The organism is Prochlorococcus sp. MIT 1342 (assembly GCF_047304495.1).
GTDB classification, from domain to species: domain Bacteria; phylum Cyanobacteriota; class Cyanobacteriia; order PCC-6307; family Cyanobiaceae; genus Prochlorococcus; species Prochlorococcus marinus_D.
The window spans coordinates 2,216,208-2,271,980 of sequence record NZ_CP138957.1 but is presented as its reverse complement, the minus strand read 5'-3'; the positions used below and the strand labels follow the sequence as shown (position 1 = coordinate 2,271,980).

The window sequence follows — 55,773 nt, the reverse complement described above, 5'->3', positions numbered from 1 at the left end:
TCATCGAGGCCTAGTAGTCCCTCGATGCGATAAAGGTCTTTTTCTTCAACAGCCATACCTTCAATCAGCATCTCAACGACTCTCTTGGGCATTTCGTTTGTCACTTCGAGTCTCACCACTTCTCCGCCCATCCGCCGCTTATGCAGGCCTTGTTCCATGGCGCTCATGAGATCGTCGGCTTCTAGGTCCCTGAGTTCAAGGTCGGCATCGCGGGTGACTCGGAAGAAGTAGTGCTCTTCAATCTTCATCCCGGGGAAGAGCAATTTGAGGTTGAAGGCCACCACTTGCTCCAATGGAACTGCTGTGTGAACTGGTTTGGGATTGATGCCACTTAGATCAGGAGGTATCTCTACAAACCGAGGGATCGTTTTTTGTGGAATCTTGACCCGGGCGAATTGTTGTTGGCCTGTTTCCGGATCGAGGATCAGGGTCGCAATGTTGAGGCTGAGATTGCTAACGAAAGGGAAGGGATGGGCTTGATCCACGGCTAGTGGTGTCAGCACCGGGAAAATGGCTGTCTGGAAATAATTGTCAATCCAGAGGCGTTCTTTTGGATTGAGTTGCTCATAGTCGAGTAGGTGAACACCATGCTCGACTAGCTGGTTTTTGAGGTGTTTACGGTAGTGATCTTGTTGTTGCTCGATGAGCGGAACAAGGTGATCTCGGATCGTGAGGAGCTGCTGAAGAGGGGTTAGACCGTCTGCGCTGGTTTTGGTAATTCCGGCTTCCACTTGTGCTTTGAGGGAGGCCACGCGAACCATGAAGAATTCGTCGAGGTTGTTGCTGAAGATGGCACTGAACTTGGCTTGTTCCAGCAGCGGGGTACGCGTATCCAGTGCCTGAGCAAGGACCCTTTCGTTGAAGGAGATCCAGCTGAGCTCTCGGTTGATGTAGTGCTCCGAAGCTACTGCTGGATTACTCATTGAATGCCAGTTTGTTGATCCACTATCCAGGCAAAGTAGCAATCATGATTGTTTGATTGTTGTGTTACTTGTGCTTGCAGGTGGGCCTCCTGCAACAAGGGCAACAACTCCCGTTAGTACGAGGATGGCCAGCCAGAAGGGACTGCGAGGGCCTATTTGGTCGTAGGCGAATCCTGCAGCCGCTGCCCCAAGGAAGGTCCCTAGACTCTGCAGGCCTTGAAGGCTACCGAGTACTGCCCCTTGGCCTGCGTTGTCGAGGCGTCTCGAGACGAGGGCTCTCAAGCATGGCACTACTAGACCTGTGCCAAGGGCTAGTACCGATACGGCAGTGAATACAACAGAAATCGAATTCTGCTGACTGGCCATGGGCAATAGCAGACAGCCTGCAATGACGAAGCCAACGCCAGCAATGGTGAGCCGCCATTCGCCGAAGGATTTAACCAGTGGACCGATGAGCAGCCCTTGAACCACCATTGCGATCACGCCTACAACTGCAAAGGTCAGGCCCGCTAAACTGACTGTCCATGAAAAGGCTTGCTTCAGGTAAAGCACCAGCACAGCTGTGAAACCGTTGAATGCCATGAAGAACAGGAAGAAGGCGAAACAAAGGCGGCTTACTAATGGATTGGCAAAGATCTGTGCTAGTTGGGTGATCGGGTTGAGTTGTCTTTTGCTTGGTAGGGAATTGCGAGCTGCTGGCGGGTGTGTTTCGGGAAGGATATAGATCACAAGAAGCAGGTTCGCGACTGCGAAGGCTGTGGCGGCTATCCCGGGTAGAGCAATATTGATCTCTGCTAAGCGGCCACCGATATAAGGGCCCAAGATGAACCCGAGGCCGAATGCAACGCCAATCAGGCCGAATGCCTTTGCTCGGCTCTCAGGTGTTGAGATGTCGGCAAGCACTGCTGTGGCGCTACTTGCTGTTCCACCGCTAACGCCATCGATGATTCTTGCTGAGAAGAGAAGGATCAGGGGAACAATGCCGATCCAAGCGGCTGGAAGTATGTTCCAGTCAATCCATACTGTGATAGCGAATAAGCCAAGGCCTACTACTGAGCCAGCAACGCAAGCGGTTAAAATTGGTTTGCGGCCAAAACGATCACTGAGAGCTCCAATTAGGGGAGCCACGACGAATTGAGCCAATGCATAAGTACCTCCAAGTAGCCCCAGGATTGTGCCGCTGTCTGTGAAGCGTCCTGGGAGGTATGGAAGTAATGGCAGTAAGAGGGTTTCACCTAGGCGATCGTTCAACAGAGTGACAAAGGCACAGAGAAAGATGGGAATCTGTGGTCGGCGCAATTGGGAATGAGTCAGGATGAATGTCACGATCCCATAGAGACTTGACGCCATTGATCTAAATGGCAGGCTCTTGTGACTTGTCGCCGCTTAAGACCCCTTACAAAAACTGATCATTTTGTTGTCAGGGAGATTTATGCCGATGCGATTGAATCTCAAGGGGGAGGCTTGTATTCCCCTGTTCAGATCAGTGCTTGGGCAGCCTTGGCTTGGTTGCCAGGAGTTCTGGATCGGCCACTGATTGAAGGACGAGGTTGGTTGAGTCTTGAGAACGACGAGGTTGAGGCTTTTGCTCTTCGTTATCCCTCTGATCGTTTGGCGTTGCTGTATTGCCGGGGCCGGTCTGCTCGTTGTGGCCATGCCACTGCGTTGCTTGAACAGGTAGAAGCTGAAGCCTTGCAGGAAGGAGAGCTAATCTTGGTGACGGAAGCCAGTTTGTGTAGTCACCCTTTGCTGTTGAAGTGGGGCTGGATTGAAATGGCTAAGGAAGTGATTCAGATCGGAGGTGTGAGTTTCGATCGTTATCGCATGGCGAAAAACCTACAGGCTCGCTTCAAATGATGGTTTCTCTCCAAGCAATGAGCTGCTCAAGCGTGGTTTGGGCTAAGCCTGATTGCAGACACTTTTCAGCATGAGCGATACCTTCATCGAGGTTGTCGGCCAGGCCAGCTAACCATAGGTAGGTACCAGCATTCCAGAGGAGGGGCTGACTTAATGGCCCGCGATTGTGCAGAGCTTCCATTGCCTGTCCGCTCCACTCTGTCAGGTTGCTCCACTCAACGTCTTTGCTAAAGCAGCCATGGTTACGGGGGTGGAGGATGAGTCGTTCTGGCTTGCCATTTTGAACTCGTGATGTGATGCAAGCTCGACTGATGGGAAGGTCTGTGCTTCCTTCGAGCCCTTTCACAGTCACGAGATTTGTTTCACCTGCTAGCGCAAGGGCTTTCCAGGCCCGCTCTTCGGTGGGGGGATGCACGAAGCCGCTGACGAGCAAATGCTTTTCTTGATGTGCTGTCCAAAGCAGCTCCAAACTGGCCACAGGCGGTCGCTTGCCGATGTCGTCGCGATAACTGATCAAGCTTTCGGCTAGCGGGAAGTGATCTGGCTGGTAAATCAGTGCCAGACCATGTTGTTGAAAGCCAGCTTCTAGGTTTGCTATTGATAGGCCTTGGAGTTGTAGCCCTAAGGCTTTGAATAACTCTTCTGTGGTGACGCCATATTTGATTGGCATACGCTGCCCCCCTTGCAAGACGACGGGTTGACCAGCGTTGAGTAGGACCAGTGCTGTGAGCGGATAAATCGGGGCTGTTCGCTTGCGGCCGTCGAATGGCATGCCAAAGCAAATGGGTCTTTTCTGGCCATTGGCTGATTTCAGTTTGGGTCCAAGCACTCTGTATGTATCGAGCATGCCGGCGAGTTCCTGGGGCTCGGGTCGACGAATGCGATGGGCGATGAGGAAGGCGCCAATTTGAGCAGGGCTGGCTTGGGCTGTAAGGATGAGATGCAAGGCATCAGCCGATTCTTCACGGCTCATGCCACGACTGGTTTGCTCTCCACTTCCCACCTTCCTGAGGTGGGCTTTGAAGCGTTCACGGCCGGATAATTCGGGGCATGTGGTCACGATTGATTGCCGGAACTCATTGGATCTTTCTGTAGTCATGTAGCTGCGTGGAGTAGCGATTAAGACATCCTTGTGACATGCCTGCTTGGCATAGGTTTAATTGGCTCCGTTGGGCTTTAGGAATCACTGCAACGATAAAGCGAGGCTGTTTGCATTTCAGCGTAGTTATATTTTCTAAGTGCAATGTTCGAATCTTCAAAGTTTTTGCGCTGGGGTATTGATCAACGTCGAGACTGGTTTTATGCTATTTTTTATTTGATTAGCGGGCTTTTGATTGCAAGGGTTTGACATGCATCTTGCATAGAAGATTCATCTAAGAGTAAGAGTTTTTTGGCACCGTAGTTCTGCTTTTCAGTAGTTGATTGGTGTCAATGAAATGAATCATCAGATACGATTGCTTTTGCTTGGATTGCAGTTTTCCTTTATTGCCATCATCCTCTTTTTGATTCAATAACCCATTTTTGCGTATCCGTTGGCTATGGATTCATTGCCATGATCTGTATTGCTGAGCAAGTTGTTTTTTGGCTAGGTCTCGATGGAGATCAGTCGGCAGACTTTGGCTGAGCTTGAACAGGTTTGATTGACTGCTGGATGTGCCGATGCAGCCCAGGGCTAGTAATGCTGCTCGTGTTGTCGCTTCGGAACCTTTTCTTGCCACTTCGGCAATGCGGTTGCTGATGTCGACACCATCGCGTCGCTGCAGAATTCGAATGGTGCTTAACACCACTGGATCGCGTATGTCGTTGAGGAGGTCGTCAAGGAGGTTCAGCAGCTCGTCATCGCTGAGTTGGTATGCCTTGAAGTTCAACAACTCCAGACCAGCCATGCGCATTGCTTGGGAAGGTTCTCTGAAAATCCTTTTTATCAGCAAAGTTGGCACGATTGCTCCCCAGCAGGCCATTGCTTGCAGTACCTCGAGCTCCAGTTCTTCTTGATCACCAAGTTGTTGGATGAGCCAGTCTCGAGCCTCAGGTTGATGGCAGAGGCCAGCTGCATGGATGAGTTCAGACTGCTTACCATGTTGCTTAAGCAGGGTTTTTAATATTCCCCAGCCATCATCACCAAGCAAGCCCAGTCTTTCGGCTAAGGCTTTACGTAGATCAGCAGAAAGGCTGGGGCAGTAAACATTCCCCAGCCAGTCTGGTTCTAGAGGAGCCTTACCTACTTTATTGAGACGTTCCCAGAGAACGGCTTCATCGAAGCTCATGAATGTTCTAGATCAGCGTGCCCCTAGTTCGGCGGCGAGTTCACGTTCCAGCTTCTCATCGTGAACCGTAGGCAGTACGTTGCTCATTTGGGTGCGATGGGTGCTGTAGAAGAGCATGCCGATAAACACCATCCCGCCAATGATGTTGCCGAGGGTGACTGGAATGAAGTTCCAAACGATTACCTGGCCAAAGGAAACGCCTGAACCAAGCATGGGTCCGGCGGTGTGCAGGAACATGTTCACCACGATGTGCTCCATTCCCATGGTTTGGAATGCTGTGATCGGCAGCCAGCAGGCCAAAATTTTGCCAGGTACGCTCTTACTAACTAGGGCCATGGTCACACCCAGACAAACCAACCAGTTCGCGATCAATCCGCGCAGGAAGGCCAAGAAGAAGCCAAGGGATTGAAGGTTCTCGTATTTGGTAACAACGTTGGTTTTGTTGAGGGCAATGATCTTCGCTGCTACCTGTTGCCACATGCCGCCACCATCGGCAGCGGAGGCGGGATCCACGGTGCCACCGCTGGTCAGGCTGATTGCCATCAATAGGGCAACCACAGCAGTGCCGATCCAGTTGCCGAGCCAGACCCAACCCCAGTTGCGGAAGGTGGCTCCCCAGGTGCTCTTGCCGGCCCATGTGGCCATAGGCAGCAGAGCGAAGTTACCGGTGACCAGTTCCATGCCGAATAGCACGATGCTGGCAAAGCCGAAGGGGAAGAGCAGGGATCCCAACCATGGTTGACCACTCTTGAGACCAACTGTGAGTGCAAGGATCACAGCAAGGCCGAGAATGGCCCCGGAATAGAAGCCACGCACCAGCAAGTTCTTGACGCTGACAGTGGCTTTTTTGCCGCCGGCGGTAATCATGCCGTCGACAAGTTCGTTAGGTAGGACGTAGTCCATTTGTGACGCCGTGGCGCTCATGTTGGTAGATGCGTAGGTTTAACGAGAGGAGGATTTTTAGCCACTGATGGTGTTCATCAGGCGTGAGAAGACATCTCGGCCACCTTCTTTTTGATTGATTGCAGGCTTGTCGCTACCGCTGTTGCTTAACCAGTTGACAAAGCGAGAGAAAAGATCACGTGCTTGGGAAGTCGATTGCATGGTGGGGCTTGATAGGTGATTGATTTAAGAACGGTGGTTTAGCGATCGCAGCTCAAGGGGATGGGCTGCTGTTTTCGCCTAAATTGCTGAACCAGTTCATGAAGTTGGAGAAAGGGTCGCTGTTCTGCTTCGGTTGGCTACGAGGTTGAGCACCGAAGCGTTCGATCAGTAATTCCCGCAGCACGTCTTTCAGTTCGCTGCCAGGAATGCCTTTGCGATGCAGTGTCCCGATTCGGGCATCCGGCCCTTGCCGGCCTTCAAGGCTGAGGTCATAGGCCTCAACCATGCCTTGGCCCCCGTTCGGTGCACGGGCTTTGGTTCCTGTGAGGCCGATTGCGCCCATGTAGGCCTGGCCACAGCTGTTGGGACAGCCAGTCCAATGGACTTTTATTTCCTCAGGGAGGATGAGTTCTGCATCCAGTTCATGGGCCATTGCCATGGCCTGATCTTTGGTGTTTGTAAGGGCGAAGCTGCAGTACGTATTTCCTGTGCAGGAGACAGTGCCGGCGGCAAAGGAACCGGGTTCAAGTGGAAAACGCTGTAGCAGTGGATCAGCTTGAAATTTGTCGAGGTTGGTAGTTGATAGCCCCACCAAAATGATGTTCTGGTCTTCAGTAAGACGAATTTCACCACTGCCATAGTTAAGACTGGCGCTAGCAAGATCCTGAAGATCTTCTGCGCGTAATCGTCCAACGGGTACATGCATGCCGGCGTAGTGAAGCCCTGTTTGTTTCTGAGGGTGGATTCCGTAAAAAGAGCGAGGCTTGTCGTCAAATACAGAACCGGGATCAGGAGTTAGCGGTCCAAATTTTTCCGCCACCATGGTGCGAAACGCTTCGATGCCCACGCTGTCGAGGTACATGCGAAACCTGCCCTTAGGGCGATTGTTACGCTCACCGTTATCTCGCCATAGCGTTAGAATAGTGCCGGTGAGCCGACAGATTTCATTGGGTTTAACCCAGGCATTTAAAGGCAGCGCATAGTCATTCATCTGCGAGGAGAGGATCCCTCCGAGCCAGACGCCGAAACCCATCACCCCATCGTGTTCCACTGGATGGAAGATGATGTCGTTATGGAGCAGGAAATTATCGCGGGCCCCTGCAACTGCCGTATTCCATTTGCGGGGAAGGTTGGAGAATTCATGGTTTCCTTTTCCTTGATTCGTGAGGAAATTTTGTAGTTCAGTTGTGTAAGGGCGAGTATCAACAATTTCAAGAGGATCAATCCCAGCCAGTGGATTTCCTGTGACATTGCGTGGGTTATCAAAACCTGATTGGATTGTGTTGAGACCTGCCTCTTCAAGACGTCTGAGTATTTCGGGAAGATCACTCAGTAAAACACCACGAAGCTGTAGGTTTTGGCGTGTTGTGATGTCGCAACTGCCGTCTTCTCCGTAGCGACCCACAATTGAGGCCACTACTTTTATTTGGTGGCTATTGAGAACACCATTGGGTATCCTTAGCCGTAGCATGAACTTGCCAGGAGTTTTGGGTCGCCAGAACATTCCATACCATTTCAGGCGCAGTTCGAGGTCTGTTTTATCGACCTGTTCCCAACCAACCTGAGCAAAGGTTTCAAGTTCATCACCAACATCTAAGCCATCTTTAAAAGCTTTATTTTGCTCAATTTTGTTGAGCTTCTTCCCTTGGAGAAATTGTTTAGCAGGAGAGCTAATAACCATGACATTTTGTTGAAATTAAACTTGAAAAGAAGTGATCATGTTTTTTAAACTTTATTCGCTTATTGGATGCCCATGGTTTTTAGACTCTGCCATTATTGAAGTAAGGGTAAGTTGCGAATGGAGTCATTAAGCCTGATGGAAGAGGGCATTGGCGGTATCAGATTGAACAAAACTGAGCATTTGTGTGAAATTCAAGATTTGGTGTCTTTGTATACATTCTGAGCCCGGCTGATTTGACTGAGCCAGGGGTGTTGAGGATTCAGGTCACGCTGCGAATGGAGTCATTAAGCCTCAATGAAGAGGGTATTGGCGGTATCAGATTGAACAAAACTGAGCATTTGTGTGAAATTCAAGGTTTGGTGTTTATCGATACATCTAGGTGCACAAGTTTCCTTCTTTATGGTTGCTGTGTATAAATTTTAAGTGATTTCAGTATTGGCGGCCTATCTCTCCCAGCCAACGGATTGTGCCTTGTCTGAGCATTTTCCACACACGGTTCATGGCAGCTAAATCCCTTTCGAAGTCACTGTTAAAGCGTTTTGAGCGGGTTGCATCCTGTCTGCCTTGGCGACCACTCGTCCTCAACCGAGTTTGCGACTGTGTTCGATAGCGACGGGATGCCATGGTTGCAGTTGACTATTAAGACTGGAATGACTTCACCAGTTTCGGATGTCTTAGATCCGTGGCCGTTGTTACGAAAGCATGAGCAGGTTGGTTGTAAGCGCGCTTTGCGTTTGATCGTGCATGGCCGTGCTGGTGGGTATGTTCCTTCTTGTGTGCGTTCTTTTGCTCTGGAGGTCGCGCAACGTCGAGGCACACCTGTGCTGGTAGAGGCCTTAACGGCTACTGATCGCCATGAGCAGAGTGCAGATCCTATTTGGCTGGTTCCTTTGTTGTTGCTGCCTGGTTCTCATGTTCGAGAGGATGTGCCGTTGATTCGTCAGCGACTTCAGCAACAGGGTGTGAACACCAGGTTGGTGCCTTTCTTGGGTGCCTGGCCCTCTTGGTGGCGATTGTTACAGCAGTGGGTGCAGCGTCAGGATTGTCGTGATGGCTCTCTTGTTTTGGTTCACCATCCCCTTCGCCAGGGTGTTGCTCATCGCTATTTGAGTTTGCTGCAGCAGCGGCTGGCGTTGCCCATGCTTTCCTGGGACGACTGGCATGCTGATGTCGCTTCAGCGAAGGAGGCATCCACGCCTCTTTTTCTTGCCTTGGCGCCAATCCAGATTACGCAGACGCTGCGCGATTCTGGGGTGATGACTTCCCTACTTGAGATTGAGTTATTTCGATTGGGTTTGATTGATTTGCTGGCTGCATTGCCATGAGCTGCTTGGACTTTGGCACTGTGTATTTGGTGGGTGCAGGCCCTGGTGATCCTGATTTGCTCACACTGAAGGCTTATCGTCTGCTTCGCCAGTGCGGAGCCTTGGTTCACGATGCTCTGGTGCCTAAGGAAGTACTCGAGTTAGTACCCGAGTCTTGTGAACGGCATTTTGTTGGTAAACGTCGAGAACGTCATTGGGTCCCACAGTCCAAGACAAATGAGTTGCTTGTTGAATTGGCTCAGCGTCATTCCTGTGTAGTACGCCTAAAAGGTGGTGATCCTTTTCTGTTTGGGCGGGGTGGTGAGGAGGCCGCCTATTTGCAGAGTCATGGGGTATCGGTGGAGGTGGTCCCTGGGATTACAGCGGGGATGGCTGCGCCGGCCTATGTGGGTATTCCTCTGACCCATCGTTGTGGTGGTAGTTCTGTCACCTTTGTGACAGGTCACGAGAAGATCGACAAACAGCGTCCTTCTGTAAATTGGAAGGATCTTGCTAGCGCAAGTGACAGCCTGGTTATTTATATGGGTTTGCATAACCTTGCTTATATCGTCGAAGAGTTGATTGCCGGTGGCCTCGATCCAGCTACGTCCGCAGCAATCATTCAACAGGGCACTGTCGTAGGTCAGCGCTACCTCAAAGCACCCTTGGAACAGTTGGTTCAAAGGGTGCAGAGCGAAGGGTTTGCAGCGCCGTCGATTGTGATTGTGGGTACAGTAGTTGATGAACAGGTTGCAGCGTGTGCTCCTCAGCCGGCTGAGGTTGTGATGCCGATCAAGTCTTGATCTATGACTTAGCAACCTAAAGGTAGATGTTGGATTTAGCGTTTAAAGTAGGAGATATCGCTGGGCCATTGGTAGTTCTTCTGCGGGGTCGCATGTGAGTAAATCGCCGTCGGCGAACACCTCGTAAGTTTGTGGATCTACCTCTACTTTTGGTAGTGAATTGTTGTTGTGCATTTCTGCTTTGCCGATCGTGCGGGTGTTCAGAACGGGAATGCAGGCACGTTGCAGCCCCAGCTTGTTGGGAAGATCTGTTTCGATGGCCGCTTGGCTCAGGAAGGTGAGGCAGCTGGGGGCAAGGGCTTTGCCGAATGCTGCAAACATTGGTCTGCCATGGACTGGTCCAGGTGTTGGAATCGAGGCATTAGCATCGCCCATTTGCGCCCAGATGATTGACCCGCCCTTGATGACAAGTTCTGGCCGCACGCCGAAGAAGCCTGGCTTCCAGAGCACCAGGTCTGCCAGTTTGCCTACCTCTACTGAGCCAACATGGTTGTCAATGCCGTGGGCAATGGCGGGGTTGATCGTTACCTTGGCGATGTAGCGCTTTAGGCGGTTGTTGTCGTTACGAGTGCCACGTGGATTGCCAGCATCTTCTGGCAGAGGGCCTCTCTGAACTTTCATCTTGTGAGCGGTCTGGAATGTTCTGGTAATCACCTCTCCGACTCGTCCCATCGCTTGGGAATCACTGGCAATGATGCTGAAGGCACCGAGGTCGTGGAGAATATCTTCCGCGGCGATCGTTTCGCGACGGATGCGCGATTCGGCAAAGGCCACATCTTCAGGAATCGCTGGATCTAGGTGGTGGCAAACCATGAGCATGTCGAGGTGCTCTTCCAGGGTGTTGCGGGTGTAAGGCCGGGTTGGATTTGTGGAGCTGGGCAGCACGTTGCTTTCACCACAGATACGGATGATGTCTGGTGCATGGCCTCCACCGGCCCCTTCGGTATGGAAGGTGTGGATGGTGCGTCCGCCGATTGCTCGGATTGTGTCTTCTACAAAACCTGCTTCATTGAGCGTGTCTGTGTGGATGCAGACCTGGACATCAAAGCGATCGGCTACCGAAAGACAGCAGTCAATAGCTGCTGGAGTGGTACCCCAGTCTTCGTGGAGTTTGAGGCCGCAGGCACCGGCTAGTACTTGCTCCTCGAGAGCTTCAGCTGTACTGGCATTGCCTTTACCAAAGAAGCCAAGATTCATCGGCAAGCCTTCGGCTGCTTGCAGCATGCGGCTGATGTGAAAGGCGCCAGGTGTACAGGTAGTGGCATTGGTGCCTGTTGCCGGACCTGTACCACCACCGAGCATGGTGGTAACGCCGCTAGCTAGGGCAGTCTCGATTTGCTGTGGGCAGATGAAATGGATGTGGCTATCGATGGCGCCGGCGGTCACGATGTGACCCTCTCCAGCAATGGCTTCAGTGCCTGGGCCGATCACAATGTCAATCCCGTCAGTGATGTCGGGATTGCCAGCCTTGCCGATGGCAACGATCCGTCCGTCTCGTAGGCCGATATCTGCTTTGACGATCCCCCACCAGTCGAGGATCAGGGCATTGGTGATCACGGTGTCAACAGCACCATTGGCGCGGGATTGCTGGGATTGCCCCATGCCGTCGCGGATCACTTTCCCTCCACCGAATTTGACTTCTTCGCCGTAGGTGGTGAAATCGCGTTCCACCTCCAGGATCAACTCGGTGTCTGCTAGGCGTATGCGATCACCTGTGGTGGGGCCGTAGGTTTCGGCGTAGGCCTGGCGATCCATCCGGTAGGCCATAGCAATGCAGCGAAAGGGACGAGGTGTAGAAGCAGTTCAGTCGAGTGGTCCGTTGACCAGACCGTTGAAACCAAAAACCTTGCGGTGACCAGCAAGGGCAACCAGGCGCACGTCACGTTCGTCGCCGGGTTCGAAGCGGATCGCTGTTCCAGCAGGGATGTCCAATCGGTGCCCCCGTGCAGCATCACGATCGAAGTGCAGAGCTGTATTGGTCTCGAAAAAGTGAAAGTGGGAGCCAACTTGGATCGGTCGATCGCCACTATTGGCCACGCGCAGGGTGAGGGTTGGCCGGTTGCTGTTGAGTTCAAGCGTGCCCGGTTCAGGAATCAGTTCACCGGGGATTAGCGGAGGCATGGGGATTTTTTAGCGGATGGGGTCGTGGAGGGTGACCAATTTGGTGCCGTCCTTAAAGACGGCTTCGATTTGCACCTCCGGGATCAGTTCGGGAACACCATCCATCACCTGATCGCGACGCAGCCAGGTGCTGCCTTCGGACATCAGCTCCGCGACGGATTGGCCGTCACGAGCGCCTTCGATGACAAGGAAGCTGAGCCAGGCCACGGCTTCGGGGTGGTTGAGCCGCAGGCCGCGGTTGAGGCGTCGTTCTGCAAGCAGGGCAGCGGTGACGATCAGGAGTTTGTCTTTTTCCTGGGGGCTGAGGTGCATGGAAGCCAGGATTTCATTTCAGTGTGGCGAGGCAGAAGGCGATTGATGGTCCTTTGTGAACCTTTCGTTTGAGAACGTTCCCTCTTCTTGCAGGGGCCATTCTCGTGGAGGTTGAGGAGTGCTGAGCCGCCGTAGCTGGCGTGTGCGGGCCCAGAGGCGGGAAAACCATTGGCGCGCGGCTTGGCTTGATGGCCCTATATATCGGGCCACTAAGCCTTGATCGAGACCACCACAAGCCATGGAACCTTCTAGGTTTGCGCGATCTGTTCGACAGTTCCGCAGAAGTATCTCCATCACGTCGGCAGTCAGAGGATGCGGTGCGGCCCAAACAAAAGATCCGAACACGGGCTGTGTCCCCATGCCGTGCACACTCTGCAGCACTTCGCTGTTGAGCTCGAGTTGATCGACTAGTTCCCATTGACGGCCAATCGGGGTTTGTCGGCAGATCTCCAGGCTTGACCTCCAGGCGCCTTCGTTCAGTGTTTCTCCAGCAGCTGTGCGACCTAGGCGCACCACTTCGGCGCAGAGAAAACTGGCTTTTGGTTGCAGTTCGACTTGCATCCGTTGCTTATAGAGGCCTCCTTGAAAAACCACGAGCTCTTGGGGTAACCATTCCAGATCAGCATTGGTTTCTAGTTCGAAGTGACACTCTTGACTTGCCCAGCGGCCTTTGGGGTGTTGTTTGGAGCGGCCCACGGAGCCATAGACCTTCTGGGCAGCCACACTCGTGACCAGGCCGCGGCTGTCTGCTCCAGCTTTGACATTCACACTGAGCTGATCTCCTCCGACTAAACCCCCTGCGGTGTGAAGTAAGGGCAGTTGACAGCGGCCGTCGTGATCAAGATTGGCACGCTGAATCTTGAATGGAGCCGTGCATTGGCTCTGATGCACGGTGAGCCGGGATTGAAGATCGTCTGTCGCAGTTTTGCTGATCAGTTGCAGGGAACATTGGCCGTGCCAGGGTCTATCGCCAGTCATCGGAGCACGCTGTGATCGAGCACGGTTTAACTCTTTAGCAACACTCACGGATGGAGCAGTTGCCGTTTGGCAGGCTTATGGTCATGAGCTTGGTCGATTTTCCTTCTCTCGATACTGTTCCGGTGCTCACCCGCAGGCTTGGTGCTGTTGGGGTTGAGGCTTGTATGGAATTGCCTCTTACTGCTGAAGAACGCACACGTTTGCGAGGGCTGCGATGCACGGCTTGTGGTCAGTCCGTCTTATTGCAATTGCCGCGGCAGGGCCCATTGCAGCCTGGAGAAAGTTTGGCTGCGGCGGAAGGTCCTGTTTTGGTGAGGGTGGTCGCTGCTCCTGAGAAACTGTTGGTGGTTAGGGCTCCTTCAGAACTGGCTTTGCTTGAGGCGGCTTATCACTTGGGTAATCGTCACGTGGCACTAGAGCTACGCACGCAGCAGCTGCGTTTGCTAGATGATCCTGTCTTAGCCGATCTGCTGCGGGTGCGTGGCTTGGCTTTGGAGTCTCTGATGGAGCCTTTTTATCCGGAGCCTGGGGCCTATCAAGGCGTCCATAGCCATGATCACCAGCCCATTGATGGGCAGCAACAACGTCATCACTGATGAGCAGTCTCGCTTTGCTTCAGCTTGTTAGCCCGGCTTTGCCGGTGGGTGCGTTCAGTTATTCGGAGGGTTTGGAACTGCTGGTGCAGCGAGATCAGCTTCAGGATCGAGCAACTTTGGCAAGTTGGTTGGAGGCGGAGCTCAGTCGCGGGCAAGTCATGATCGAAGCTGCTGCTTTGCGCCCGCTGCGTCATTCCCTCAGCCAATGGAAGGTGAGTGCTGAGAAGGGCAAAGTTGAGCATGGCACTGACGTGCGCGATTGGGCTCAATGGTTGATTGCACTGCGAGATGCGGCTGAAGTAAGAGCGCAGCAACAGCAGATGGGTCGCTCTCTTTTGCAGTTATTAGCTGACCTGGGTCATCCTCTCCCTGATGGAGGAGTGGATTTTGGTTGGCCAGTGGCTTGGGCTTGGGCTGGTTTGTCTTGGGAGATAACGCCTTTGGAGGTTGTGCAGGGTTACTTGTTTGGCTGGGTGGCTAATCAGCTCAGTGCGGCCGTGCGTCTTGTTCCGCTTGGGCCAACTGAGGCACAACGGTTGCAGCGTCAGCTTCAGCCGCTGATTGAAATGCAGGCCCGTAGCTTGCTTGATGTGGATCCAAAGCAGCTTTGGTGCGGAGGAGTGGGTTCTGCTATTGCACAGCTCTCACATGCTGAGCTGTATTCCCGATTATTCCGGAGCTGATGAGTAGCAAACTGCGTTTAGGTGTGGCTGGCCCGGTGGGTTCGGGTAAGACAGCACTAGTGGAGGCAATGTGTCGCCGTCTACGAGATCAGTTGCAATTGGCAGTTGTCACCAACGACATCTATACCCAGGAAGATGCAGAGTTCTTGACGCGTGTTGGAGCTCTTGAGCCAGAGCGTATTCGCGGAGTGGAAACAGGCGGTTGTCCTCATACTGCTATTCGTGAGGATTGTTCGATTAATCGCGCGGCCGTAGAAGATCTGGAGCGAAATTTTCCAGATCTTGATGTTGTGCTTGTTGAGAGTGGTGGCGATAATCTTGCCGCCAGCTTCAGTCCAGAATTGGTGGACCTTTGCATCTATGTGATTGATGTGGCGGCTGGCGACAAGATCCCTCGCAAGGGGGGCCCTGGGATTACACGCTCGGATTTATTGGTGATCAACAAGATTGATCTCGCTGTCCATGTCGGGGCCGATTTGGAAGTGATGAAGCGCGATACGACGCGGATGCGGGGAGAGCGTCCTTGGTGCTTCACCAACTTGCGGAGCGGAGATGGCTTGGAGAGCGTGCTGCAATTTTTGTTGCAACAGCTACCAAATCGCCCTTAGCAATGATCAGCGCAAAGGGCTTTGTATCATTCACTACAGAATCATGCCTGGCTGATCTTTACGTTCCCCAGGCCGCCCGAATAGGCGTGCTCCATATTCTGCCTATCTACGGTTTCAATGAACGTTTCATTCTCAAAGCGCCTTGTGGCTGGCTTCGCCGCAACCGCCGTTGGTGTCAGCATTACGGCTTGCGGTGGTGGTAGTGATAAAACCGCTAATACCGATTTCGACGACACGGTCACGGTTGGTATCCTCCATTCCTTAAGTGGCACCATGGCCATCTCGGAGTCCACCCTTGTGGACACCGAGAAAATGGCGATTGAAGAGATCAACGCTGCCGGTGGTGTTGAAGTTGATGGCAAGAAATACAAGATCGACTACATCGTTGAAGATGGCGCTTCTGATTGGCCAACCTTCGCTGAGAAGTCCAAGAAGTTGATCGATCAAGATAGTGTTCCTGTTGTCTTTGGTGGTTGGACTTCCGCAAGCCGTAAGGCGATGCTGCCGGTTTACGAATCGAAGAATGCATTCCTCTATTACCCGATTCAGTACGAGGGCCAGGAGTGTTCCAATAACATCTTCTACACAGGTGCGACTCCGAATCAGCAGTCGGAGCCTGCAACCAAGTTCATGTTCGAGAAGTCGCCCGCTGCTGGCAAGCCCTTCTTCCTTGTAGGTTCTGATTACGTTTTCCCTCGCACCTCCAATACCATCACTAAGGAGCAGGTCAAAGCTCTTGGTGGGAAAGTGGTTGGAGAGGATTATTTGCCACTCGGCAACACTGAAGTGGCGCCGATCATTGCCAAGATCAAGAAGGCATTGCCTGATGGTGGTGTGATCATCAACACCCTCAATGGTGACCAGAATGTCGCTTTCTTTAAGCAAATTCAGGATGCCGGACTTACTCCTGACAATGGCTACTACGTGATGAGCTATTCCATCGCGGAAGAAGAGATCAGCACGATCGGGCCTGAGTTCCTTGAGGGACACTATGGGGCTTGGAATTACATGATGTCGATTGATACGCCTGCTTCGAAGAAGTTTGCATCTGACTTCAAGGCCAAATATGGCAATGATCGTCAGGTTGCTGACCCTCAGGAGTCGGCTTACAACATGGTGTATCTGTGGAAAGCTGCGGTAGAGAAGGCCAATAGCTTTGATGACGACAAGGTACGTGAAGCTTTGATCGGAATTGAGTTTGATGCGCCTCAGGGTCCTGTGAAAGTGATGCCAAACCATCACCTGTCCCAGACTGTACGTATTGGCAAGATCACCAAAGATGGTCAGTTCGAGATTCTCGAAGAGACCGACGGCCCTGTGGCTCCACAGGCTTGGAACCAGTTCGAGCCCAGTTCTAAGGGCTATGCTTGCGACTGGACTGATGCCAACAAAGGCGAGAAGTACAAGCTTTGATTGCCTCGCCAAGGCGTTTCTCCGCTTTGGCATTGTTTGGGAGGAGTCCGGAAACGGGCTCCTCCTTTCGTCGTTTTTCCGGTCTCTGATCTTCGCCCGTGCAACTGCTTCTTGAAAGTCTTTTCAATGGTGTGGCCATCGGCTCGGTGCTGCTGGTTGCTGCCCTCGGACTGGCGATAGTCTTCGGCCTGATGGGTGTCATTAACCTCGCCCATGGCGAGTTGATCATGCTCGGGGCCTACACCACTTATGTGGTACAGCTGATCTTCAAGCTGCCTGCTCTGCAGCCTTTCTACAACGCTTATGTGTTGGTGGCGATTCCTCTGGCCTTCATCGTTAGTGGTGTGGTTGGTATCTTGCTAGAACGCACCGTGATTCGTCGTCTCTACGGCAACCCGTTGGAGACATTGTTGGCGACATGGGGCGTTAGCCTGATTCTGCAGCAGTTTGTGCGCAGTTTTCCATTGGCTTATGCGGCTGGCTTGGTGCTGGCGTTAGTGCTTGGCTTCAGTCTGCCGATCATTCTTCCTGACAAGCTTTTGCAGGGGCCGCGGGCCCGCCTGGTGCGTGCTGGAAGCTGGCTTGTGTCGGCTCTGGCTGGGGTGTTACTTGCGGGTGGTTTGGCCTCTCAGATCAGTCGCATCGCTCGTGCGACCTCTCGCAATGTCGATGTCACGGCACCTAAGTGGATGCGTGGGGGGATTGAACTGTCGGGCATGACCTTCCCCGTACCACGCTTGGTGATCATTGTGATCACGATCCTCGCTGTACTCGGTATCACCTGGTTCTTGAATCGCAGTGTGTGGGGGATGCGCATCAGGGCAGTGACTCAGAATCGTTCCATGAGTGATTGCCTTGGCATCTCAACCGATACTGTGGATGTGCTTACCTTTGGTATCGGCTCCGGTTTGGCTGGCATCGCTGGGGTAGCGGTGTCTTTGTTGGGATCCGTGGGACCCAACGTCGGCACTTCTTATATCGTTGGTTGCTTCATGGTGGTAGTGCTTGGAGGTGTGGGAAATCTGTTCGGCACCGTGTTGGCCTCCTTTGCTATTGGGGTGCTAACAGACCTGATCGGGGCTGGCCGTTTGCTTAGTATCTGGCCTTCGATGCCTGCGCCTTTGGCGAGCGTGGTTGATTTTTTTGCTACCACGAGCATGGCCCAGGTGATGGTGTTTGCGCTGATTGTGGTGTTCCTGCAGTTCCGACCTGCTGGTCTGTTTCCCCAGAGGGGACGCATGGTGGAGGCTTAAATCGATGTTGCAAGCGTTTCAACAACGCCGTTGGCCCCTAGTGATTGTCTGGGTCTTGATCATTGCTGCGATTGTGGCGGCGCCTGCAGTGGTGTCGGTATTTGGGCTCAACCTGCTCGGTCGTTTTCTCTCTCTCTCGATCGTGGCCCTCGGCATCGATTTGATTTGGGGTTTTACAGGCTTATTGAGTTTGGGTCAGGGCATTTTCTTTGCGCTCGGTGGTTACGCAGCCGCAATGTACCTTCAGCTCAACAGCTCGAGCGAACAACCCAACGGGATTCCAGAGTTCTTCGGCCTTTATGGGGTGGATCAATTGCCTGGATTTTGGCAGCCGTTTCATTCGCCTTGGTTCACGCTGATTGCCATCTGGTTGATCCCTGCACTGCTTGCCGCGCTGTTAGGCAACTTGGTGTTCCGCAACCGGATCAAGGGAGTTTATTTTTCGATTCTTACCCAGGCCGCCTTGCTGGTTTTCTTTAATTTCTTCAACGGACAGCAGAAACTGATCAATGGCACCAACGGTCTTAAGACCGATGTCACAGAGCTTTTTGGACAGCAGGTGGGCTCTGCATTCATGCAGCGAGGCTTCTTCTGGTTAACGGCCGTGATGGTGATCCTGGCCTGGTTGGCTGTGCGCTGGGTGGTGCGTGGCCGTTTTGGTGAAGTGTTGATCGCCATTCGCGATGATGAGCCGCGTTTGCGTTTTGCTGGTTACAACCCCACCTTGTTTAAAACCATCGTGTTTGCGATGGCTGGTGGCTTGGCCGGCATCGGTGGTGCTCTTTACACCGTGCAGTCCGGCATCGTCTCGCCTCAATACATGACGGTTCCCTTCTCAATCGACATGGTGATTTGGGTGGCAGTGGGCGGACGCGGAACTTTGATTGGTGCCATTCTTGGCGCTCTAGTCATTAATTTGGCGAGGAGCCAAATCAGCACGGTTTGGCCAGAAGGCTGGCTATTTATCCTGGGAGGCTTGTTTATTCTCGTCGTTACGGCACTACCAGAAGGTGTTGTGGGCTGGTGGCAGGCGGGTGGGCCACGAAACCTGCTTACTCGCTTGGGTGTCGCGCGCAGGATCGGCACCTATCCACGCTTGGAAATGGATGGCAAGGAGGAGGCGAAGTCATGACAACTGCTTTGCTTGAGCTGCGTCAAATCAGTGTCAGCTTTGATGGCTTTATGGCACTGCGTGATCTCAATCTCAGCCTGCAGCCAGGAGAATTACGTGCCGTGATTGGTCCCAACGGTGCAGGCAAGACCACCTTCCTGGATGTGATTACTGGCAAGCTTCGACCAACGGCTGGTGATGTTTTGTTTAAGGGCCAATCTCTTTTAAACAAGCCGGAACACAGGATTGCGCGGCTTGGGATTGGTAGGAAGTTTCAGAGCCCGAGAGTCTTCGAAAACCTCACTGTTGAGGAAAACCTCGCCTTGGCGGTCAGTGATCCAAAGCGCCCTTGGCCACTTTTAAGCGCAGGTCTTAATGCTGTTGAGCGCGATCGCATAGCCCATTTGATGGGTATCGTTTCGCTGCAGACACGTGCGCATCAAGTTGCTGGATCGTTGTCTCATGGGCAGAAGCAGTGGTTGGAGATCGCCATGCTTGTGGGTCAGTCACCTGACCTGTTATTGGTTGATGAGCCAGTTGCTGGTTTGACGGATGAGGAAACAGATCTCACTGCGGATCTGCTCAAGTCTCTCGTTGGTGATCACACTGTTTTGGTGATTGACCATGACATGGAGTTCATCCGGCGCCTGGAGAGTCAGGTTTCTGTTCTTCATCAGGGCCACGTTCTCTGCGAGGGCACGATGGATCAGATTCAGTCTGATCCACGCGTGATCGAGGTGTATCTAGGTCGTAATGAGGAGGTTGCCTGATGCAGCGCTTTCTACCTATGCAGTTCATGATTCTCTGCAGCCGATGACCATTCTTGAGATCCGTGGTCTAAACACCTACTACGGTGAGAGCCATATCCTTAGGGATGTCGACCTCACTGTGAAAGCTGGTGAGATGGTCTGCTTGATTGGTCGCAACGGTGTGGGCAAGACCACCTTGTTGAAATCATTGATCGGTCTGTTGCGTCCTCGGAGTGGAGAGATTCTGTTTAATGGTGAAGGCTTGGATCGCCATCCTCCGCATCAGCGGGCCCGTGCGGGCATTGGTTATGTGCCTCAGGGGCGAGAAATTATTCCCCATCTGACGGTGGAGGAGAACCTGATGCTAGGGATGGAGGCATTGCCCGGCGGCTTGGCGCGAAACCACAGCATTGACCCGCTTGTTTATGAGTTGTTCCCGATCTTGCAGGAGTTTTTGCCGCGTAAAGGCGGAGACCTAAGCGGTGGGCAACAGCAGCAGCTTGCGATTGCTCGGGCTCTGCTTGGTAAGCCGAAATTGCTCCTGCTAGATGAACCGACGGAGGGTATTCAGCCCAATATCGTTCAAGACATTGAAAGGGCTGTTCGACGCATCATTGCCGAGACAGGGATTGGCGTTCTTTTGGTAGAGCAGCATCTTCACTTTGTTCGTCAAGCTGATCGCTACTACGCCATGCAACGAGGTGGCATTGTGGCCAGTGGTCCGACCAGCGATCTTAGTCAGGCAGTGGTGGATCAATTCCTAAGTGTATGAGTGCGTATGGAGATGTTTAGGGCTGGGGCATTAATCTGTATGTCTGGGAGAAGTGTCAGTGTTGTTGGCTTTTAAGAGGGAGTACCAAAGGCCTTCAGGATCCGACCATGCTCTGAGCAGATGATCATCGAGCTTCACGATGGGTTGGCAGCTGAGGCTATTAATCAGTAGCCATTGATCATCTTTTTCTGGTGTGGCTTCTAGTTGAGTTTCTTGCAGCCATCCTTGTTCGAGGCCCTGTTGTCGCATGACACCTGGTAGACAGCCACTAGCAAGCCGAGGTGTGAGCCAATGATTGTTTCGTCGCACGATGAGGTTGGCGGTACTGCCACAACAAAGTTCACCGCTTGTGCTGAGCAGGATGGCCTCATCGCAATTCGCTTTCTGTGCTTCGTGGCGGGCCTGTATCGCTTGACCGTAGGCGAAGGTTTTGCAAAGACTCAAGCAACTATTGGCGTTGCGACGCTCATGGCAACTGATGATCGTCGTAAGTGGAGTAAAGCAGGGCTGCATTGCATTCAGCTCTAGCCAGAAGCGATGGGTTGTTGAACTCGGGTTGCTCTGGGGCAGACTGATGCCTCGGCTTGACCTATCGCCACGGCTCCAGTTTAGGCGCAGGGCCCCATTGCCATTGTCCAAGTTGCATTGTTTCAGGCCCTCTTTGATCAGAGGTGTCAACCATTTCGCTGTAGGCGGGGGGGCCATCTCTAGTAGGCATGCGCTGGTCTGCCAGCGGCTGAGATGAGCATTGAGGAGTTGTGGATGTCCATCAAGGATCAGAATTGTCTCAAAGATGCCATCGGCAAGCTGCAGGCCTCGATCTCCTAGAGGAAGAGCGAGCTCCGCAGTGCTCCCCCAGCTGCCATCGATCCAGGCAATCTGGTTTTTCATTGCAGTGCCTCCAGTAGTGGCAGCAGTTTCCAGTTCAGCTCATCAGCTTCGCAATAGGGGTCGGAACCGGTCACGATGCCGCAGCCGGCATGGGCTCGTAACGTGTTTCTCTCGAGCAACATCGAGCGAATCAGAATGCTGCTGTCGAGCTGCCCATCCCAGTTGAGATGCAACAACGAACCGCAATAGGGCCCGCGTGCTGTTGGTTCCAGTTCGTTCAGGCGCTGACAGGCGCGCAGCTTGGGGGCACCGCTGATGGAGCCTCCCGGCCAACAGGCTTGTAGTAGGTCTACCCAAGATTGGTCTGATCGAAGCCGTCCTTGCACTACTGAGGTGAGGTGATGCACATGGGGAAAACTCTCAAGGCCTACCAATTCAGGCACTGTGATGGAGCCGGGTTGACAGACTCGCCCTAGATCGTTGCGTAAGAGATCGACGATCATCACGTTTTCAGCTCGGTCTTTGCTGCTGCAAACAAGATCAGCTGCCAGATCAGCGTCTTGGCTTTGGTTGTGGTGGCGAGGTCGGGTTCCTTTGATTGGTCGCGTTTCAACTTCTCCTGTGGGGAGTGCTTTTAGGAAACGCTCTGGAGAGGCGGAGATCACGGCTTCACCGTTTGCAAGGCCTGCAGCTATCACTAGGCCGGCAAAGGGAGCTGGGTTGTGGTGGCGAAGTTTTAGGAAAAGGTCTACGGCGAAGCTTCCTGAAGGGATCGTGGTGGTACAGCAAGCGCTGAGATTGGCCTGGAAAATATCGCCGCTGGCAATCCAATGTCTGATCTGCTGCACATCACGTGCATAGTCAGCTCTAGTGGTGAGCCATTGCCATGCATTGACGGGAATGTTGAGGTCTGTTGTTGCAAGTAACGACTCATCTTTGCTGCTTTTAGGTGCATCTTCAGGTGGGTTGGCTTCTAGCCAGTTAGCTAGTTCTTGCAGTCGTTTGGGATCACACCCTTCGATCCAGAGCTGATGCTTTTGAAGGTCGAATCGCAGTACAGGGTCATGTTGCGCCATCCACAGAGTCGCCATGGAATCTGCTTTCCAGGGATTTTTGGGTTCTATCCAGGCTGCTGCTTCGTAGCTGAGCCAGCCTGTCCAGTGGCCTGGTTCTAGATCACGTAGGGCTTCGAATGGGTTGCTGGCGTCTTTTTCGCCAGGGATGCCTCGGCAACAAATCTGATTAATGGGATCGACTGCCAGAGTCGCCCAACGACCTAGACCACTGCCGTCTCCATCCAGCCAGACAAGCCCAGCTTCTCCCCAAGTTTTGGTGAGTTGTTTTGCCAACATCGCTGGTTCTTGCCAGCGGCAAAATCGCCGCTCCAGAGAAGTCATGGTGTTGGCTTGCTGCAGAGATCTGATCTGCCAGCCTCGCTCAAAGCTGCATCGCGGATGCGGCAGCTGTCGCATATGCCGCAGGCATGATCGCCTCCGCTATAGCAGCTCCAGGTTTTATCGATCGGTACTCCGAGTCGAAGTGCTTCTTGCACAATCTGTTTCTTGTTCCAATCAATTAAAGGAGCCCAGAGTTTGATTCCATGTCCTTCACGGCCAGCTTTATTCGCCAGATCAGCCAAGCTCTGATAGGCCCTGAGATAGTCAGGTCTGCAGTCTGGGTAGCCGGAGTAGTCCATGGCATTTATCCCTAACACCAGCTGATTGGCATTACGGGCTTCGGCAAGACTGAGGCCAATGGCAATGAAGACCGTGTTGCGTCCAGGTACGTAAGTGTTGGGGATCACTCCGTCAACGACTCCTTCACTGGGTACTGTTTGCGTTAGATCGGTGAGGGAGGAGCCTCCCCAACTGCCAAGGTTGACACTGATTACATGGTGTTCGCTTAGACCCATGTGGGCCGCTAGCGCGTCAGCGGCTTGCAGTTCTTTGCGATGTCGTTGCCCGTAATCGAACGAAAGTCCGATGACCTTTTGACCTGCTTCCACTGCCAAGGCAGCGGCAGTGGCGGAATCAAGACCTCCTGATAGCAGGGCAATGGTTGTTGAGTGGATCATGCTGGACATTCTCTAGCGCTTGTTGGTATGCAGGCATCAATTCAGAACAGAATCTTTTTCGGGCTGGTTGTTTTGTGGTCGACGACAGTGTTGGAACCCCTGCGGGCAATACCACGGCTTGATTTGAATGATTACCCGCAGCCGATTGCTGGACAGCAACGCTGGGTGATTCAGCTCCCAGGGTTGCTAGCAAAAAGTTCTGATCCTGGCCTGTCCACTAATGCTGTGGATTGGCGGGTCCAGTTGATTGTGGGTCGAACGATCCAATTGGACTGCAATCAGTATCACTTGGCTGGTCAAGGGCTGAGGATGGAGCGGCTTCAAGGAGCTGAGCAGCGGATGCTCTATAGCGTTGCAGGTGCAGTCAAGGTGATGTCCACCCGCATGGTTTGTCCTCTTGATGAGCCGATGCGTGAGAGCTTTCTTATTCTTGGCAGTAACCCCTATTTGGTGCCCTATAACGCCTCCTTCCCGATAGTGGTTGATGTACCTGGTGGCTTAGAGGTGCGTTGGCGGTTGTGGAAGGCTGAGATCACTCAGCGGGAGGCAACCAAGCTTTGAGTTTCAACGTATACCAAGCCACTTGTGGGTTTGCATGCTGAGTCTCCAGTGGGGATGACTTTGTATGTGCTCGAAAGCTAGTTGTTGACCTGTTGTTGTCTCCCAGCCAGGTTGAAGGAAGAGTAGTGGTTCCTTTGATGTGTTGCTGAGGTGTGATTGTGAGGCGTTGTCGTTCTTTCTCGCTTCTAAGGCAGCTTTGGCCATCTCTTCGGCGAAGTTCAGATCGTCTGTTTCATGAACTACAACTTTAAGCTCATGACAAGCTGCTAATAAGTCTGTGCGAGGTGGCGCATGGCGTTTTGGTGAGAGGGTGATCCATGTGGGAACACCGCTGAGCCGATTCACTCCGCTGGTTTCTAGATGGATTGGCAATGGCCCGTCGGGGCTTGTTTCTGTGGCCCTGTGTAGGGCTTCACATAGGGGAGCGATGTTGTGTTGCAATGGCTCACCCCCGGTCAACACCACAAAGGCCGCGCCATTTTTTGCTGCTGTTGCTGCTTCCACTGCTAGTTCTTCAAGCGCGATTTGCGGATGGTTCCTCGAGTTCCAAGAGTGCTTGGTATCGCACCATGAACAGCCGACATCACAGCCGGCGAGCCTGATGAAGAAGGCGCTGCGACCGACATGGGCTCCTTCTCCTTGTAGGGAATGGAAGGTTTCTACTACCGGCAGATTGCCGGTCATCCAATCCGGCTGGGTTGCTCCTGAGCGGAGATGTTGGTTTGGCTTTGTCGGCGTAGGGCTTCGTCAGGTGAGGCTGGTAGTCGTAGTTGAGCTGCCTCGATTAATCCCCGGAAGAGGGGATGGGGTTTTCCGGGTCGGGATAGAAACTCAGGGTGGTATTGGCAGGCTGTGAAGAAGGGATGACCTTTCAGCTCGATCAGTTCTACGAGGCGTCCATCGGGTGAGCTACCGCTGATGGTGTAGCCGGATTCAATAAATAGGTTGCGGTAGGAGTTGTTGAATTCATAGCGATGGCGGTGGCGCTCGTAGACAACCTGTTCGCCATAAAGCTTCTGAGCCAACGTGTCTGGTGCGATGCGGCATGGATAGACTCCAAGCCTCATTGTGCCGCCTAGATCTACGACGTCTTGTTGCTCTGGCAGGAGGTGTATAACAGGATGGCTGGTGTTGGGCTCCAGCTCGGAACTGCTGGCTCCAGTGAGTCCTGCCTGGTTGCGTGCCCACTCGATCACAGCGCATTGCATGCCTAGACAAAGCCCTAGGAATGGCACTCGTTGTTCTCTCGCCCAGCGAATGGCAGCAACTTTGCCATCGACGCCGCGGTTACCGAAGCCTCCAGGAACTACAACAGCATCCATTCCTTTGAGTAGGCTTTCAGGACCATTCGTTTCGATCTGCTCGGCGCAGACCCAAGACAGCTCGAGGGAGGCATCTTGGGTGAGGCAGGCATGGCGCAGGGCTTCTACTACTGAAAGGTAGGCGTCGTTGAGTTGCACATATTTTCCGACTAGGGCCACCTTCACAGCGGGACCTGGGTTGCGCAGCTTATGAACCAGCTGAACCCAGCTTTTCATGTCGCTGTCATGGTCAGTCAGGTTGAGTACATCCAGCATTTCTAGACAGAGGCCCTCTTCCTCTAGTGAGATGGGTACGGCATAAATGCTGTCGGCATCAAGGGCAGGGATGACGGCCCGGTTTGGTACCCCGCAGAAGCCTCCAATTTTGCTTTTTAGGTCTTCATTGATTGGGCGGTCGCTGCGGCAAACCAGTACATCTGGTTGGATGCCGATTGCGCGCAGCTCCTTGACGGAATGCTGTGTGGGCTTGGTTTTGAGTTCACCGGATGTGCCGATGAACGGGAGTAGGGTCACATGGATGTAGGCGAGGTCGTTGCGTCCTACGTCACCACGGAATTCACGGATTGCTTCGAGGAAGGGCAGAGATTCGATGTCTCCGACAGTGCCGCCGATTTCTGTGATCACGACATCTGCACCACTATTGGATGCTACTCGGTGGATGCGTTCGCGAATCTCGCCAGTGATGTGGGGGATCACTTGCACAGTGCCGCCGTTGTAGTCGCCGCGGCGTTCCTTATTGATGACTGCTTGATAGATCGAGCCAGTGGTTACGCTATTGAGGCGTGACATGGCTGTGTCAGTAAAGCGCTCGTAGTGCCCAAGATCCAAGTCGGTTTCGGCGCCGTCTTCGGTGACGAATACTTCACCATGTTGAAATGGACTCATGGTGCCTGGGTCCACATTGAGGTAGGGATCCAGCTTCAGGATCGAGACGCTGTAGCCACGCGACTTGAGTAAGCGACCAAGGCTTGCGGCCACAATTCCCTTGCCGATGCTTGATACGACTCCACCGGTAACAAAGACGAACTTGGCCATGAATTTCAGGCTGATTCTTTAAGTTAGCTCGGCTTTCTCATGGTTCCAGCAGGCTACGCAGCATCCAGGCGGTTTTTTCGTGAATCTCAAGCCGCTGCGTTAATAGATCGGCGCTGGGTTGGTCATTGGCGGCTTCAGCCAGTTTGAAAATTTCCCGAGCGGTGCATGCCACTTCTTTATGACCATCGACCAGCTCGCGCACCATCTCGAGGGTGGCGGGATGGTGCTCCGCTTCCTTGATCGAAGTGAGTTGTCCGAGGGTATTGCCGCCGAAGGGTGCCAGAAAACCAAGGGCACGAATGCGTTCGGCGATCACATCGAGGGCATTCCAGAGCTCGGTGTATTGCTCCATAAACATCAGGTGGAGCGTGTTGAACATCGGGCCGGTTACGTTGCAGTGGAATCCGTGGGTTTTGCCGTAGAGCACATAGGTATCGGCGAGAACCCTTCCAAGTCCGTCAGAGATTGCCTGTCGTTTGTCTGCTGGGATGCCGATTTCAAGGAAGGAGGTCTGAGGTATTGAAATTCAGTGCGTTTGTGAAGTGTTAATCAGGAATCGAGATTTTGAATGTAGTCCCGTACCTTGCAGCGACGTTGCGGTTGACGCAATTTCAAGAGGGCATGGGTTTCAATCTGACGCACTCGTTCTCGCGATAGATGCATTGCCTCGCCAATTTGCGTCAGGGTTTGCGGAGTGTCGTCTTCAAGTCCAAAACGTCGTCTGATGACTGTCGCTTCGCGGTTGCTTAGTTCATCCAGCAAGATTTCAAGGTCGTTGTGCAATTGATCGCGGGTGAGTTTCTCCTCTGGGGTCGCGTTGCTGTCTTCCAGCAGATCGCCGAGTTGGCTGTCTTGTTCTTGGCCTATTCGAGTGTCCAGGGAGATCGAACGTGGAACCCTCATTAGGGTTAGGCGCACTGTTTCTTCACTAAGGCCAAGTGCCTTGGCGAGATCGGCAATCGAAGCTAATCGTCCTTGGTTGCTAGCAATCTCCTGTTGAACCCGTTTGATGCGGTTGAGTTTTTCGGTGATGTGCATCGGCAGTCGGATCGTCCGACTTTGCGTCGCAATGGCCCTGGTGATGCCCTGACGGATCCACCAGTAGGCGTAGGTGCTGAAGCGGAAACCTCTAGTGGGGTCGAACTTCTCTACTGCGCGTTCCAAGCCCAGGGTGCCTTCTTGCACCAGATCCAGCAGCTCTATGCCCCGTTGTTGATATTTCTTGGCTACAGCCACCACAAGTCGAAGATTGGCCTGGATCATCTGATCCTTGGCACGCCGACCAGCTCGCAAACTTCGCTTGAGTTCCAAGGGATCAAGACCAGTCAGGGCTCCCCAGGTTTTGTAACCAGTCTCGATTTTCTCTTGCAGCTCGGCCAGGCTGAGCCCAGCAGCCATCGCCCATTCCTGTTTGGTGGGCCAGTGGCATGAATGGTTTGCTTCTCGTTGCTGCAGCTCCTCCAGTCTTTGTAATTCTTTGATCGCTTCTTGGTTGGAGGCCAGTTGCCTTTCCTGTTTGAGTAGGGCTTCCCTGCGCTGTACAAGTCTCGCCAGGGTCACTTCCTCTTCATTGGTTAGTAGCTCTACGCGTCCAATGTCCTGCAAGTAGAGACGCACAGGATCTGTGCTGCCGCTTCTGCGGACTCGGGAAGTCTTGGTTTGCTGGGGGCTGCTCTTCAAGGGTTGCCCGCGAAGATATGCCTTCAGGGTTAATGAAGACGCCCCTTGTTGTCTGGAATGCGCTGAATCTATTCGGGATCGACCCAGGTGCTTTCTACATGCAGTTCCTCTAATTGATGGTTGGAGACACCTGCGGGGGCTTGGGTCATCAGGCAGCGAGCTTGTTGGGTTTTTGGGAAGGCAATCGTGTCGCGGATCGAGTCTTCTCCTGTGAGCAGCATGACGATCCGATCCATCCCGAATGCCAAGCCGCCATGAGGTGGGGCTCCCATCTCAAGGGCATCGATGAGGAAGCCGAATTGTTGATTTGCTTCTTCTAGGGGCAGACCGATGGTTTGCAGCACTTGTCGTTGCAGTTCGGCGTTGTGGATGCGCAGTGATCCGCCGCCAAGCTCCAGCCCATTCAAGACAAGGTCATAGGCCTGAGCACGGGCTTGAGGTAGGAGCTCCATCCAGGCGTCGGGATCGTCGCCAAGATCGTCTTTATTTGGTGCACAGAAGGGATGATGGAGAGCCTCAAGGCGGTTTTCTTCTGCGTTCAACTCGAACATCGGGAAGTCCACGACCCAGAGGAACTGCCATAGCTTGTTGTCTTGGTCTGTGGGGATCAGGCCCAGCTCGCGGCCCAGGAATTGCCGCACCCGGTCAAGGGCGCTGTTGACGGTGGCGGTCTTGCCCGCTCCAAACAAAATCAGGTCACCCGCTTTGGCTCCAGTCTGTTTCAGCAGGGCTGCCTTTTGTTTGCTGTTGAGGTTGTCTTTGATCGCACCGATGCTGTCGATCTCATCGGAATCGCGTACACGGATGAAAGCCAGGCCACCGGCCCCAGCTTTTTGGGCTTCGTTGAAAATGTCTCCGCCGGGTTTGATGCGCACGTTGCTGATCAGGTCATTCCCGTTTGGCACAGTGATGCACTTCACGGAGCCTCCAGCGGCTATGGCCCCGGAGAAGACTTTGAAGCCCATGTCTTTGAGGATGTCGCTGACATCATTGAGCTCCATTCCATAGCGGGTATCGGGCCGGTCGGTGCCGTATCGGTCCATGGCCTCATGCCAGGTCAATCTTGGGAAGGGAAGTGGTAGGTCAATGCCCTTCACTGCTTTCCAGATGGTGGCGATCAGTCGTTCATTGAGCTTGAGGATCTGTTCTTGATCCATGAAACTCATTTCGATGTCCAGCTGGGTGAATTCCGGCTGCCTGTCGGCGCGTAGGTCTTCATCGCGGAAGCAGCGAGCGACTTGGTAGTAGCGCTCCAAGCCGCCCACCATGAGTAATTGTTTGAACAGCTGGGGGGATTGAGGCAGAGCAAACCATTCACCGCTGCATACCCTTGAAGGCACTAGGTAGTCGCGGGCTCCTTCGGGAGTGGAGCGTGTGAGAACAGGAGTTTCCACTTCGATGAATCCCTCGTCTTCTAAAAAACGACGAGCCGTTTTAATGGTTGTGTGGCGTAGCTGGAGATTGCGGCTCATTCGCTCCCGGCGCAGATCCAGGTGGCGGTGACGCAGACGTAGCTCTTCTTTGACGGGTTCTTCGTCGTGAATCGAGACCGTAAAGGGCAGGTTGCCTGTGACGGGGTTGAGTACCTCGAGACCATTGGCTAGTACCTCAATCTCGCCGGTGCTGAGTTTGCTGTTGATTGCATCGGCCGGCCTGGGTCTGACCAGACCCGTGATCTGCAGGACGGTTTCATTACGCAGGCTCTCTGCGCTTGCGAAGAGCTCAGCACCTTGATCGGGATCCACGGTGATTTGTATGGTTCCACTGCGGTCTCGCAGATCGATGAAGATCACTCCGCCATGGTCTCGACAGCGGTCAACCCAGCCACACAGTTTCACGTTGGAGGCGATGTGCTTACTGCGCAGTTCGCCGCAACCGTTGCTGCGCATGGGGAAGGCTTCAGGATGAAAAGCGAGTTTCCCACAGGGGCTTGTTGCCGCTTATTAGAACGACCCGTTTTGGCGATGGCCTTCAGCTAAGGGAAGGACGGCGATAAAAGGGGCGCTTCACCACCGTTGCCCGGTGGTGCTTGCCGCGGATCTCTACCTCCACTTCGTTACCGATGCGGGCTAGAGCTGTGGGTAGATAGCCCAGGGCTATCGCTTCTCCCAGACTGGGCGACCAGGTGCCGCTTGTGATTTCTCCCACTTTGTTGTTGTTGTGAAGCAGTGGGTATCCATGACGGGCTATGGCTCGTCCAAACAGCTTTAGACCGACCAAGCGGCGAATGGGGCCTTGCTCTGCTTGTTGCTCTAAGGCAGTTCGACCCATGAATGGAGCAGGCATTTCCAGGTGTACCAACCAGCTGAGACCAGCCTCGAAGGGTGTTGTATTGATGTCCATGTCTTGTCCATAGAGGTGCATTGCTGCCTCTAGACGCAGGGTGTCACGGGAACCGAGTCCGCATGGGATGACTCCTTCGGCGAGCAATTTGAGCCAGAGGGCTCGGCCGGCTTCTGCCTCCAGGAGCAGTTCAAAGCCGTCTTCGCCGGTGTAGCCAGTTCGTGCAACGAAGACTGAAGAGGGATCTTCCGCTCCCAGGCCGTAAAACTGCACTTGGCGATGGCCGAAGCGGGGAAGGCTCGCTAGTGATTCGCCACTTAAGCGTTCCAACACCTTGGTCGCTTGGGGTCCTTGTAGTGCCAGTAAGACGCCATTGTTCTTGGCATCCGAGAGTGCGATGCCTGCGGGCTGCAAATGTTGCTTTAACCAGATGGTGTCGGTTTCGCTGCAGGCTGCATTAATCACAATCAGCAGGCTTTGGCTGTCTTGCTTATTGGTGCCAAGGTCATAAATGACTAGGTCATCGAGAATTCCGCCTGTTTCGTTTAGTAGCACCGTGTAGCAAGCCTCACCTGGCCCGATGCGATTGAGGTCGGTTGGAACTAGTGCCTGCAAGGTGTCTTTGGGGTTGGTTCCTTCGAGACGCAGCACTCCCATATGAGAGATATCGAACATTCCCACCTGCTGACGCACTGCCTGATGTTCTTGGAGTAGGCCAGAGAACTGCACTGGCATGTCCCAGCCGGCAAAGGGCACCATCCGGCCGCCTGCATCTCGGCAGAGGTCATGGAGAGGTGTGTGTTGCAGATTCACGGGCTGGACGTTGCAGTGCCGAAATCCTATGGAGGGTGCTATCGGGTTTGCAGAAGCGGAAGGAAAGTCGCAGATTTGACGATTTCAGTCGTCCAATCCGTCAACAGTCCTTACCCTGAGCGTCATTCGGGGATTGAAAAATGTCCACGAGAGCCAGCTGCAAAACCTGTGAACACTGTGGTACCAGTCAGTTGGCTGCTGCAGGTTGGTGTCGTCTTAGGCAAATCAGCGTGCATCCTGAGTTGGCGCACGTTGCTCTGTGTCATCACTGGACAGAACAAGCTCCATCACTGCCATTGTTGAAGGAGAAAGCGACTGAAACTCAGATGGACCGGCAGCTTGAGTTTGGTCGTACTTTGGTTGGTTGTCTTAGTGAGGATCTTTAATCAAGGGATACAGGAGCTGTTTTCAGACCTGGATGTTTTCTGAGCTGTTTTGAGTGTTCGAAGATCTAGCGTGAAACTCTGCTGAAGCAATGGAGTGATGCTGCTCACTTTTGCTCAGATCTTGCAGACAGGCTGAGCAGCATGAGCAGGCTGCGGCTCACCTTGGCGCCGAGCACACTACTCATCCCTGAAGGATCAAGTTGGGGGGCGAGTTCCACCACGTCTGCGCCTACCAGTTGATGGTGTCGTAGTACATCCACGACGGCGGCAAAATCGCGCCATAGAAAGCCGCCTGGTTCAGGTGTGCCCGTCCCCGGCAGAACGGATGGGTCGAACCAATCCAAATCCACGGTGAGATAGAGAGGTTTGCCTTGATGGGGTGCAAGGGCTTTAGCGAGCTCAGTCGCTGCTTGGCCGGGGTTGTGGTTCACCAGCCGTTGCTGATCGTGTAGTTCTTGAAATTCTGCGCGTGTGCCACTGCGGATTGCGAACTGCAGCAGCTGAGCGCTGGGCAGGACCTCGAGGCAACGGCGCATGGCACAGGCATGGCTGTGTCGCGCACCTAGATACTCTTGGCGGAGGTCTGCATGGGCATCGAGTTGCAACAGCACGAGATCTGAATGCAATTCAGTGATTGCAGCCACTGCTCCGGAGCTGATCGAGTGCTCGCCGCCTAGCATCAGCGGCCTGAGATCCATCTGCAGCACGTTTTGGGTGGCTTTTTTGACTGCTTCTACAACGGGCTTGGGGTCGCCGCAGGGAATCTCAAGGGCGCCAAGGTCAGTGAAGGCAAGATCTTCTAGATCCAGATCAAGTTGCGGGCAGTAGGTTTCTAGGCCATTGCTGACGTCGCGGATGGCTGTCGGACCGAAGCGGCTGCCTGGGCGGAATGAAGAGGTGCCGTCGTAAGGCACGCCAAAAAGTCCGACGTTGCATCCGGTAGGGTCGCGTCTTGCAGCCATGAAGATGGCACCTTCGCTGTCGAATCTTGCTGCAGTGGTTGTTGTGTTTTGGGGCATCAAGTCAGTTCCCTTTCAATGAAAGCTGGGATGGCTTCAAAGGCACCCTGTTGCCAGCGGGGGCTCCAGATTTCACAGCTTGCGGAGATGGCGGCTGCTCTTGCTGGGAGTGGGTTGCGATAACGAGGACCATCGATGGCGGCGAAGGTCCAGCTCCACCAGCCGCTTGGATACATCGGCACCCAGCCGTAAAGGGGGTCTGCGTAGCCGAAAATTTGACGGATCAGACGAACAGTGTCGATGTGAACCTGACGGAACGCTTCTGGGGACTCGCTTTGAGTAGCAAAAACTCCTCCGGGCCGCAGGATGCGTCGGCAATGCTCAAAGAAGGTTTGATTGAAGAGACCTTCTGCAGGCCCTGCAGGATCTGATCCGTCGATAAGAATCACGTCGTAGGAGGATTCAGTTGCATTGGCGACCCAGGCAATGCCGTCTTCCAGGTTGAGCTGTAAGCGGGGATCGCTCCAAGCATGGCTTCCAAGGCTGGGCAGATGCTTTTGGCTCAGTTCCACAACTCGGCCATCAATTTCCACCATGTCGAGGTGTTTGACGTCTTGGTAGCGCAGGCACTCCCTTGCTGTGCCGCCATCGCCGCCCCCAATCACCAACACCTGTTCAAGTTGGGCCGCGCTACACAGAGCTGGGTGAACTAAGGATTCGTGATAGTGGCGTTCCTGGTGTTCTGCGGTCATCCAGCAGCCGTCGAGCAACAGCCCTTTGCCATAGCGGCTGCTGTCGATCACCGTGATTCGCTGGTATGGGCTTTTTTCATCAACCAATACACGGCCTTGAAGGCCATAGCGAACACCATGGTGATGTTCATCGATCCAGCCTTCTTCTGGAGTTGAAGGGCTGTCCATGGCAAGGAGGCCTAAAACTGTCTTCCAGCTAAGCCCCCGTAGGGCTTGGTTGCCAGCGTGGACCCATGGTGCAAGACCTTCTGATCACGAATCGCTTGCAGATTTCTGCTGCTGAACTGCAGTGGTGTTTTCAAGGGCTTGTGGGCCTAGAGGGCCGGCGAGCAAAGGAATAGACCGAATTCAATGTTTTTAGCCCTTTTTGGTTGTTCTGCCCGAAGGATATTGTTTTGTACTTAGAAGTGCATCTTTGCATGAAAAATTAACGCAATTCATGCTGACTGAATGCTAATTAGGCATCGAGTGAAGGTTTGGATTGTCGGGTGCGTTTTAATTCGCCGCGTAGTTTTTTGGCTTGAAGACGACGTTTCTTTGCTGCTTGACTGGGTTTGGTTGGTTTGCGTGTCTTGGGAACTGCTTCTAAGCCCATTCGTAAAAAATAAGCCAGTCTCGAAAGGGCTAACTGACGGTTTTGATATTGCGAACGTTCTTCCGCTGCAACCACACGTATACAACCAGCCACCAAGCGATGTTGAAGTTGATTTAATAAGCGTTTTTTTCGAAAAGGTCCTAGTGCAGAGGTTGCGTTGAGATCAAAGATCAGTTCAACTCGACTATTGGTCTTATTGACGTTTTGCCCACCAGGACCTGAAGCTTTGGAGAATCGCCATTGTAATTCAGCTGATGGGATGACTAATTGTGAATTAACTCTTAGATCGTCCATTGACTTTAGTCGCAGATCTTGGAAGTATTTTTTAGGAGTGTGACTCTATTAAAGTGGGCTTAGTAGCATGGCGCATGTTAATGATTGAAACACATGATTGTTGCAGGTCAAGATTTGGTTAGGCCAGATGTAACTGGCCATGGCATTGGCGCTAACCCTTCTTTCTTGAAGGTTGAGATTGTTCATACTTCTGCTTATGGAAACTTCGCAAGACAAGCTTAGAATCTTCTCCTAAGCTAATGACTGGGTTTTGAGGTCGCATCGCTTTTTGGATGCTTTCAAAGCCAAACTCTCCTAATGATCCATTCAATGAATAATTGGCGTCCAAGGGCTAAATTAATAAGCAGGTGATCATTCTTCTTTTTTTTGATTATTACGATTTCGGAATGCCCTCTCGCCTGTCCAAAATGCGATTGCAATTAATACGGCTGTAATCGTTAGGGGAAAATCGGTAATTGATACAGCGAACATTGGATAAATCATCTCTGGCTTTACCTGAAGTAGATGGCTTGAGTTTGAGGTTGTAAATTTAGGCTATAGAACTTGTTCTCATAAGCCTTCAATGTGTGTTAATTCGATATCTTTTTGTCGTCAGCCTCTTCTCGAATTGCTGCTTTGGCTTCTTGCCAAAGTTGTTCTAGCTCCGTTAGTGCTTGGCCGCTTAGCTGGCCCTCGAGTGCTGCTTCAACGCGAGAAAAGCGATCAAGAAAGCGTTGGTTTGTACCTGCAAGGCCTTCTTCTGGGTTTAGGCCGCACCAGCGAGCAACATTCACAAGAGTGAACAGCACATCACCAAGTTCTGTTTGTGCATGGGCTTGGTCTTCATGCTCTACCGCCTCTTTGAGTTCCTCGAACTCTTCTTGCACTTTTCCCCATACTCCATGGATGGTGTTCCATTCGAAGCCAACGTTTGCGACCTTTTTGGAGATGGCCATCGCTCCAGCCAGAGCTGGCTGACCCCTCACCTTGCTACGTAGACGATCGCTTAGTGGACTGTTTGAGGTTGGGCCGGTCTGCTCACTGGCTTTAATCGATTCCCAACTTTGCCGAACTGCTTCGCTGTCGATTGCGACTGCCTCTGCGAACACATGTGGGTGTCGGCGAATGAGCTTTTTGCTGATGCCTCGGGCGATGTCTTCGAGATTGAAGCGTCCTTCTTCCTTAGCGATCTGAGCATGTAGCACGACCTGCAGCAGAAGATCCCCTAGTTCTTCGCTGAGGTGGTTGTCATCGCCGTTGCGGATGGCGTCGGCCACTTCGTGGGCTTCTTCCAACATGCATGGAATCAAGGAGGCATGGGTCTGCTCCAGATCCCAGGGGCAACCTCCCTTTGGATCCCTGAGCTGGGCCACGATGCTGACCAGCTCCGCGATGGCTTCTGTTGGAGCCAGATGTTGTTCGGCGTCCATGGCCATTGGTTTGTATTGGCCTACCTTCTCATCGATGACGCCAGCGATGCCATTCGGCGGGTAGGGGATCGCCATCGAGAATCAGGTGTAGCCAAACACTGGCTTCCAGCCCGAGCAGCACTGCAAGGATTGGCTGGGGATTAAGTCTTAGTTGCTCATTCAATGCTTTGGCAAGGCTGAGCGGTGCAGGAGAACCCAGCGGCTGTAAGAGCATCAGTAGTAGGCCAGTCCAACTCATCAGGTAGGCGAGCCTTAGACCGGTACCAATTAGTGGGCCGTGGGAGAAGAGGGAGCGATGGGGAATCAGTTTGCGGTAGGGCCACCAAAGACCTTGCAAGAGACCCCAGCGCTTCAATGGTTTTGAATAAGTGTCGAGGTCTGGAGACAGCCACAGTCCGCCGACGACAAAGGCCAGCCCACCAATCAGACCACTGGCTAAGCCCATCACAAAGCTCAGGCCGAAGCCAAATGGCAGGCTCCAGAAGCAGGTAGCTTTGTCGTGGTCCTCGCCTGAGGCCATGGCTCTTCTATGGTGATCAAGTCCACCTTCACCTCTTGGGGCACAATTGTCTCTAGGGGCGATTAGCTCAGCGGTAGAGCGCCTGCCTTACAAGCAGGATGTCGCTGGTTCGATCCCAGCATCGCCCATTCCTTGGCCTCAATGACTTTTTGGTTTGCCTAATACTCATAAAAAGCTTTTCACTCAATTCAATGTGCCTTAAATGTGATTGCTAGCCGATAGGATTGCTTTCCTAGTCGAGGGTGGGAAGGCAATGAGCTGAATTTTGCTCTCACCAACTCTTGCTAATGCTCACTCGGCTTTTCCGTGACTAAGTCTCTTAGATATAAGGGTGTATGCATAGCTGGTGAAGAGGGTATGAGAGGAAGTAGCACTTTTGCTTTTCAATTCTGCGGAGTTCAGCTGGGTAAGGTTGAGATAGGGAACTGGGAACAGCAGTAAAGCAAGTATTGAAAATGGCGCAGGACTTAAGATGCTTCTTATCTTTTGTTGGCTGGTTTTATAGAGGCCTAATATTCAAGAGGTCGCAGCTTGGTTTTGGCATGCTCTGCGAACTGCTTTTGCTTTAGTTCTCTCCATAGCCCTGGCTAGTACTTTAAGGCCTCCTGACCCTTACTTGGCAGTGATTACGACCATTATTGTCACCCAATCTGGGATTAAGGATTTTTGGCAGACTTCTCGTCGCCGGTTGTTGGGCACCTTGCTCGAAGTGATCCTCGGTGCCATACAAATCATATGTTTATCCAATAATCTCTTTGGTTTCGAGATAAGTATGCTGCTGTTGGGGCTCTTGTGTAGTGCTTTACAACTTCATCCAAGTGCATATAGATTCGGTGGTATAGATGTAACGATTGTGGTTAATGCCAGCAATCTTGATCAGCTCTGGTTTACGGCCTTGGTAGGTTTTCTTGACGTTGCATTGGGCATTGGTGTGGCTATTTGTTTAGTTCACTGGTGGCTTGATCCGATTGTTGTGACTGAGAAACGACGACCGTGATTCAGGTAGCTGATCGTTGTGCAAAAGCATCTTTGAAGGGCTGCATGCTCTTATTATTTTACATGAGCTATGGAATCATTTTTTTTCTATAGGCCTTCTATCATTCATTTTCTATTCATCGTTTAAATCGTGATTTTGTGCAGAGCGACTAGTAGCTTATTAGGGGCTTCTGGTTCATTTTGATGGCTCAGGAGTAGCTGAAGAGCAGTGGGTTGAAGCAGTTGCGTCGTGGAGCTGACTGCTCTTGTTTTGCCCTCATGCATTGATCTAAGGATTGTTTTTTTATTCCTTTCAAAGCCTGCGCTTTACTGCTTTTGGTTGAAGCAAAAGGATGTTGAAGTGGTCCAGAAGCCTGTGTATAGGCCGTGTCGAATAGGCAGGCGGCAAAGTGATATCCATGCGTGTGATCCTGATCACACTTTTATATGAGCTTAATCAAGGCTTGCATATAAGGAGCCAGCACTTGTCAGTGATTAGCCCTGACAATTTTTAGGAGCCTAAGGATTTATACCTGTCCCATTAATCGCTTTTGAAAATATCGGGATTGATGGTGTGAGTAACTTCACAGTGCTCTGTGAGTTAAGTCATCTATCTCACGCAAATTCTGAGTGATTGTGTGAAGTGAGGGCGACAAGTCCTTGCAACACATTACTCATTTAGACAAATGTTTGAAACTGATTCTTCGGCTGAGTTTCTTGGCCTATCAACTGATCCAAACCGTAAGGGACAAGATTTTGCCAATTCTGGCAAGTCTGCTTATGGGTTTGATGGGAGAGTAGAAGAACTCTCAGGCTCTGCTTCTGCTCAGCAATTAGGCTCCTCTTTAATGGATGACCCTTGGTTGGGTGATATGAGCTGTTCTGATGCTCTTGCCACCGGTCAATCCAAAAAGCAAGATGCTTTAGGAAGTGACCTTATTACTGGTTTTCAGGCAGGGGATAATGGATCTGGAGAGGATGGTGCAGGTACTTTTGCGAATGGCAATACCACTGCTTTTGAGATTAACGAGGTTAATAGCCGACTTGCCCATTCGCGGTATGATCGGGATGAGGTGACTGGGGATAGATACTATTCAAATAACTGTAAAAATTACTATACGACTAACTCGGCTGATGAGCATTGGAGGTTTGATAGAGGTGATGCACGTTGGAATGCAATTGATGTTGGTGAGGTGGTTTACAGAAGCGATGCAATCGTGAATGGCTTTGCTGGGTTTACAACTCAAGGTGTAAGAGACAAGAATGATTGGTATAAATTCACTGTGGGCAAGTCTGGAGATATTGACATCTCATTAACTGGCCTGAAGAAAAATATTGGAGTTGCGCTTTACGGTTCCAGCGGTAATCTAATTGATTGGTCTGACAAGTCTGGAAGTCAGAGTGAATCCATTTTGGAAAATCTCAGCAAGGGTAATTACTATGCAAGGGTTTATAGCTACAAGCAACAGCCTTGGGGGCATGGGCAGACCGCTTACAAATTGAATATTTCTCGTAAAGCAGATAAACTTGAGAAATTTTGGCAGAATATGCTGACTGACTCAAGTGTTGAAAATGCTGCTCTCAATGCAATTAAAACCAATAGCTATCTTTCAAGAAATGATGTTATCGGCATTATTAAGAGTGCTGGAGACTATGGCAGTGTTTCCGCAACTGAGCATATAGACCTCAAGAAGTTTTGGAACAAAGCTATTAACACAACTAATGTAGCTCAAGATGTTAAGGTTCTCTCTGAAAAGGTTATCTTCTCTGACACTAGCAATCAATGGTACACAGGATCAGACAGCATACGCGATAATCTTGGCAACTTGTCAGCTGGCACTAATAAAACAGATTTAAATCTGCTGATTGGCAAACATTTTTTAGGCACAGATCGACCAGCGATTGGCATGGCTGGGGCTACATATACACGAGCAGGCGGCACATTATTTAAGTCTGGTGTTAGTGCGAATGATGTTGATCAAGGTTCCACAGGAACTTGTTACTTCCTTTCAGCGCTGGCTGGAACAGCCAATGATAAACCTGGAATGATTAGCAACATGTTTAAAAGTAATGGGGATGGCACATGGAGTGCCCGCTTCCATACTAATGGCAAGGTCGATTATGTGACTGTTGATCGTTGGATGCCCACTAATGCAGCAGGTCGATACATCCATGCAGATTGTGGTACTAATGGGAAACAATTAGTTGCTGGTAATAATGAGCTTTGGGTTGCTTTAGCTGAAAAGGCTTATGCACAGGTCAATGAATCAGGCAACATTGGTCAAGCCACGGCTACCAATTATTACGGCATCGGCAATCAAAAAAATAGCGGTATCAGTTGGGGCTCGACAGCAGCAGGTATCAGACACGTTACAGGATTGAACACTAGTTCAAATACTATAGGAAGTTTTAATCAAGCCAGCTTGTCTGCACTTGTTAATAGCAACAAGGTAGTTTCTTACGGAGTAGGCGGTCACGCACGCTCCATAGTTAATTACAATAATGCCACTGGCAACTTTACGATTAAAGATCCTTATGGACAAATCCTTTTACGCAATTACACCCAATTAAGAAATTGGGGGGGCTGGGTTTATAATTCAACTACTTGAGCAAATATCTGTTGTACGTACTTTTGAGTTTTGTCATTTAATTAACCGGAAGAGCTTGCAAAAGCTCTTCCGGTATTTCCCACTTTTCATTTGACAATGAATTTAAACTTCATGCTTGCTTGTGTCTCTGCCTGGTTTTACTTATTGGTTCCTATCATGACGTTCGCATCATTTTTTCACACAACTCTTTTCCCAATCAAGGTTGTGGCTACGGATTCTCAAGAAAATTGCTTTGATCCTATTCAAGAGTTTAGTTTACGTGCTTGGCTCGACCCTCTTCAGAATCAAGAGGGCGGTTTACGATCAGATCAATCGGAGGCTATGTCTCAGATTCAGAGCAATAATACTCATGTTTTGAGTGTGGAATTGAGCCTTATTAATCCATCCCTTCAACGGCATATAGCACGTGTGCTTAGTGCAAGCTGGCGCCAGGCTGATGTTTCAGATCACTTCACCTGGAATCTACAGCCAGATTTAAGTCCTTTAAATCGTTTCAAACATACTCAACAGTTGCTTTTAAGTTTGCAACCTGATCAGCCTGTAGAAGTTCAGTTAATGTTGGAATTTAATGGTGCTGTTTGTATGCTTAAAGCCCAGGCGGTACCTTGATGCTTGTTTGTTGTGCACCACGCTTGGTAATTGTCATTGCTGCTCTGAATTGCCAGCTTGCAACCGAGATGCTGCATCAATAGCTTCTTTCAGCATTTGTTTACGGTTCATTGTTTTGTTCTTGTGCATTGCGCCAAGCTGGGAGCATGCAATAGTTCTACCCTCTTAATTTTTCGAGATGGAAAATGGTCCGCGCCTAGGGATTACGCCAACGGCCGCAGCTGAGTTGGTTCGACAGGCTGCTTTGGCCGGCAAGCCAGGCTTGATGCACCTTGATTTGATTAAGGCCACCTACGATGAGGGTTGGCTGTACATTCGACTCCAGCCTGGTGAATGTGGTGGTGTGCCTGTCGCTCGAGCAGATGGCATCACTCTTTTTGCACCGGTTGGCCAGTTCCATTTACTTTCCGGTCTCACCCTCAATTATTATGGAGATTTGAGTGGTGGCGGTTTCTTGATTAGTTTGCCTCAGGGAGCTGAAGCATCTGCTTGTGGTGGAGGTTTTCGTTTTATAGAAAAAGAACAGTAGTTATTTGTAGCAAGTGCTCTGGTCTATTTAACATGCCATGTGAATAGTGGCATGGCTAAATTGTTCAACTGTGATTTGATTTGCTGGTGATAGCTTTTTTTGTTGATCATTTTTATTGCTTTGATGTATGAGCTTTGCAGGAGGTTGGGCCGCTGCCTAAGCGTTTCTTCAGTGAGATTTCAGGGCAGGGTTTGATCCTTTTGGCAGCTCTCACAGTGACCAAAGAACTCAAGTGTGTGGAAGATCAGCTGAAAATTATGACTTTGCTCTTGCGGGATGTTGAGGTTGTGCAAAGGGCAATGCTCGATCGGCAGCGTTTTGCCGCAGTCCACGCATGTGAGGTGATGAAGGTCCCTTTCCACGGGCGCATAGAGGGCTTCACCTGTAGGTAGGTGTCGGCATCTCACCAGGCCTCGTTGTTGAAGCTGGCGCAAGTTTCTGTATACGGTCGCAAGTCCCATGGCATAGGGGCTGTCCTGCAAGGCGCGATACAGCTGCTGACCGCTCATTTCATCGCAACAGCCACGTAGTTCTTTCAAAAGTTGGTTCTGCCGCAGTGTGGGCTGACTTTGATCGACAGGCATGGATGAGCTCGTTCACTTGCTCTTTTAGCTCAGAGGAGCTGCCAAGAGGATTGCTTTTGACAAATTTTTTGCGTAAATGATTCTAGAGAATCAACGAGCAAGACCATTGCATGTATTCAATTTCATGCAAACAGCAGATGTTTAAGCCGATCTCAAGAGAATATAGAACCTTTGATTGACAAACTCTTTGCCTCATTTTGAAATGACATTCGCCAGAGCTTTGGTTTGTGATTCAGTTTCAGCAGTTAACTCACTGATGTGTCATTCATCGCGATGATTCAGAATCAATGGCTAATTTTTATATTTTTGCTGAAAATCAAGCCAGCCCTGCAAAATATGTAAGGTCGTTATTCTCAAGTGGTAGTAAATCCAGTGACCCTTACGTCGATCGCTAATCAAGTTAGCATCCTACAAGGGCTGGAGGTGAAAACAAATGCGTGATTGTTCAAATTGTCACTGATTAATCAGAACATACAATATTTATCAGACCAGGGAAGTTCTTTTGTTTTTCGCATGACAATAGGATCTGGAAGCATCTTGATTAGAGTTCTCGCACTTGCTTTTGCAGCGCTCCCATGAGAGTCAAGTGGAAGAATATCCGCCAAGTTTTTGAACTCAAAAGGGCAATTAGCTTAGTCTGATTCTCAAAGCGAGTCTGCCTCTGCTGTGGGTTATAAGTAGTTTTTAAGGTTGTTTTGGGCGCTCATGTCATTACATGATGAGCAGCGATCACTGGGCACAAGTTTTCAACTTGATCCATCCAATATCATGAAAAATTCTGCAAAAGAATTCCATTGCTGCAGAATCAGCCACATGCACAGTTGAGCTAGATGGATAGGCTCGCCACAGCCTGGGCGATATTTCAGGGCCTTCTGCTTGAAGCGATTCCCTTTCTGTTGCTGGGTGTCACCATTGCTGGCCTGGCCCGCTGGCTTGTACCCCAGGGTGCCTGGATCGGACGTCTCCCCCGGCATCCACTGCTAGCGCCGATCACGGGTGCCTTAATGGGTTTTGCCCTACCTGCTTGTGAATGTGGCAATGTTCCTGTCGCCCGCCGTTTGCTGGCCAGCGGTGCTCCTTTGGGCACAGCCTTCGGCTTTTTGTTTGCAGCGCCAGTCCTGAATCCGATTGTTCTCGCCAGCACCTGGGCCGCTTTTCCTGATCAGTCTTGGTTGCTGATTGCTAGACCACTGGGAGCCTTTCTCATCGCTTTGTTACTCAGTGCTCTTTTGGTGCAGCTACCAGAAGCGCAATTGATTGAATCGTCCTTACTGGCAGAACGGCGTCTTAGCCAGCCCTTGAGCAGCATCGGCCTATTAGAAAGAGGAGCTGGGCTGATCGGAGCCGCGCTACCCGATCCACAACCAACGAGGATCAAGCGACCTCAACTCAGTGAGGTGCTGGAACAAAGCAGCCGGGAATTTCTTGACCTGCTTGCTCTACTCGTACTCGGTTGTGTGATCGCCGCCCTTGTGCAGAGCTGGCTGCCACGCAGTTGGCTATTGGCGGTAGGCAGCGCGCCGACACTCTCGATTGTGGCGTTAATGCTGCTGGCGATTGTGGTTTCGGTGTGCTCAAGCGTGGATGCTTTTCTGGCCCTTGGCTTTGCTGCCCAGGTGACACCTGGAGCCCTGCTGGCGTTCCTGTTACTGGGTCCGGTTGTGGATCTGAAACTTGCAGGTTTGTTCACGGTGTTGCTCAGGCCAAAAGCGATTGGCATCACGGCAATCGTGGCCTGTTTAGGCGTGCTGCTCATCGGCCAGTGGGTCAATTTATGGCAACTTTGAACAGGAGAAAACGATGATGCGTGCCCTGCTTCTGCAGCTGTGGGGATGGATGGTGGTCTGGAGTGTTCATTCAGGTCGCCTCGACCTCCTTCTCGCTGGTGGCTTCCACAAACTTGTCAGTGCTTCAGGAGTGGCGCTGCTGATTGCGGGTGTGATGGTGGGACTTAAAAGCCGCAAGCGGAAAGAATCAGTCTCATGGCCCTGGCTGGCCAGTGCTGGGATGGCAGTCCTTGTGTTAGCAGTGCCTCCGCAACCTTCCTTCAGCGACCTGGCAGCCTCGCGCCCGCAAGGCCTACTTGAACCGCCGGATCTTGCTTTCGTGTTGCCGCCTCAACAGCGCACGCTTACGGACTGGGTAAGGCTATTGCGCAGCCAGCCTGACCCGGATCTGGTGGATGGCAATCCTGTCAACATCAGTGGATTTGTGCTCAATAGAGGCGACCAGCCAGCCCAGATCGCACGCCTTACGGTGCGCTGCTGTCTGGCGGATGCCACCCCTGCAGGTCTACCGGTGACCTGGCCAGTGGACGCTAAACCAAAGGTCAATCAGTGGCTCAAGATTGAAGGGCATATGAAGGTGGAAACACGTCAGGGCCAGAGAGTCGCCGTTGTGGTTCCCGAGATAATCACCCCGATTCCAAGGCCGGAACGACCGCTGGAACCATGAAGCAAAAGATGTGGGTGCTGTTAACAAGTTTCGCGGCTCTGGTACTGGTGCAACAGCAATTGCTGCTGAGCCGTCCACCCCGATTGCTGTCACGCACACCGCAGCCCCTTCAGTCAGGTAGTGCTGCCCTTGACCTTCGCTTCAGTCGGCCGATGCAACTGGGGAGCGTGGCGGCAGATAGTCAACTACAACCGGCCTTACTTCACCGTTGGCAGGGGGAGAACAATCTTCTGCGTTTGTTGATTGATGCCAATCAGAGAATCAAGGCTTCAATTCAGCTGACGGTTGCTGGACAGGATCATCGAGCCCAGGCTCTACCTCCCCAATACTGGTGGTGGGATCCGAGACCCTGGCTGTTAGTGAATCGCCAGGTGGATGGCGGAGACCAACTGCAAGTCCAGAGCCGCGATGGGCGTTGGATACCCCTGAGCCCCACGCTGAATCAGATTCAGAGAGTTGTTCCCCTTGGCAATGGCAAGGGAGCCGCCTTGATCGAAAGGGATAAGGACTGGAAGCAACGACTCTTTTTGCTGCCTTTGTTGCCACGCAATATCACGGCTCATCGCGATCAGCTCGCTGCTCCAAAGGCAGGGAAATTGATGCCATTAGTGCCAGGGCAATATCTTTTTGCTGATCTCAGCAGCAACCTGAACGGTGACCTGCTTGCGCAAACAGGAGGATTCTCTCCAGGAAGTGGACGCACTGAACTGATCAAAGCGGATGGCCAGAGAAGAACCCTTGAGATCAAAGCCTCCGGTCCGATCCAGCTGCTGCCGGCCGGTGGTGGAGCGGTTGTGCCCACCTTCAACGGGCTGACACTGCGTCCATTGATTGAAAACTACAAGACCCCCCAACTCCTCCCCGGGGCAAGGGATCTCGGAGATTTCTGCCAAGCCACGGGCAGGGCAGTGCTCATCCGCCATTGGCCGGACTATCGCCGTTCCATCGAGTTGGTGATTCCAGGATTGCCCCCTAAGCAGCTCTGGCTTGGCGAAGAGTCAGTGCTGGCCTTGAGTTGTGATAACAGGGGCGAGCGTGTTTGGGCGGTTCTTGGTCGCAGGCAGGATCGCCGCATGCAACATGAGCTTGTTCTACTGGATGGCGACGGCTTGGTACTGGGCCGCCGCCAACTAGCACCATGGACTTTTAAGCCACGTTCAATGCTGCAGTTTGACCCTGTGGGCGAACAGTTGTTGATGACCGTCACCAAGCCAGGATGGGATGCAGGTCGAGCGGCTCTAATGGATGCCACCACGCTTGAATGGCTCAAGGTATTGCCAATACGAATTAAGGAGGCACTTTGGTTGTCCGCAGGGTGATCTATCGCTGTTGGCTTAGAAGCTGAATGTGACGCCGGTGCCGACGTGGTGCTGCCAGCCTTCACCCCAGCCTGAGCCTCCTTCTGAACTGTAGGTGGGCTGCCAGTGGGCGAACAGAACAGTGTTGTTGCCGACAGGATATGCAACTTCCAGTTCGCCTGCGAAATCGGTGCGCTGTTCTAGTCCGGAGTAGCTGCCCGGTACGTAGAAGCGTGGTCCAGCGTTGAGGCTGATGTTCAACAGGTCGATATTGAAACCGACTCCAACTCGGGGATCGGTGTAGTTGCCCATCCATGTGCCATCCGATTCCCATCCCTGCCGATGCTCGATAGAGAGATAAACGCCATCGATCAGATCTTCGAGGCGATCGCCGAGAGCAAAATTGACATCTCCATCACCCAGTGCCCAAACTATTTTCGCGCCTAGTTCATTCTTCAGACCCTTAATGTCTTCGCCTTGATCCTTGGTGACGTAGTAGGGATTCCATGAGACCGACAGGCTTAGGCGATCGTTAGGGGAATAGCGCGCCTGTAGGAAACCGCGTACATCGGAGCGTTTGTAGTCGGTGTCATGGGTCCCATGGCCAGCATGGTCGTCATGGCCAGCATGTTCATCGTCATCATGGTCGTCGTCATGGTCGTCGTCATGGTCGTCGTCATGGTCGTCGTCATGGTCGTCGTCATGGTCGTCGTCATGGTCGTCGTCATGATCATCATGCTCGGCATGCTCGGCATGGTCGTCATGCTCATCGTCGCTATGGCTATCCGTCTCCTCGCCATGCTCATCCACATGAACCTTTCCGTAAAAGTGTTCCGCTTCACCCCACACCAGGGCTGGACCAATGGCGGCTTCAATCGCGAAGCTACCGTTATTGCCAAGACCCCACTCCATCACTACGCCAAACAAACCATCGATGGCGTAGTGCTCAGGGCTGCCCTCGAGGTTGGTTTCGAACCCTCCATGACCTTCGATGGTGAGAACGGGTGATGTACGAAATTCCCCTGCCTCTAGCGCTTCTGCGCCACCGCCGCCATGGTTGCCACCTGCAACGCTGGGGCGGCCGACGGTGGCATCAAGCGTTGCTGGAGCAAGTAGGAGCGCTAGAAGTAAAAACTTGGGCCGATTGAAGAGACGATGAGACATTGGTTTGTGTAGGAATGAATTGAAAGGGATTCAACAAAGGTGAAATTGATTGTTCAACGAATCGCGGACCAACGCGCCATAAGTTCATCGGCAGCGGCCTGATCACACTGGCCTCCTTGGCCTTGGACCACAGTGCAAATGTTTAGCGTTGCCGTGCCAACTGTGGAGCGATCGGGAGCGAGGCCATCGGCGAACAGAGGGGCGCCATTCACAGGCAGACCAGTGCTGCGGCTGATGCGGCGCAGGGTCTTGCTGACAGGCAGAGATTCAGGAAAAAGGGTTTGGGCGCCGGAGCCTTGCACTTCAGCTGTGATCGTTCGAAGGCTAGAGGGGCGCAAAACGCCTCCGGTGGTAAAGGAATCGAGCATGGTGATTTGTCGTAGCCCATAGCGATTCGTGAGGTAGCTATAAGCTTTGTGTTCACTCACGAGAACGCGCTGATTCTCAGGAATCGTGGCGAACTGGTTGCCTCCCCAATCACCAACGGCATTAAGGACGTTGATCGCTTCTGCGGCCCGAGCAGTCAATGCAGCCTGTTGCGTTGCAGGCAGGACAGGAGCGAGACGCTCAGCAATAACGGTCACCATCGCTGCTGAATTGGCAGGATCGTGCCAGACATGGGGGTCTAAATCCTCATTAATGGGTATTGCTTTCTCCGCCACGGCAACCACCTTGGCTGAACCGCTGATTTTGTTTGCACTCGGGGTGAGGTTGTAGCCGTTGTGCAACACCAAACTCGCACTGCTCAGAGCCTGTCTGTCGCTTGGCTTGAGCCGGTAGTTGTGGGGATCGCTACCCGGTTGAATCAGGCAAACTACCTTGGCATCTGAGGCCACAAGGGTGCGAGTGAGATCACAGAGCACACCATCAATGGCGACCACGGTTGGCTGACTTGTCTGTGCAGAAACTGGAGTAGTAGAGACTGTGGCTAGAACAAGTAGAGCGTTTATTGCTGAAGGTGTGATACGGCGAGCTGAAGCCAAAACGTTCTAAAATGAGAATGATTCCCATTTTTATGACCAGGCGGGGTTCTGTGCGTTCTCTTGTTTCAGTTCCAAGACAGGACCAAGGTCTTCATCAGTTGGGTGTTGGCATTGCATCGGCGATGCCGAGCCTCAGTGTTCGAGGTGTCTCCTATGACTACGACAACTGCCCTGCCATTAAGAGTGTTGATCTCGACCTTCACCCTGGGACGCTCACAGCCCTCGTCGGTCCTAATGGTGCTGGTAAGTCCACCCTGCTTCATTTGATTCAGGGTTGCCTTAGAGCGAATCAGGGCACGATTGAAAGCAACGGCAGTATTGCTTTGATGCCACAACGGGCGTCGATCGACTGGTCGTTTCCGATCACGGTGACGCAGATGGTGGAGTTGGGAAGATTGCGTACGCGCAATCGAGGGCAGCAGCTTTCTGCGCAGCAGCTACTCAATCAGGTTGGGCTGAATGGTCTCGGTGCTCGACGGCTCGACCGGCTGTCAGGAGGCCAGCAGCAGCGGGTGCTGCTGGCACGGGCACTGATGCAGCAGACCAGCATCTTGCTGCTCGATGAACCTTGCAGCGCCATCGACCCGCCGACGCGTGAACACCTACTCACAGTGATGCGCCAGCAAGCAGAATCGGGACAAACCCTACTCGTGAGTAGCCATGATTGGGGCAGTGCCCTCGACAGTTATGACCGAGTGGTGGTGCTCGACGGCACGGTGCTTGCCTTTGGCACACCCGAGGAAGTTCGCCAGAACCTCACCGACATGACTTGCATGATGGGCAGTCACTGCTGTGGATGACTTTGGCGTTTGGTGGCTAACGCCACTGATCCTGGCTCTGATGGTTGGGCTGATCTGCCCGACGACTGGTGCTCTGCTGATTACTCAGCGACGCATCCTTTTAGCCAATCTGATGGCCCATTCGGTCTTGCCAGGGCTGGTGCTTGCGCTGGCATTCGAGCTGGATCCCCTAATCGGTGGTTTGCTGAGCGGTCTGCTGGGTGCGTTGCTGGCAGAACAGCTCAACCATCGCTTCAAAGGCCGGGAGGAGGGCGCAATGAACACCGTGCTGGCGGGTTTCACTGCCCTGGGGGTGCTGCTGGTGCCCCTGTTGCAAGCGCGAATCGATCTGGAAGCCCTTCTTTTTGGAGACATGCTTGCTGGCAACGGTAGCGATGTGATCCGGACGCTGATCGCTGCCGCTGCCTTGCTGCTGCTGTTGCTCAGTCGTTATCAGGATCTTGTGTTTCTCGGTGTGGATCAGGAGGGAGCGATCGCGGCGCGACGACCGGTCATGCAGATCCGTTTCATCACGATTCTGATCACCGCTTTGGTCGTGATCAGCGCAATCACTGCCGTTGGTGTTGTGCTTGTGATTGCCCTGCTTTGCGCTCCTGTGCTGGTGAATCTTGATCGCAGCGAGAGTCTGCGCGTCTTGATGCTGCGCTCTGCTGGCACTGGTGTGCTGCTGAGTAGTGGCGGATTAATGCTGGCGATTTTGCTGGATCTGCCGCCGGGGCCTTTGATTGGGGTGCTTTGTCTGGTGTTGTTGTGTTTTTGGCGCCGTTGACCAAGGTTCAGATTGACATCGGTACTGATGGCAAAAGTTTTTCTGAGCTGCCATCCCCTCGCTAAGAGGGATTCTCCTTTCTAGATGTGCACGACCCAACGGCTAGCCAGCGCCAAGACCAACAATGCTCCGCTAGCTGTTAGCCAGGGTTGTCGCTGGCGGCTGATTAGACGCCGAAGTAACACCACACAACCAAGCCAACCAACCGCAATTGCCAAGCTTTGGCAGAAGCCAATCACGTTGGGATCGGCGCTCCATTGAGGCCAACCAATCGGCAACACAGTGCCGGCCTCTGCCATGCCAATCGGTAGATGACGCGCCAAGAGCACGCTCCAAAACAGTGGCAAGGCGGTATACAGCCAGCGACGCTCCACCCACAGACCTGCAGCTGCTGGCAGGCTTAGCGCTAGTGCAGCAAACACCAGCCGCGCTAAAAGGGGCCCCTCCTGGAGAGACTCTGGAGCCAGGGGCAACCAGCCCAGTAGTCGTTGCCAATGATGCAGGGTGATTCCACCTGCCAATACCAAGATCAATCCCTTCTCGCCTTTTGGACCATGCATGCTGCGTTGCAGATCTGCGGCTGGAGGCCGCAGTCGCAATTGCACGGAGTGGTGCGGGCATGCTTGGGCGCAGGTCAGACAAAGGACACAGTTGCGGTTGTCGCTGAGATGGGCTGGATGGGTGCCCAGGGGGCAACCTTCGCTCGCCATACCTTCGCCTTCAGCAGGACCTCCTTTGAAACAGGCGTAGGACGTGCAACTCCCTGAGCACGTGCCCGATTGCGCACGTAATTCGAGGATCGAAAGCTTTGCGAATAGGCCATTCATGCCGCCAACTGGGCAGAGATAGCGGCACCAGAATCGCTTTTCGAAGACCAGTGAACACAGCACAGCTCCTGAGGTAATCAGTAGCAAGAGGTAACTGCTGAGTCGGGCGGTTTCTTCTAGGTTCCAGACCTCTTCCCAGATCAGGATCGCTGCGAACCCTATCGCCAAAACTGGTGCGCCCCAACTGTCGTGATCGCCATGGGGCCAGAGTCTTGGTTGCAACCAACCAGTAGGTAAACCCAAGGTTGAGATCAATGTTGCGAGAGCCTTTTTGCTGTTCAGAGCAATTTCGCCCCAGACCATGAATGGACAGACTGCACACCAAAGTCGCCCAACTAGCGTGTAAGTCAGCAGGATCAGAGGCCACCACCAGGCCCAGAAAAATTTGAGCATGTTGTTATGTGCCCTGTCTTGTGGGCCAAACCACAGCCACAGGTTCACGAGCACGAAGATCCAGCTCACCAGCCCAAAAAGCAAGCCGTTCCAGAGTTGGGGTGAGCGCATCAACTGACGTAGTTGAGGTTTCCAGCGCCAGATCTCAAAGCGCAGGTTGGGTTCCCGGCTGTTCACCCAGAACACGTCTTCCGGCAAAGCTGCGGGTAGGACCATGGTGATTGCAGCGCTTGCTTGCTCAGCCGCGGCCTGGCTGCGGGCTTGTTGCAGGGCCCGTTCCACCACGCTGTCCAATTCGCGGATGTTGTTCGGGAAATCGTGGCTTTGCAGTCGCCTGACAATTGCTTCGGGCAACTCGGGAGGGCGACTCCAGCCCAGACTGGGTCTGCGCTGGCGCAGGCTGTAACGGAGCCAATCGCCCAGATCGGATCGTCGCACTCTTAAGGGTGGCACTCTGATCTGAGTTGCTATCCCCTCTAGCTCTTTGAGGCTTGATTCGGCAGTCAACAAGATCCGCCCCGAGAAGGCAGGGTGGACTTCAGTGGCAAGGGCAATCAGACGTGCTTGCAGTTGAGGCTCTGCAAGATCAATGCAGTCGATCAGAAGGTTGCCATTCCCTAGGCAATCGAGCAGAGACAGTTCATGAGAGCCTTCTCTGCTAAAAAGTTCAACGCCTTGGCCTCGTATGTTGCTGGCATCGAAGCGCATCAAAAGAAGGCGTCGATCGGCATAGCCGAAGTGCACCAGTCTGGCGATGTTGTCTTTTTCTAAGCCTGGTTCACCACTGATTAAGACTGGCTTGCGCTCTGGATCATTGGCTGCTTGGCGAATGGATTCCCGTAACTTGCAGGCATAACGGCTGCCTCCCACGACGCCGCGGCGTGGGCGACCGATTAGGTAGGGAGCCATCCGCATCATGCATTGATGGCTGGGGGTGGTGGACTCCATACCGATCAGACACGACGGGCATCCAACTCATCCAAGCTGACAGCAAGCCATTGCGGCTCAAGCTCATCTTGACCAATTAATTCATGGGGCTAAGCGCTCGATGCGCCAGGTTTGCGCATGGTTGCTGTCTTGTTGGGGTCGGTAGCGAAATCGATCGTTTAGCCGGTTCTCGCGTCCCTGCCAGAATTCGAATTCAGTCGGAGCCACCCGAAAGCCACCCCAGAACTCAGGGAGGGGTACTTCACCATTGGCGAAGCGACGATTCATTTCTTGCCATTTCATTTCCAGGATCTGGCGCGAGCTGATCACTTGGCTTTGCTGCGATACCCAGACCCCAAGGCGACTCCCGAAGGGCCTTGAGTTGAAATAGGCCTGAGATTCAGCTCTGCTGATGCGCTCAGCAGGGCCCATGATTGCGACTTGCCGCTCAAGGTCATACCAGGGAAAGAGCAGGCTCACATTCGGATGCGCAGAAATGTCTTGGGCTTTTCGGCTGCCGTAATTGGTGAAGAACACAAATCCGCGCTTGTCAAAGGCTTTGAGCAGCACTGTGCGGCTACTGGGGCGCTTGCCATCAAAGGTGCTGAGCACCATGGCTGTGGACTCTTGCAGATTAGCTGCGATGGCTTGCTGAAGCCAGCGACGGAATTGCTCGACTGGATCGGCATCTAGGTCGACACTGCGCAGGCTTGCTCTTTGGTAATTCCGCCTAATCGCTGCAATGTCTTGATCAGGGGAGGGTGCACCCATGGGAGCGATGGGGTTAAGAGGATTCTTAGCCAATGCCGCTTGGGCCCGCCGCTTGATGTTCTATCTGTTTAGCAGGGTGTATTACTGCTGAGGCTTAGTCCTTTCAGTAGCGGTTTTGAAAGATCTGCATTGGCAGGCCTAATGAAGATCAGCATCAGCGCCTTGCCATGGGCTTAGCAATGGATTGATTGGTTTTGAGTTTTAAGGTTTTAGGCCTTTGGGTAGCAGGGCTCCCTCAAGGCGGGCGCCCTCCAGCTGGGCTCCTTCTAGCTTGCTGTTTCTCAGATCGCATCCACGTAGGTCCGCTTCGCGTAGATCGGCCTCGCTAAAGGATGTGCCGTAGAGGCAGCAGCCAAGCAGGTTGGCTCCGTGCAGATTGGCTCTTTGTAGCAGGGCATAACTAAGGTCTGCGTTGTTGAAATCTGCTTTGCCTAGGTCAGTGAGTTGATCGAGTCCTGAACGGAAATCTGCCTCGACTAGCCGGGTGTGATGCCATCTGCTGCTGGCAGCAATCACGCCTCTTAAGCAACAGCGATGCATGACAGCCTCGCTGAAGTCTGCTTTTTGCATACGGGATCCGGAGAGGTCAGCTTCGTGCCAAAACGATTGCTGAGCTTGAAGATTGGAAAGATCTGCCCCCATAGCAAGGCTTCTTGAAAGCAGCAGCCCTGGACGTTGGCATTGCTTAGCTGGGCATGACCAAAGCGGGCTTCTTTGAAACAGCTGCCGGTCAGTTCGCAGCTTGAGAGATCGAGATCAAGATCAAGACCATTCACCTGACTGAGCTGAAGCCCTGGAAAAAAACGCGTGCCATCAGCAAGGGCTTGTCGTAATTGGCCGAGGTTTTGTGGGCCCAGAGAAGGAAGCTCCTCGATCAGATGATGGAGGAGAGCTCGTCGAGCTGTTGGCGGCGGGCGGTCATGATCAGTTTTTGCGCCTGGCTAATCAGTTTGAACACAGCCTTGTCCATTACCTCGTAGTACACAAGGGATCCTTCGGGGCGGCGATGCACCACTCCAGCGATGGTCAGCAGCTTCAGGTGTTTCGATACCAGGGCCTGGCTTAGGTCAGTTTTTTCAACTACGGCGGTTACGTTGAGAGGCCCGCTCCTGAGTGCCTCAAGAACTGCCAGGCGATTGGGCTCTGAGAACACTTTGAAGTATTCGGCGAGGAGCTCCATATCAACAACTTGTATAAAACAGAATCAACTTAGCGTCACCTACTGAGCCTTGATAAGGTATATTAACATGATAGCGATATATTAGTTTTAGCGTCCTTGCTGGATTGCTGTCTGGGCCGAAGCCCTGCAGGCTTGTAGTTACAGGATTGCTGATCAGCCTTGAGGCCTCTAGATCTTGCGGGTTCTTGGGCGCGATTGGCTGTATCGAGGCTGTTTTTTGTTCCTGTTCTGTGATTTGGATGCGTGGTGGGCTTTTCGATTACTTAAGGAAAAGTGCGATTTTTAAAGCAAAGGCCTTATGATCACGTGCCAGTTAGAGCAAGGTGATGACGGCCACTACTGCTACTGCCCCTACCATGAGAGGAGAAGGGAGGAATGAACTACCGCCACACCTTGATGACAACCTCCTGACTCCGCGTTTTTACACCACAGAATTCGATAAGGCAGCCAAAACTGATCTTGACATCGCCCGCAAAGATTTTGAGGCGATGTTTAAAGAGATGGAAGCAGACTACAACCTGAAACATTTTGATCGCAAGGCTTCTCTAGAGCGCCTTTCTGAACTCTCTCCTGAGGACAAGGCTATTTATGAGAGCTATTTGGTTCGCTCTGTTGTCTCAGAGTTTTCTGGATTTTTACTCTTTAAGGAGATCTCAAATAGATTCAAGAAAGCAGGTCGTCAGGAATTGGGGCAGTTTTTTACATTTTTAGCAAGGGATGAAGCTCGTCATGCAGGTTTTCTTGGTAGGGCTTTAAAGGCAGAAGGAATTAATGTTGATTTGCCAAACTTAGGCAACAAAAGAGCGGCCACATTTTTTCCGCTCAGCTGGGTGCTCTACTCCTTATATCTTTCTGAGAAGATTGGCTATTGGCGCTATATCTTGATTAACCGTCACTTAAATGATAATCCAGATAAGGCATGTGCGCCTTTGTTTGACTTTTTTGAGCCATGGTGTCAGGACGAAAATCGTCATGGTGATTGCATCAATCTGATGATGCGTTGCTGGCCAGGAATGACCAAAGGCTTCCGAGGCAAACTGCTAAGCCGCTTTTTCCTTTGGAGTGTTTTTCTTACTCACACACTCACTGTTTGCGAGCGGGGTGATTTCTATGGGCTTTTAGGTATCGACCCTGTTCTTTTTGATGAGGAGGTGATCATTCAAACCAATAACACCTCTCGCAATGCATTCCCTTGGGTTTACAACTTCGATGATGGCAAATTCCTTGAGATGCGTGTGCAGATCTTGAAGGCATTTCGTCATTGGAGGGAAAGCTCTGGCTTAGCTAAGCCGGTAGCTCTTAGTAAGTTTGTTTCATTGATTCTTAGGCAGTTCGCATTGCCAATGCAGAAAACAAATGCAGTTCGCTATGGATAAATTCTTCTGCTGATCTTGTGCTGAAGAAGACTTGATGAAATCCTTAGAGTTTTCTTCAGCGTACAACACAAGTTATATTTCTGCAGGCTTTGTTGCTTGAGTTTGTTTATAGATCAAAAGGGCTGCCTGCTTTAGATTTAATGCTGCCCAAATCTTTGCCGAACTGCATTTCGTAGACCTCATCCTCATCCTGAGTCTCAACTTCTAGATCTCCAGTTGCTCTTGCCACGCAAAGCAGCCCATATCCTTTGCCGCGCATTTCTTTTGAAAGGCCAATACCAGCCGTTTGATCCATCTCGCCAGATAAAATTCTTACGGCGCATGTTGTGCAACAGCCATTTCTGCATGAAAAAGGCAGCTGCTCTCCACGTGACTCGAAAGAGCGCAGAATATATTCCCCATCTGGCACATCAAAAGTAATTGTGCGGCCTGCTTGGCGGTGGTGGATTGTGATCTTGTGAAGGGATGTCATATGAGTAGCAAGAATGTGAAAGTGTTTTTTCAATATAGTAAGGATAGGTATTTTTTTAATTCTTCGCTAGTAGATGTGTTTGTAGTGTTGGCTTGGTGTTGATTGATCACCCGTATTGACTGCCAGTGCAATTATTTATTGAATACTAAGATCCCTATTTGTTGGTGCCGGTGGTAATGAACTTGCATATTCATGTAATTGATCAACATCTAGTTGAATGCTGCAACTCTCACCACCAAAGCGCATTTTCAGCCAATTGATTGCTGTGAGTTCGTTGGCAACCACTGCTTCCACTCCTGTTCCAGGCAGATTGAATTTCTGAACCAGTTCAGGAGAAAGATACCAAAAAGCTACATCGTCGCCATTGCGCTTCCGACGTTCGCGAATTGTTTCTCGTAATTGCCCATTGCCGGTCAGTTGGCCGGTAGGGGCCAAGAGTACGTAGAGAGCTTGGGTCTCTGACATGGTGAAAAGTGCTTAGAGAAATCCTTTAAATCAATCTTATACGCCAAGTTGTTTTGTCTTTGCAGGATGGAGCTCAGCCTTTAGTGGCAATGCTAGGGCGGTGCTTTGATTGTTTTATAGGTTTGCGCCTTTGCCTTCTCCAGTTTGGTTGTGTGCTCTACGTGGCTGATTGTTCAAGACGATTGCACTGATATTGCGCTTGAACGGAATCTGAAGCCATCAATCACACTGTTTTCAGTTTGTTAGTCGACCCCGTTAGCTCTACTTGCTAAGAGCAGCACCGCCAGGCAATGTCTTCACGCTGCCTACTTTTTCGCTCAAAATATTGAGGATTGATGCGGTTTGTTGTTGGGCCATTGTTCCTTTTTGCAAGAGTTGTTTTAGTTCTTGCCTAAACGTGGGTGATTGTGGCGGGTTTGCCAATCTTGGAAATCGCTCTGAGTTTTGTAGATGAGCTGTGATCACTGAGCGAACACCTCCCAACGATCCTTGCGATTGCTTGCGACCAGGCCGTTGTATCAGTCTTGATTGGGCCTGCT

At 52.2% G+C, this 55,773-nt stretch carries 57 protein-coding genes, 1 tRNA gene and 1 pseudogene (1 of these 59 cut by a window edge); 24 read left to right on the top strand and 35 right to left on the bottom strand.

The genetic code is table 11. The annotated features are described in order from the left end of the window. Positions 1–923, bottom strand: partial view of a polyphosphate kinase 1 gene (ppk1, locus tag SIB79_RS11615; protein WP_063405322.1) — the start only. It extends 1,216 nt beyond the left edge of the window; the window shows 923 of its 2,139 coding nt (coding positions 1–923); it begins with the start codon at positions 921–923; its stop codon lies beyond the left edge, outside the window. Between the two features lie 42 nt (positions 924–965). Then, positions 966–2,273, bottom strand: a complete 1,308-nt coding sequence (locus SIB79_RS11610) for an MFS transporter (protein ID WP_063404416.1) — start codon at positions 2,271–2,273, stop codon at positions 966–968. Positions 2,274–2,294: 21 nt separating this feature from the next. Between SIB79_RS11610 and SIB79_RS11605 the strand changes: the two genes are divergently transcribed. Continuing rightward, a complete protein-coding gene (locus SIB79_RS11605) occupies positions 2,295–2,780 on the top strand; it encodes a GNAT family N-acetyltransferase (protein ID WP_063404418.1) in 486 nt (161 codons plus the stop codon). On the opposite strand, the gene SIB79_RS11600 is transcribed toward SIB79_RS11605, so the two are convergent. From SIB79_RS11600 to SIB79_RS11580, 5 genes are all read right to left on the bottom strand, one after another. Next, positions 2,773–3,879, bottom strand: coding sequence for an anthranilate phosphoribosyltransferase family protein (locus SIB79_RS11600; protein WP_063404420.1), 1,107 nt, complete (start codon positions 3,877–3,879; stop codon positions 2,773–2,775). The two genes, SIB79_RS11605 and SIB79_RS11600, sit on opposite strands and share 8 nt — an antisense overlap. A 445-nt stretch (positions 3,880–4,324) precedes the next feature. Continuing rightward, a complete protein-coding gene (locus SIB79_RS11595; protein ID WP_063404422.1) occupies positions 4,325–5,047 on the bottom strand; it encodes a hypothetical protein in 723 nt (240 codons plus the stop codon). Positions 5,048–5,059: 12 nt separating this feature from the next. Beyond that, positions 5,060–5,950, bottom strand: a complete 891-nt coding sequence (locus tag SIB79_RS11590; RefSeq protein ID WP_041374994.1) for a formate/nitrite transporter family protein — start codon at positions 5,948–5,950, stop codon at positions 5,060–5,062. A 57-nt stretch (positions 5,951–6,007) separates the two neighbouring features. Further along, positions 6,008–6,151 (bottom strand): hypothetical protein, encoded by a 144-nt coding sequence (locus SIB79_RS11585; protein ID WP_063396578.1) that lies wholly within the window; start codon positions 6,149–6,151, stop codon positions 6,008–6,010. A 52-nt stretch (positions 6,152–6,203) separates the two neighbouring features. Then, positions 6,204–7,832 carry a ferredoxin--nitrite reductase gene (locus tag SIB79_RS11580; RefSeq protein ID WP_063404424.1) on the bottom strand — a complete coding sequence of 543 codons (1,629 nt, stop codon included), beginning with the start codon at positions 7,830–7,832 and terminating at the stop codon, positions 6,204–6,206. A 539-nt stretch (positions 7,833–8,371) separates the two neighbouring features. On the opposite strand from SIB79_RS11580, the gene SIB79_RS11575 reads away from it, so the two are divergent. Then, the gene (locus SIB79_RS11575; protein ID WP_236072693.1) at positions 8,372–9,157 is read left to right on the top strand and encodes a CbiX/SirB N-terminal domain-containing protein; all 786 of its coding nucleotides are present in this window, start codon (positions 8,372–8,374) and stop codon (positions 9,155–9,157) included. After that, positions 9,154–9,939, top strand: coding sequence for a uroporphyrinogen-III C-methyltransferase (cobA, locus tag SIB79_RS11570; protein ID WP_063404428.1), 786 nt, complete (start codon positions 9,154–9,156; stop codon positions 9,937–9,939). The genes SIB79_RS11575 and cobA overlap by 4 nt, the downstream gene beginning before the upstream one ends. A gap of 42 nt (positions 9,940–9,981) precedes the next feature. Here cobA and ureC read toward each other — a convergent pair whose 3' ends face one another. Genes ureC through SIB79_RS11550 form a run of 4 tightly spaced genes read right to left on the bottom strand, consistent with a single transcriptional unit; the run spans position 9,982 to position 13,350 of the window. Then, entirely contained in the window at positions 9,982–11,706 is a 1,725-nt protein-coding gene (ureC, locus tag SIB79_RS11565) for an urease subunit alpha (protein WP_063404430.1), read from the bottom strand. A 36-nt stretch (positions 11,707–11,742) separates the two neighbouring features. Next, a complete protein-coding gene (locus SIB79_RS11560; protein ID WP_011131599.1) occupies positions 11,743–12,060 on the bottom strand; it encodes an urease subunit beta in 318 nt (105 codons plus the stop codon). Positions 12,061–12,069: 9 nt separating this feature from the next. Beyond that, on the bottom strand, positions 12,070–12,372 hold the full coding sequence (locus tag SIB79_RS11555) for an urease subunit gamma (protein ID WP_063404432.1): 303 nt from the start codon (positions 12,370–12,372) through the stop codon (positions 12,070–12,072). An 18-nt stretch (positions 12,373–12,390) separates the two neighbouring features. Continuing rightward, positions 12,391–13,350: an urease accessory protein UreD gene (locus tag SIB79_RS11550; RefSeq protein ID WP_063405325.1), complete on the bottom strand. Its 960-nt coding sequence runs from the start codon at positions 13,348–13,350 to the stop codon at positions 12,391–12,393. An 83-nt stretch (positions 13,351–13,433) separates the two neighbouring features. Between SIB79_RS11550 and ureE the strand changes: the two genes are divergently transcribed. From ureE to urtE, 8 genes are all read left to right on the top strand, one after another. Next, entirely contained in the window at positions 13,434–13,946 is a 513-nt protein-coding gene (gene ureE, locus SIB79_RS11545) for an urease accessory protein UreE (protein WP_063405327.1), read from the top strand. After that, a complete protein-coding gene (locus SIB79_RS11540) occupies positions 13,946–14,629 on the top strand; it encodes an urease accessory protein UreF (RefSeq protein WP_063404435.1) in 684 nt (227 codons plus the stop codon). Before ureE ends, SIB79_RS11540 begins: the two co-directional genes overlap by 1 nt. Continuing rightward, positions 14,629–15,237 (top strand): urease accessory protein UreG, encoded by a 609-nt coding sequence (gene ureG, locus SIB79_RS11535; protein WP_063398605.1) that lies wholly within the window; start codon positions 14,629–14,631, stop codon positions 15,235–15,237. The genes SIB79_RS11540 and ureG overlap by 1 nt, the downstream gene beginning before the upstream one ends. 117 nt (positions 15,238–15,354) lie before the next feature. After that, positions 15,355–16,650 carry an urea ABC transporter substrate-binding protein gene (urtA, locus tag SIB79_RS11530; protein WP_063398606.1) on the top strand — a complete coding sequence of 432 codons (1,296 nt, stop codon included), beginning with the start codon at positions 15,355–15,357 and terminating at the stop codon, positions 16,648–16,650. Positions 16,651–16,748: 98 nt separating this feature from the next. Next, positions 16,749–17,903, top strand: coding sequence for an ABC transporter permease subunit (locus SIB79_RS11525; protein WP_011131592.1), 1,155 nt, complete (start codon positions 16,749–16,751; stop codon positions 17,901–17,903). Between the two features lie 4 nt (positions 17,904–17,907). After that, positions 17,908–19,035, top strand: coding sequence for an urea ABC transporter permease subunit UrtC (gene urtC / locus SIB79_RS11520; RefSeq protein ID WP_063398607.1), 1,128 nt, complete (start codon positions 17,908–17,910; stop codon positions 19,033–19,035). Beyond that, complete coding sequence (gene urtD / locus SIB79_RS11515) at positions 19,032–19,784, top strand: urea ABC transporter ATP-binding protein UrtD (protein WP_063404437.1); 753 nt, start codon at positions 19,032–19,034, stop codon at positions 19,782–19,784. The genes urtC and urtD overlap by 4 nt, the downstream gene beginning before the upstream one ends. 43 nt (positions 19,785–19,827) lie before the next feature. Continuing rightward, the gene (urtE, locus tag SIB79_RS11510; protein ID WP_011131589.1) at positions 19,828–20,535 is read left to right on the top strand and encodes an urea ABC transporter ATP-binding subunit UrtE; all 708 of its coding nucleotides are present in this window, start codon (positions 19,828–19,830) and stop codon (positions 20,533–20,535) included. Between the two features lie 30 nt (positions 20,536–20,565). On the opposite strand, the gene SIB79_RS11505 is transcribed toward urtE, so the two are convergent. Genes SIB79_RS11505 through queC form a run of 3 tightly spaced genes read right to left on the bottom strand, consistent with a single transcriptional unit; the run spans position 20,566 to position 23,440 of the window. Further along, positions 20,566–21,426, bottom strand: a complete 861-nt coding sequence (locus tag SIB79_RS11505) for an aminotransferase class IV (RefSeq protein ID WP_063404439.1) — start codon at positions 21,424–21,426, stop codon at positions 20,566–20,568. Then, the gene (locus SIB79_RS11500; protein ID WP_063404441.1) at positions 21,423–22,763 is read right to left on the bottom strand and encodes an anthranilate synthase component I family protein; all 1,341 of its coding nucleotides are present in this window, start codon (positions 22,761–22,763) and stop codon (positions 21,423–21,425) included. Before SIB79_RS11500 ends, SIB79_RS11505 begins: the two co-directional genes overlap by 4 nt. Further along, positions 22,760–23,440, bottom strand: coding sequence for a 7-cyano-7-deazaguanine synthase QueC (gene queC, locus SIB79_RS11495; protein WP_063405329.1), 681 nt, complete (start codon positions 23,438–23,440; stop codon positions 22,760–22,762). Before queC ends, SIB79_RS11500 begins: the two co-directional genes overlap by 4 nt. Positions 23,441–23,467: 27 nt before the next feature. On the opposite strand from queC, the gene SIB79_RS11490 reads away from it, so the two are divergent. Continuing rightward, on the top strand, positions 23,468–24,001 hold the full coding sequence (locus SIB79_RS11490; RefSeq protein WP_063404443.1) for an ecotin family protein: 534 nt from the start codon (positions 23,468–23,470) through the stop codon (positions 23,999–24,001). Positions 24,002–24,004: 3 nt separating this feature from the next. Here SIB79_RS11490 and SIB79_RS11485 read toward each other — a convergent pair whose 3' ends face one another. From SIB79_RS11485 to gcvT, 6 genes are all read right to left on the bottom strand, one after another. Further along, positions 24,005–24,685: a 7-carboxy-7-deazaguanine synthase QueE gene (locus SIB79_RS11485; protein WP_063404445.1), complete on the bottom strand. Its 681-nt coding sequence runs from the start codon at positions 24,683–24,685 to the stop codon at positions 24,005–24,007. Further along, positions 24,682–26,358, bottom strand: coding sequence for a CTP synthase (locus tag SIB79_RS11480; RefSeq protein WP_063404449.1), 1,677 nt, complete (start codon positions 26,356–26,358; stop codon positions 24,682–24,684). The genes SIB79_RS11485 and SIB79_RS11480 overlap by 4 nt, the downstream gene beginning before the upstream one ends. A 37-nt stretch (positions 26,359–26,395) precedes the next feature. Further along, positions 26,396–26,878: a Dps family protein gene (locus tag SIB79_RS11475; protein WP_063404451.1), complete on the bottom strand. Its 483-nt coding sequence runs from the start codon at positions 26,876–26,878 to the stop codon at positions 26,396–26,398. A gap of 29 nt (positions 26,879–26,907) precedes the next feature. Next, positions 26,908–28,038 carry an RNA polymerase sigma factor, RpoD/SigA family gene (locus SIB79_RS11470; RefSeq protein ID WP_063404453.1) on the bottom strand — a complete coding sequence of 377 codons (1,131 nt, stop codon included), beginning with the start codon at positions 28,036–28,038 and terminating at the stop codon, positions 26,908–26,910. A 68-nt stretch (positions 28,039–28,106) separates the two neighbouring features. Further along, complete coding sequence (aspS, locus tag SIB79_RS11465) at positions 28,107–29,927, bottom strand: aspartate--tRNA ligase (protein WP_063404455.1); 1,821 nt, start codon at positions 29,925–29,927, stop codon at positions 28,107–28,109. A gap of 82 nt (positions 29,928–30,009) precedes the next feature. Beyond that, positions 30,010–31,134 (bottom strand): glycine cleavage system aminomethyltransferase GcvT, encoded by a 1,125-nt coding sequence (gene gcvT / locus SIB79_RS11460; protein WP_063404457.1) that lies wholly within the window; start codon positions 31,132–31,134, stop codon positions 30,010–30,012. 140 nt (positions 31,135–31,274) lie between these two features. Here gcvT and SIB79_RS11455 point away from each other — a divergent pair, with 140 nt between their 5' ends. Beyond that, positions 31,275–31,520 (top strand): hypothetical protein, encoded by a 246-nt coding sequence (locus SIB79_RS11455; protein WP_063404459.1) that lies wholly within the window; start codon positions 31,275–31,277, stop codon positions 31,518–31,520. 104 nt (positions 31,521–31,624) lie between these two features. Here the strand turns inward: SIB79_RS11455 and speB are convergent, their stop codons facing one another. The 5 genes from speB to SIB79_RS11430 all read right to left on the bottom strand — a co-directional run bounded on the left by speB (position 31,625) and on the right by SIB79_RS11430 (position 36,049). After that, on the bottom strand, positions 31,625–32,539 hold the full coding sequence (gene speB, locus SIB79_RS11450) for an agmatinase (RefSeq protein WP_063404461.1): 915 nt from the start codon (positions 32,537–32,539) through the stop codon (positions 31,625–31,627). After that, entirely contained in the window at positions 32,539–33,399 is an 861-nt protein-coding gene (gene speE, locus SIB79_RS11445; protein WP_063404463.1) for a polyamine aminopropyltransferase, read from the bottom strand. Before speE ends, speB begins: the two co-directional genes overlap by 1 nt. Before the next feature lie 289 nt (positions 33,400–33,688). Further along, on the bottom strand, positions 33,689–34,120 hold the full coding sequence (gene arfB, locus SIB79_RS11440) for an alternative ribosome rescue aminoacyl-tRNA hydrolase ArfB (protein WP_063404465.1): 432 nt from the start codon (positions 34,118–34,120) through the stop codon (positions 33,689–33,691). A gap of 569 nt (positions 34,121–34,689) precedes the next feature. Next, positions 34,690–35,604: a nucleoside triphosphate pyrophosphohydrolase gene (gene mazG / locus SIB79_RS11435; RefSeq protein WP_081215696.1), complete on the bottom strand. Its 915-nt coding sequence runs from the start codon at positions 35,602–35,604 to the stop codon at positions 34,690–34,692. Continuing rightward, positions 35,558–36,049 carry a metal-binding protein gene (locus SIB79_RS11430; protein WP_063404467.1) on the bottom strand — a complete coding sequence of 164 codons (492 nt, stop codon included), beginning with the start codon at positions 36,047–36,049 and terminating at the stop codon, positions 35,558–35,560. The genes mazG and SIB79_RS11430 overlap by 47 nt, the downstream gene beginning before the upstream one ends. 56 nt (positions 36,050–36,105) lie before the next feature. Between SIB79_RS11430 and SIB79_RS11425 the strand changes: the two genes are divergently transcribed. The 5 genes from SIB79_RS11425 (at position 36,106) to SIB79_RS11405 (ending at position 40,771) form a co-directional block, all read left to right on the top strand. Then, positions 36,106–36,177, top strand: a tRNA-Val gene (locus SIB79_RS11425). Between the two features lie 386 nt (positions 36,178–36,563). Continuing rightward, entirely contained in the window at positions 36,564–37,046 is a 483-nt protein-coding gene (locus SIB79_RS11420; protein WP_063404469.1) for an aromatic acid exporter family protein, read from the top strand. A 664-nt stretch (positions 37,047–37,710) separates the two neighbouring features. Then, positions 37,711–39,633: a C2 family cysteine protease gene (locus tag SIB79_RS11415; protein ID WP_063404472.1), complete on the top strand. Its 1,923-nt coding sequence runs from the start codon at positions 37,711–37,713 to the stop codon at positions 39,631–39,633. A gap of 156 nt (positions 39,634–39,789) precedes the next feature. Next, entirely contained in the window at positions 39,790–40,242 is a 453-nt protein-coding gene (locus SIB79_RS11410; RefSeq protein WP_155724690.1) for a hypothetical protein, read from the top strand. A 178-nt stretch (positions 40,243–40,420) separates the two neighbouring features. Beyond that, complete coding sequence (locus SIB79_RS11405) at positions 40,421–40,771, top strand: hypothetical protein (protein WP_063404476.1); 351 nt, start codon at positions 40,421–40,423, stop codon at positions 40,769–40,771. A gap of 179 nt (positions 40,772–40,950) precedes the next feature. Here the strand turns inward: SIB79_RS11405 and SIB79_RS11400 are convergent, their stop codons facing one another. Next, the gene (locus SIB79_RS11400) at positions 40,951–41,355 is read right to left on the bottom strand and encodes a Fur family transcriptional regulator (protein WP_063404478.1); all 405 of its coding nucleotides are present in this window, start codon (positions 41,353–41,355) and stop codon (positions 40,951–40,953) included. A gap of 830 nt (positions 41,356–42,185) precedes the next feature. Here SIB79_RS11400 and SIB79_RS11395 point away from each other — a divergent pair. Genes SIB79_RS11395 through SIB79_RS11385 form a run of 3 tightly spaced genes read left to right on the top strand, consistent with a single transcriptional unit; the run spans position 42,186 to position 45,128 of the window. Next, positions 42,186–43,142, top strand: coding sequence for a permease (locus tag SIB79_RS11395; protein ID WP_063404480.1), 957 nt, complete (start codon positions 42,186–42,188; stop codon positions 43,140–43,142). Between the two features lie 13 nt (positions 43,143–43,155). Next, positions 43,156–43,809: a TIGR03943 family putative permease subunit gene (locus SIB79_RS11390; protein ID WP_063404482.1), complete on the top strand. Its 654-nt coding sequence runs from the start codon at positions 43,156–43,158 to the stop codon at positions 43,807–43,809. Then, a complete protein-coding gene (locus SIB79_RS11385; RefSeq protein ID WP_063404484.1) occupies positions 43,806–45,128 on the top strand; it encodes a hypothetical protein in 1,323 nt (440 codons plus the stop codon). The genes SIB79_RS11390 and SIB79_RS11385 overlap by 4 nt, the downstream gene beginning before the upstream one ends. Positions 45,129–45,143: 15 nt before the next feature. Here SIB79_RS11385 and SIB79_RS11380 read toward each other — a convergent pair whose 3' ends face one another. Further along, positions 45,144–46,271 carry a hypothetical protein gene (locus tag SIB79_RS11380; RefSeq protein WP_063404486.1) on the bottom strand — a complete coding sequence of 376 codons (1,128 nt, stop codon included), beginning with the start codon at positions 46,269–46,271 and terminating at the stop codon, positions 45,144–45,146. A gap of 53 nt (positions 46,272–46,324) precedes the next feature. Beyond that, the gene (locus SIB79_RS11375) at positions 46,325–47,254 is read right to left on the bottom strand and encodes a metal ABC transporter substrate-binding protein (RefSeq protein ID WP_063404488.1); all 930 of its coding nucleotides are present in this window, start codon (positions 47,252–47,254) and stop codon (positions 46,325–46,327) included. A 122-nt stretch (positions 47,255–47,376) separates the two neighbouring features. On the opposite strand from SIB79_RS11375, the gene SIB79_RS11370 reads away from it, so the two are divergent. Together SIB79_RS11370 and SIB79_RS11365 are read left to right on the top strand one after the other, a co-directional pair. Next, a complete protein-coding gene (locus tag SIB79_RS11370; RefSeq protein ID WP_063405334.1) occupies positions 47,377–48,054 on the top strand; it encodes an ABC transporter ATP-binding protein in 678 nt (225 codons plus the stop codon). Further along, a complete protein-coding gene (locus SIB79_RS11365; protein WP_063404490.1) occupies positions 48,047–48,823 on the top strand; it encodes a metal ABC transporter permease in 777 nt (258 codons plus the stop codon). Before SIB79_RS11370 ends, SIB79_RS11365 begins: the two co-directional genes overlap by 8 nt. Before the next feature lie 80 nt (positions 48,824–48,903). Here SIB79_RS11365 and SIB79_RS11360 read toward each other — a convergent pair whose 3' ends face one another. From SIB79_RS11360 to SIB79_RS11340, 5 genes and pseudogenes are all read right to left on the bottom strand, one after another. Continuing rightward, on the bottom strand, positions 48,904–50,991 hold the full coding sequence (locus SIB79_RS11360) for a 4Fe-4S binding protein (protein WP_063404492.1): 2,088 nt from the start codon (positions 50,989–50,991) through the stop codon (positions 48,904–48,906). Between the two features lie 81 nt (positions 50,992–51,072). Next, positions 51,073–51,741 (bottom strand): pyridoxamine 5'-phosphate oxidase, encoded by a 669-nt coding sequence (pdxH, locus tag SIB79_RS11355; RefSeq protein ID WP_063404494.1) that lies wholly within the window; start codon positions 51,739–51,741, stop codon positions 51,073–51,075. Positions 51,742–51,942: 201 nt separating this feature from the next. Next, entirely contained in the window at positions 51,943–52,383 is a 441-nt protein-coding gene (locus SIB79_RS11350; protein WP_236072695.1) for a pentapeptide repeat-containing protein, read from the bottom strand. Between the two features lie 47 nt (positions 52,384–52,430). Then, a pseudogene (locus tag SIB79_RS11345) lies at positions 52,431–52,517 on the bottom strand (hypothetical protein); the annotation flags it as partial. Between the two features lie 98 nt (positions 52,518–52,615). Beyond that, entirely contained in the window at positions 52,616–52,921 is a 306-nt protein-coding gene (locus SIB79_RS11340; RefSeq protein ID WP_011131561.1) for an ArsR/SmtB family transcription factor, read from the bottom strand. A 326-nt stretch (positions 52,922–53,247) separates the two neighbouring features. On the opposite strand from SIB79_RS11340, the gene acsF reads away from it, so the two are divergent. After that, positions 53,248–54,297 carry a magnesium-protoporphyrin IX monomethyl ester (oxidative) cyclase gene (gene acsF, locus SIB79_RS11335; protein WP_063404496.1) on the top strand — a complete coding sequence of 350 codons (1,050 nt, stop codon included), beginning with the start codon at positions 53,248–53,250 and terminating at the stop codon, positions 54,295–54,297. Positions 54,298–54,403: 106 nt separating this feature from the next. Here the strand turns inward: acsF and SIB79_RS11330 are convergent, their stop codons facing one another. Then, positions 54,404–54,769: a 2Fe-2S iron-sulfur cluster-binding protein gene (locus SIB79_RS11330; protein WP_063404498.1), complete on the bottom strand. Its 366-nt coding sequence runs from the start codon at positions 54,767–54,769 to the stop codon at positions 54,404–54,406. 135 nt (positions 54,770–54,904) lie between these two features. Beyond that, positions 54,905–55,234 (bottom strand): hypothetical protein, encoded by a 330-nt coding sequence (locus SIB79_RS11325; RefSeq protein WP_063404500.1) that lies wholly within the window; start codon positions 55,232–55,234, stop codon positions 54,905–54,907. Positions 55,235–55,773 lie beyond the last annotated feature (539 nt).

Coding starts and splice junctions, on each gene's coding strand:
- SIB79_RS11505 (WP_063404439.1), bottom strand. CDS start 21,426: ATGAAAAACCAGATTGCCTGGATCGATGGCAGCTGGGGGAGCACTGCG.
- SIB79_RS11400 (WP_063404478.1), bottom strand. CDS start 41,355: ATGCCTGTCGATCAAAGTCAGCCCACACTGCGGCAGAACCAACTTTTG.
- SIB79_RS11600 (WP_063404420.1), bottom strand. CDS start 3,879: ATGACTACAGAAAGATCCAATGAGTTCCGGCAATCAATCGTGACCACA.
- cobA (WP_063404428.1), top strand. CDS start 9,154: ATGAGCTGCTTGGACTTTGGCACTGTGTATTTGGTGGGTGCAGGCCCT.
- ureG (WP_063398605.1), top strand. CDS start 14,629: ATGAGTAGCAAACTGCGTTTAGGTGTGGCTGGCCCGGTGGGTTCGGGT.
- SIB79_RS11540 (WP_063404435.1), top strand. CDS start 13,946: ATGAGCAGTCTCGCTTTGCTTCAGCTTGTTAGCCCGGCTTTGCCGGTG.
- SIB79_RS11595 (WP_063404422.1), bottom strand. CDS start 5,047: ATGAGCTTCGATGAAGCCGTTCTCTGGGAACGTCTCAATAAAGTAGGT.
- SIB79_RS11360 (WP_063404492.1), bottom strand. CDS start 50,991: ATGGAGTCCACCACCCCCAGCCATCAATGCATGATGCGGATGGCTCCC.
- urtA (WP_063398606.1), top strand. CDS start 15,355: ATGAACGTTTCATTCTCAAAGCGCCTTGTGGCTGGCTTCGCCGCAACC.
- SIB79_RS11585 (WP_063396578.1), bottom strand. CDS start 6,151: ATGCAATCGACTTCCCAAGCACGTGATCTTTTCTCTCGCTTTGTCAAC.
- urtC (WP_063398607.1), top strand. CDS start 17,908: ATGTTGCAAGCGTTTCAACAACGCCGTTGGCCCCTAGTGATTGTCTGG.
- SIB79_RS11455 (WP_063404459.1), top strand. CDS start 31,275: ATGTCCACGAGAGCCAGCTGCAAAACCTGTGAACACTGTGGTACCAGT.
- mazG (WP_081215696.1), bottom strand. CDS start 35,604: ATGGCGATCCCCTACCCGCCGAATGGCATCGCTGGCGTCATCGATGAG.
- aspS (WP_063404455.1), bottom strand. CDS start 29,927: ATGCGCAGCAACGGTTGCGGCGAACTGCGCAGTAAGCACATCGCCTCC.
- speE (WP_063404463.1), bottom strand. CDS start 33,399: ATGGACAGCCCTTCAACTCCAGAAGAAGGCTGGATCGATGAACATCAC.
- SIB79_RS11500 (WP_063404441.1), bottom strand. CDS start 22,763: ATGACTTCTCTGGAGCGGCGATTTTGCCGCTGGCAAGAACCAGCGATG.
- SIB79_RS11330 (WP_063404498.1), bottom strand. CDS start 54,769: ATGACATCCCTTCACAAGATCACAATCCACCACCGCCAAGCAGGCCGC.
- speB (WP_063404461.1), bottom strand. CDS start 32,539: ATGCCCCAAAACACAACAACCACTGCAGCAAGATTCGACAGCGAAGGT.
- SIB79_RS11350 (WP_236072695.1), bottom strand. CDS start 52,383: ATGGGGGCAGATCTTTCCAATCTTCAAGCTCAGCAATCGTTTTGGCAC.
- SIB79_RS11340 (WP_011131561.1), bottom strand. CDS start 52,921: ATGGAGCTCCTCGCCGAATACTTCAAAGTGTTCTCAGAGCCCAATCGC.
- SIB79_RS11610 (WP_063404416.1), bottom strand. CDS start 2,273: ATGGCGTCAAGTCTCTATGGGATCGTGACATTCATCCTGACTCATTCC.
- SIB79_RS11430 (WP_063404467.1), bottom strand. CDS start 36,049: ATGGCCTCAGGCGAGGACCACGACAAAGCTACCTGCTTCTGGAGCCTG.
- SIB79_RS11410 (WP_155724690.1), top strand. CDS start 39,790: ATGACGTTCGCATCATTTTTTCACACAACTCTTTTCCCAATCAAGGTT.
- arfB (WP_063404465.1), bottom strand. CDS start 34,120: ATGGACGATCTAAGAGTTAATTCACAATTAGTCATCCCATCAGCTGAA.
- SIB79_RS11380 (WP_063404486.1), bottom strand. CDS start 46,271: ATGTCTCATCGTCTCTTCAATCGGCCCAAGTTTTTACTTCTAGCGCTC.
- SIB79_RS11405 (WP_063404476.1), top strand. CDS start 40,421: ATGGAAAATGGTCCGCGCCTAGGGATTACGCCAACGGCCGCAGCTGAG.
- SIB79_RS11490 (WP_063404443.1), top strand. CDS start 23,468: ATGCAGGCATCAATTCAGAACAGAATCTTTTTCGGGCTGGTTGTTTTG.
- urtD (WP_063404437.1), top strand. CDS start 19,032: ATGACAACTGCTTTGCTTGAGCTGCGTCAAATCAGTGTCAGCTTTGAT.
- SIB79_RS11485 (WP_063404445.1), bottom strand. CDS start 24,685: ATGACCGGCAATCTGCCGGTAGTAGAAACCTTCCATTCCCTACAAGGA.
- SIB79_RS11370 (WP_063405334.1), top strand. CDS start 47,377: ATGCCGAGCCTCAGTGTTCGAGGTGTCTCCTATGACTACGACAACTGC.
- acsF (WP_063404496.1), top strand. CDS start 53,248: ATGACGGCCACTACTGCTACTGCCCCTACCATGAGAGGAGAAGGGAGG.
- SIB79_RS11390 (WP_063404482.1), top strand. CDS start 43,156: ATGATGCGTGCCCTGCTTCTGCAGCTGTGGGGATGGATGGTGGTCTGG.
- SIB79_RS11550 (WP_063405325.1), bottom strand. CDS start 13,350: ATGACTGGCGATAGACCCTGGCACGGCCAATGTTCCCTGCAACTGATC.
- SIB79_RS11560 (WP_011131599.1), bottom strand. CDS start 12,060: ATGCCTCCGCTAATCCCCGGTGAACTGATTCCTGAACCGGGCACGCTT.
- ureE (WP_063405327.1), top strand. CDS start 13,434: ATGAGCTTGGTCGATTTTCCTTCTCTCGATACTGTTCCGGTGCTCACC.
- queC (WP_063405329.1), bottom strand. CDS start 23,440: ATGATCCACTCAACAACCATTGCCCTGCTATCAGGAGGTCTTGATTCC.
- ureC (WP_063404430.1), bottom strand. CDS start 11,706: ATGGCCTACCGGATGGATCGCCAGGCCTACGCCGAAACCTACGGCCCC.
- SIB79_RS11385 (WP_063404484.1), top strand. CDS start 43,806: ATGAAGCAAAAGATGTGGGTGCTGTTAACAAGTTTCGCGGCTCTGGTA.
- SIB79_RS11395 (WP_063404480.1), top strand. CDS start 42,186: ATGGATAGGCTCGCCACAGCCTGGGCGATATTTCAGGGCCTTCTGCTT.
- SIB79_RS11555 (WP_063404432.1), bottom strand. CDS start 12,372: ATGCACCTCAGCCCCCAGGAAAAAGACAAACTCCTGATCGTCACCGCT.
- SIB79_RS11325 (WP_063404500.1), bottom strand. CDS start 55,234: ATGTCAGAGACCCAAGCTCTCTACGTACTCTTGGCCCCTACCGGCCAA.
- SIB79_RS11580 (WP_063404424.1), bottom strand. CDS start 7,832: ATGGTTATTAGCTCTCCTGCTAAACAATTTCTCCAAGGGAAGAAGCTC.
- SIB79_RS11590 (WP_041374994.1), bottom strand. CDS start 5,950: ATGGACTACGTCCTACCTAACGAACTTGTCGACGGCATGATTACCGCC.
- pdxH (WP_063404494.1), bottom strand. CDS start 51,741: ATGGGTGCACCCTCCCCTGATCAAGACATTGCAGCGATTAGGCGGAAT.
- SIB79_RS11480 (WP_063404449.1), bottom strand. CDS start 26,358: ATGGCCAAGTTCGTCTTTGTTACCGGTGGAGTCGTATCAAGCATCGGC.
- SIB79_RS11415 (WP_063404472.1), top strand. CDS start 37,711: ATGTTTGAAACTGATTCTTCGGCTGAGTTTCTTGGCCTATCAACTGAT.
- urtE (WP_011131589.1), top strand. CDS start 19,828: ATGACCATTCTTGAGATCCGTGGTCTAAACACCTACTACGGTGAGAGC.